This is a genomic window from Corallibacter sp. (genome assembly GCF_048381695.1).
Lineage (GTDB): Bacteria > Bacteroidota > Bacteroidia > Flavobacteriales > Flavobacteriaceae > Corallibacter > Corallibacter vietnamensis.
This window is the reverse complement of record NZ_JBLXHI010000004.1, coordinates 115,343-173,013: the sequence shown is the minus strand read 5'-3', so window position 1 is coordinate 173,013 and position 57,671 is coordinate 115,343. Positions and strand designations below refer to the sequence as shown.

At 32.7% G+C, this 57,671-nt stretch carries 58 protein-coding genes and 6 tRNA genes (2 of these 64 running past the window's edge); 27 read left to right on the top strand and 37 right to left on the bottom strand.

All coding sequences use genetic code 11. The features are described from left to right. On the top strand, positions 1-118 hold the final stretch of the coding sequence (locus ACN5J3_RS08230) for a glycosyltransferase family 2 protein (RefSeq protein ID WP_418511418.1). The gene continues 665 nt to the left of window position 1, outside the view; only the last 118 of its 783 coding nucleotides appear in the window; its start codon lies beyond the left edge, outside the window; it ends in the stop codon at positions 116-118. Here the strand turns inward: ACN5J3_RS08230 and recR are convergent. Then, a complete protein-coding gene (gene recR / locus ACN5J3_RS08225; protein WP_344729684.1) occupies positions 113-730 on the bottom strand; it encodes a recombination mediator RecR in 618 nt (205 codons plus the stop codon). The two genes, ACN5J3_RS08230 and recR, sit on opposite strands and share 6 nt — an antisense overlap. 79 nt (positions 731-809) lie before the next feature. On the opposite strand from recR, the gene ACN5J3_RS08220 reads away from it, so the two are divergent. Next, positions 810-2,252 (top strand): sodium:solute symporter, encoded by a 1,443-nt coding sequence (locus ACN5J3_RS08220; protein WP_418511417.1) that lies wholly within the window; start codon positions 810-812, stop codon positions 2,250-2,252. Here the strand turns inward: ACN5J3_RS08220 and ACN5J3_RS08215 are convergent. Then, entirely contained in the window at positions 2,223-2,585 is a 363-nt protein-coding gene (locus ACN5J3_RS08215; protein ID WP_418511416.1) for a CoA-binding protein, read from the bottom strand. The two genes, ACN5J3_RS08220 and ACN5J3_RS08215, sit on opposite strands and share 30 nt — an antisense overlap. A 122-nt stretch (positions 2,586-2,707) precedes the next feature. Here ACN5J3_RS08215 and ACN5J3_RS08210 point away from each other — a divergent pair, with 122 nt between their 5' ends. Further along, a complete protein-coding gene (locus ACN5J3_RS08210; RefSeq protein WP_418511415.1) occupies positions 2,708-5,179 on the top strand; it encodes a TonB-dependent receptor domain-containing protein in 2,472 nt (823 codons plus the stop codon). A gap of 303 nt (positions 5,180-5,482) precedes the next feature. Here ACN5J3_RS08210 and ACN5J3_RS08205 read toward each other — a convergent pair whose 3' ends face one another. Further along, positions 5,483-6,493, bottom strand: coding sequence for a 3-oxoacyl-ACP synthase III family protein (locus ACN5J3_RS08205; protein WP_129759025.1), 1,011 nt, complete (start codon positions 6,491-6,493; stop codon positions 5,483-5,485). A gap of 179 nt (positions 6,494-6,672) precedes the next feature. Here ACN5J3_RS08205 and htpG point away from each other — a divergent pair, with 179 nt between their 5' ends. The 7 genes from htpG to ACN5J3_RS08170 all read left to right on the top strand — a co-directional run bounded on the left by htpG (position 6,673) and on the right by ACN5J3_RS08170 (position 13,693). After that, positions 6,673-8,559 carry a molecular chaperone HtpG gene (gene htpG, locus ACN5J3_RS08200; RefSeq protein ID WP_418511414.1) on the top strand — a complete coding sequence of 629 codons (1,887 nt, stop codon included), beginning with the start codon at positions 6,673-6,675 and terminating at the stop codon, positions 8,557-8,559. Between the two features lie 190 nt (positions 8,560-8,749). Further along, positions 8,750-9,427 carry a carboxypeptidase-like regulatory domain-containing protein gene (locus ACN5J3_RS08195; protein WP_418511413.1) on the top strand — a complete coding sequence of 226 codons (678 nt, stop codon included), beginning with the start codon at positions 8,750-8,752 and terminating at the stop codon, positions 9,425-9,427. An 8-nt stretch (positions 9,428-9,435) separates the two neighbouring features. Then, positions 9,436-10,437, top strand: coding sequence for a transglutaminase domain-containing protein (locus tag ACN5J3_RS08190; RefSeq protein WP_418511412.1), 1,002 nt, complete (start codon positions 9,436-9,438; stop codon positions 10,435-10,437). A gap of 71 nt (positions 10,438-10,508) precedes the next feature. Next, on the top strand, positions 10,509-10,982 hold the full coding sequence (locus tag ACN5J3_RS08185; RefSeq protein WP_129759029.1) for a nucleoside deaminase: 474 nt from the start codon (positions 10,509-10,511) through the stop codon (positions 10,980-10,982). A 42-nt stretch (positions 10,983-11,024) separates the two neighbouring features. Beyond that, the gene (locus ACN5J3_RS08180) at positions 11,025-12,266 is read left to right on the top strand and encodes a DEAD/DEAH box helicase (RefSeq protein WP_418511411.1); all 1,242 of its coding nucleotides are present in this window, start codon (positions 11,025-11,027) and stop codon (positions 12,264-12,266) included. A gap of 100 nt (positions 12,267-12,366) precedes the next feature. Beyond that, the gene (locus ACN5J3_RS08175; protein ID WP_418509636.1) at positions 12,367-13,347 is read left to right on the top strand and encodes a hypothetical protein; all 981 of its coding nucleotides are present in this window, start codon (positions 12,367-12,369) and stop codon (positions 13,345-13,347) included. Next, positions 13,340-13,693: a MauE/DoxX family redox-associated membrane protein gene (locus ACN5J3_RS08170; protein ID WP_418511410.1), complete on the top strand. Its 354-nt coding sequence runs from the start codon at positions 13,340-13,342 to the stop codon at positions 13,691-13,693. Before ACN5J3_RS08175 ends, ACN5J3_RS08170 begins: the two co-directional genes overlap by 8 nt. Positions 13,694-13,699: 6 nt before the next feature. On the opposite strand, the gene ACN5J3_RS08165 is transcribed toward ACN5J3_RS08170, so the two are convergent. Continuing rightward, the gene (locus ACN5J3_RS08165; RefSeq protein ID WP_418511409.1) at positions 13,700-14,380 is read right to left on the bottom strand and encodes a M15 family metallopeptidase; all 681 of its coding nucleotides are present in this window, start codon (positions 14,378-14,380) and stop codon (positions 13,700-13,702) included. 449 nt (positions 14,381-14,829) lie between these two features. Between ACN5J3_RS08165 and ACN5J3_RS08160 the strand changes: the two genes are divergently transcribed. The 8 genes from ACN5J3_RS08160 to ACN5J3_RS08125 all read left to right on the top strand — a co-directional run bounded on the left by ACN5J3_RS08160 (position 14,830) and on the right by ACN5J3_RS08125 (position 20,687). After that, on the top strand, positions 14,830-15,753 hold the full coding sequence (locus ACN5J3_RS08160) for an alpha/beta hydrolase (protein WP_418511408.1): 924 nt from the start codon (positions 14,830-14,832) through the stop codon (positions 15,751-15,753). Positions 15,754-16,000: 247 nt separating this feature from the next. After that, entirely contained in the window at positions 16,001-16,861 is an 861-nt protein-coding gene (locus ACN5J3_RS08155) for an SPFH domain-containing protein (RefSeq protein WP_418509633.1), read from the top strand. Between the two features lie 5 nt (positions 16,862-16,866). Then, positions 16,867-17,328 (top strand): hypothetical protein, encoded by a 462-nt coding sequence (locus tag ACN5J3_RS08150; protein WP_417289988.1) that lies wholly within the window; start codon positions 16,867-16,869, stop codon positions 17,326-17,328. Continuing rightward, entirely contained in the window at positions 17,315-17,473 is a 159-nt protein-coding gene (locus ACN5J3_RS08145; protein ID WP_418511407.1) for a DUF4177 domain-containing protein, read from the top strand. Before ACN5J3_RS08150 ends, ACN5J3_RS08145 begins: the two co-directional genes overlap by 14 nt. Position 17,474: 1 nt before the next feature. Further along, a complete protein-coding gene (locus tag ACN5J3_RS08140) occupies positions 17,475-18,407 on the top strand; it encodes an alpha/beta hydrolase family protein (RefSeq protein WP_418511406.1) in 933 nt (310 codons plus the stop codon). 1 nt (position 18,408) lies between these two features. Then, positions 18,409-18,576: an Arc family DNA-binding protein gene (locus ACN5J3_RS08135; protein WP_344729637.1), complete on the top strand. Its 168-nt coding sequence runs from the start codon at positions 18,409-18,411 to the stop codon at positions 18,574-18,576. Positions 18,577-18,647: 71 nt separating this feature from the next. Then, positions 18,648-19,913: a DUF819 domain-containing protein gene (locus tag ACN5J3_RS08130; protein ID WP_418511405.1), complete on the top strand. Its 1,266-nt coding sequence runs from the start codon at positions 18,648-18,650 to the stop codon at positions 19,911-19,913. A 69-nt stretch (positions 19,914-19,982) separates the two neighbouring features. After that, a complete protein-coding gene (locus ACN5J3_RS08125; protein WP_418511404.1) occupies positions 19,983-20,687 on the top strand; it encodes a DUF4369 domain-containing protein in 705 nt (234 codons plus the stop codon). 124 nt (positions 20,688-20,811) lie between these two features. Here ACN5J3_RS08125 and ACN5J3_RS08120 read toward each other — a convergent pair. Continuing rightward, positions 20,812-20,885, bottom strand: a tRNA-Thr gene (locus ACN5J3_RS08120). Positions 20,886-20,943: 58 nt separating this feature from the next. Next, positions 20,944-21,213 (bottom strand): hypothetical protein, encoded by a 270-nt coding sequence (locus ACN5J3_RS08115; protein WP_417289984.1) that lies wholly within the window; start codon positions 21,211-21,213, stop codon positions 20,944-20,946. A 321-nt stretch (positions 21,214-21,534) separates the two neighbouring features. Between ACN5J3_RS08115 and ACN5J3_RS08110 the strand changes: the two genes are divergently transcribed. Together ACN5J3_RS08110 and ACN5J3_RS08105 are read left to right on the top strand one after the other, a co-directional pair. Beyond that, a complete protein-coding gene (locus ACN5J3_RS08110) occupies positions 21,535-21,657 on the top strand; it encodes a hypothetical protein (protein WP_417289983.1) in 123 nt (40 codons plus the stop codon). An 11-nt stretch (positions 21,658-21,668) separates the two neighbouring features. Continuing rightward, positions 21,669-22,046, top strand: a complete 378-nt coding sequence (locus ACN5J3_RS08105) for a hypothetical protein (protein ID WP_418509629.1) — start codon at positions 21,669-21,671, stop codon at positions 22,044-22,046. A gap of 34 nt (positions 22,047-22,080) precedes the next feature. Here ACN5J3_RS08105 and ACN5J3_RS08100 read toward each other — a convergent pair whose 3' ends face one another. The 5 genes from ACN5J3_RS08100 to ACN5J3_RS08080 form a co-directional block, all read right to left on the bottom strand. Continuing rightward, on the bottom strand, positions 22,081-23,052 hold the full coding sequence (locus ACN5J3_RS08100) for a type I phosphomannose isomerase catalytic subunit (RefSeq protein ID WP_418511403.1): 972 nt from the start codon (positions 23,050-23,052) through the stop codon (positions 22,081-22,083). After that, positions 23,049-23,465, bottom strand: a complete 417-nt coding sequence (locus ACN5J3_RS08095) for a 6-pyruvoyl trahydropterin synthase family protein (protein ID WP_418511402.1) — start codon at positions 23,463-23,465, stop codon at positions 23,049-23,051. Before ACN5J3_RS08095 ends, ACN5J3_RS08100 begins: the two co-directional genes overlap by 4 nt. A 1-nt stretch (position 23,466) precedes the next feature. Further along, the gene (idi, locus tag ACN5J3_RS08090) at positions 23,467-23,988 is read right to left on the bottom strand and encodes an isopentenyl-diphosphate Delta-isomerase (RefSeq protein WP_418511401.1); all 522 of its coding nucleotides are present in this window, start codon (positions 23,986-23,988) and stop codon (positions 23,467-23,469) included. Positions 23,989-24,188: 200 nt separating this feature from the next. Next, the gene (locus ACN5J3_RS08085; RefSeq protein ID WP_418511400.1) at positions 24,189-24,611 is read right to left on the bottom strand and encodes an OmpA family protein; all 423 of its coding nucleotides are present in this window, start codon (positions 24,609-24,611) and stop codon (positions 24,189-24,191) included. Between the two features lie 32 nt (positions 24,612-24,643). Beyond that, positions 24,644-25,795 (bottom strand): hypothetical protein, encoded by a 1,152-nt coding sequence (locus ACN5J3_RS08080; RefSeq protein WP_418511399.1) that lies wholly within the window; start codon positions 25,793-25,795, stop codon positions 24,644-24,646. Positions 25,796-26,231: 436 nt separating this feature from the next. Between ACN5J3_RS08080 and ACN5J3_RS08075 the strand changes: the two genes are divergently transcribed. Together ACN5J3_RS08075 and ACN5J3_RS08070 are read left to right on the top strand one after the other, a co-directional pair. Then, the gene (locus tag ACN5J3_RS08075) at positions 26,232-27,821 is read left to right on the top strand and encodes a peptide chain release factor 3 (RefSeq protein WP_417289977.1); all 1,590 of its coding nucleotides are present in this window, start codon (positions 26,232-26,234) and stop codon (positions 27,819-27,821) included. Positions 27,822-27,893: 72 nt separating this feature from the next. Continuing rightward, positions 27,894-28,124 carry a (4Fe-4S)-binding protein gene (locus ACN5J3_RS08070; RefSeq protein ID WP_418509626.1) on the top strand — a complete coding sequence of 77 codons (231 nt, stop codon included), beginning with the start codon at positions 27,894-27,896 and terminating at the stop codon, positions 28,122-28,124. A gap of 87 nt (positions 28,125-28,211) precedes the next feature. Here the strand turns inward: ACN5J3_RS08070 and ACN5J3_RS08065 are convergent, their stop codons facing one another. The 26 genes from ACN5J3_RS08065 to ACN5J3_RS07940 form a co-directional block, all read right to left on the bottom strand. Continuing rightward, on the bottom strand, positions 28,212-28,526 hold the full coding sequence (locus ACN5J3_RS08065) for a DUF3467 domain-containing protein (protein WP_344729610.1): 315 nt from the start codon (positions 28,524-28,526) through the stop codon (positions 28,212-28,214). A 51-nt stretch (positions 28,527-28,577) separates the two neighbouring features. Then, the gene (rpoC, locus tag ACN5J3_RS08060; RefSeq protein ID WP_417289975.1) at positions 28,578-32,879 is read right to left on the bottom strand and encodes a DNA-directed RNA polymerase subunit beta'; all 4,302 of its coding nucleotides are present in this window, start codon (positions 32,877-32,879) and stop codon (positions 28,578-28,580) included. Positions 32,880-32,949: 70 nt separating this feature from the next. After that, entirely contained in the window at positions 32,950-36,762 is a 3,813-nt protein-coding gene (gene rpoB, locus ACN5J3_RS08055) for a DNA-directed RNA polymerase subunit beta (RefSeq protein ID WP_344729606.1), read from the bottom strand. A 128-nt stretch (positions 36,763-36,890) separates the two neighbouring features. Then, positions 36,891-37,265, bottom strand: coding sequence for a 50S ribosomal protein L7/L12 (gene rplL, locus ACN5J3_RS08050; RefSeq protein ID WP_418509624.1), 375 nt, complete (start codon positions 37,263-37,265; stop codon positions 36,891-36,893). Positions 37,266-37,331: 66 nt separating this feature from the next. Continuing rightward, positions 37,332-37,853: a 50S ribosomal protein L10 gene (gene rplJ, locus ACN5J3_RS08045; RefSeq protein ID WP_417289974.1), complete on the bottom strand. Its 522-nt coding sequence runs from the start codon at positions 37,851-37,853 to the stop codon at positions 37,332-37,334. A 19-nt stretch (positions 37,854-37,872) separates the two neighbouring features. Then, positions 37,873-38,562 (bottom strand): 50S ribosomal protein L1, encoded by a 690-nt coding sequence (gene rplA, locus ACN5J3_RS08040; protein ID WP_344729600.1) that lies wholly within the window; start codon positions 38,560-38,562, stop codon positions 37,873-37,875. A 17-nt stretch (positions 38,563-38,579) separates the two neighbouring features. Then, positions 38,580-39,020: a 50S ribosomal protein L11 gene (rplK, locus tag ACN5J3_RS08035; RefSeq protein WP_344729598.1), complete on the bottom strand. Its 441-nt coding sequence runs from the start codon at positions 39,018-39,020 to the stop codon at positions 38,580-38,582. Between the two features lie 73 nt (positions 39,021-39,093). Continuing rightward, the gene (nusG, locus tag ACN5J3_RS08030) at positions 39,094-39,648 is read right to left on the bottom strand and encodes a transcription termination/antitermination protein NusG (protein ID WP_344729596.1); all 555 of its coding nucleotides are present in this window, start codon (positions 39,646-39,648) and stop codon (positions 39,094-39,096) included. Between the two features lie 10 nt (positions 39,649-39,658). Beyond that, positions 39,659-39,856: a preprotein translocase subunit SecE gene (secE, locus tag ACN5J3_RS08025; protein ID WP_344729594.1), complete on the bottom strand. Its 198-nt coding sequence runs from the start codon at positions 39,854-39,856 to the stop codon at positions 39,659-39,661. An 82-nt stretch (positions 39,857-39,938) separates the two neighbouring features. Then, positions 39,939-40,011, bottom strand: a tRNA-Trp gene (locus tag ACN5J3_RS08020). Between the two features lie 63 nt (positions 40,012-40,074). Beyond that, positions 40,075-41,262, bottom strand: a complete 1,188-nt coding sequence (gene tuf / locus ACN5J3_RS08015) for an elongation factor Tu (RefSeq protein WP_344729592.1) — start codon at positions 41,260-41,262, stop codon at positions 40,075-40,077. Positions 41,263-41,326: 64 nt separating this feature from the next. Further along, positions 41,327-41,398, bottom strand: a tRNA-Thr gene (locus ACN5J3_RS08010). Between the two features lie 10 nt (positions 41,399-41,408). Continuing rightward, positions 41,409-41,481, bottom strand: a tRNA-Gly gene (locus ACN5J3_RS08005). Positions 41,482-41,514: 33 nt separating this feature from the next. Continuing rightward, a tRNA-Tyr gene (locus ACN5J3_RS08000) sits at positions 41,515-41,597 on the bottom strand. Between the two features lie 72 nt (positions 41,598-41,669). After that, positions 41,670-41,743: transfer RNA gene (locus ACN5J3_RS07995), tRNA-Thr, on the bottom strand. 101 nt (positions 41,744-41,844) lie between these two features. Further along, on the bottom strand, positions 41,845-42,147 hold the full coding sequence (gene hpf / locus ACN5J3_RS07990; protein ID WP_417290182.1) for a ribosome hibernation-promoting factor, HPF/YfiA family: 303 nt from the start codon (positions 42,145-42,147) through the stop codon (positions 41,845-41,847). 42 nt (positions 42,148-42,189) lie between these two features. Next, complete coding sequence (locus tag ACN5J3_RS07985) at positions 42,190-43,080, bottom strand: tyrosine-type recombinase/integrase (protein WP_418511398.1); 891 nt, start codon at positions 43,078-43,080, stop codon at positions 42,190-42,192. A 117-nt stretch (positions 43,081-43,197) separates the two neighbouring features. Continuing rightward, complete coding sequence (gene rpsU / locus ACN5J3_RS07980) at positions 43,198-43,392, bottom strand: 30S ribosomal protein S21 (protein ID WP_344729585.1); 195 nt, start codon at positions 43,390-43,392, stop codon at positions 43,198-43,200. 98 nt (positions 43,393-43,490) lie between these two features. Continuing rightward, a complete protein-coding gene (locus ACN5J3_RS07975) occupies positions 43,491-44,915 on the bottom strand; it encodes a carboxypeptidase-like regulatory domain-containing protein (RefSeq protein ID WP_418511397.1) in 1,425 nt (474 codons plus the stop codon). 20 nt (positions 44,916-44,935) lie between these two features. Beyond that, positions 44,936-46,102 carry an acyl-CoA dehydrogenase family protein gene (locus ACN5J3_RS07970; RefSeq protein WP_418509621.1) on the bottom strand — a complete coding sequence of 389 codons (1,167 nt, stop codon included), beginning with the start codon at positions 46,100-46,102 and terminating at the stop codon, positions 44,936-44,938. A gap of 22 nt (positions 46,103-46,124) precedes the next feature. Then, positions 46,125-47,000: a ComEA family DNA-binding protein gene (locus ACN5J3_RS07965; RefSeq protein ID WP_418511396.1), complete on the bottom strand. Its 876-nt coding sequence runs from the start codon at positions 46,998-47,000 to the stop codon at positions 46,125-46,127. A gap of 12 nt (positions 47,001-47,012) precedes the next feature. Continuing rightward, positions 47,013-48,683: an alanine/glycine:cation symporter family protein gene (locus ACN5J3_RS07960; protein ID WP_418511395.1), complete on the bottom strand. Its 1,671-nt coding sequence runs from the start codon at positions 48,681-48,683 to the stop codon at positions 47,013-47,015. A 105-nt stretch (positions 48,684-48,788) separates the two neighbouring features. Then, positions 48,789-49,814, bottom strand: coding sequence for a potassium channel family protein (locus ACN5J3_RS07955; protein ID WP_418511394.1), 1,026 nt, complete (start codon positions 49,812-49,814; stop codon positions 48,789-48,791). Positions 49,815-49,816: 2 nt separating this feature from the next. Beyond that, positions 49,817-50,044 carry a PspC domain-containing protein gene (locus ACN5J3_RS07950; protein WP_344729572.1) on the bottom strand — a complete coding sequence of 76 codons (228 nt, stop codon included), beginning with the start codon at positions 50,042-50,044 and terminating at the stop codon, positions 49,817-49,819. A 17-nt stretch (positions 50,045-50,061) separates the two neighbouring features. Continuing rightward, the gene (locus ACN5J3_RS07945; protein ID WP_418509616.1) at positions 50,062-51,333 is read right to left on the bottom strand and encodes a DUF2851 family protein; all 1,272 of its coding nucleotides are present in this window, start codon (positions 51,331-51,333) and stop codon (positions 50,062-50,064) included. A gap of 310 nt (positions 51,334-51,643) precedes the next feature. After that, a complete protein-coding gene (locus ACN5J3_RS07940; protein WP_418511393.1) occupies positions 51,644-53,740 on the bottom strand; it encodes a helix-turn-helix domain-containing protein in 2,097 nt (698 codons plus the stop codon). 227 nt (positions 53,741-53,967) lie between these two features. On the opposite strand from ACN5J3_RS07940, the gene ACN5J3_RS07935 reads away from it, so the two are divergent. From ACN5J3_RS07935 to ACN5J3_RS07915, 5 genes are all read left to right on the top strand, one after another. After that, positions 53,968-54,558 carry an ankyrin repeat domain-containing protein gene (locus ACN5J3_RS07935; protein ID WP_418511392.1) on the top strand — a complete coding sequence of 197 codons (591 nt, stop codon included), beginning with the start codon at positions 53,968-53,970 and terminating at the stop codon, positions 54,556-54,558. 18 nt (positions 54,559-54,576) lie between these two features. Then, complete coding sequence (locus ACN5J3_RS07930) at positions 54,577-55,683, top strand: acyltransferase family protein (RefSeq protein ID WP_418511391.1); 1,107 nt, start codon at positions 54,577-54,579, stop codon at positions 55,681-55,683. Then, positions 55,680-56,714: a serine hydrolase domain-containing protein gene (locus tag ACN5J3_RS07925; protein ID WP_418511390.1), complete on the top strand. Its 1,035-nt coding sequence runs from the start codon at positions 55,680-55,682 to the stop codon at positions 56,712-56,714. Before ACN5J3_RS07930 ends, ACN5J3_RS07925 begins: the two co-directional genes overlap by 4 nt. Before the next feature lie 3 nt (positions 56,715-56,717). Continuing rightward, positions 56,718-57,083, top strand: coding sequence for a DUF2200 domain-containing protein (locus ACN5J3_RS07920; RefSeq protein WP_418511389.1), 366 nt, complete (start codon positions 56,718-56,720; stop codon positions 57,081-57,083). A gap of 145 nt (positions 57,084-57,228) precedes the next feature. Continuing rightward, positions 57,229-57,671: the 5' portion of an alpha/beta hydrolase family protein gene (locus ACN5J3_RS07915; protein WP_418511388.1), read on the top strand. It continues 466 nt past the right edge of the window; the window shows 443 of its 909 coding nt (coding positions 1-443); its start codon is at positions 57,229-57,231; the stop codon falls past the right edge of the window.

Sequence of the window (57,671 nt, the reverse complement as noted above, 5' to 3'; positions counted from 1 at the left end):
ATTTCACATATATCACAAAGAAGCGCCTAAAGGAGACACAGATAAAGGGAACAAAATTCTTTCAAAAACAATTCAAGAACAAATCTCTGTGTGTAAAAACGGCATCAAGAAGTTATAATTTTAATGATGACTCAAACGGAATTCTGTTTATAATACTTCTACCTAGAGTTACTTCATCAGTATACTCTAATTCATTACCAACAGATATACCTCGAGCAATGGTAGATGTTGTTATCTCAAAATCCTGAATTTGTTTGTAAATATAAAAGTTTGTTGTATCGCCTTCCATTGTAGAACCTAATGCAAAAATAAGCTCTTTCACAGTACCTTCTTTTACTTTATCTACCAGCGTTTGAATATTTAAATCGTTTGGCCCAATACCATCCATAGGCGAAATCTTACCTCCTAAAACATGATAAAGACCTTTGTAAGAACTTGTATTTTCTATAGCCATAACATCACGAATATCTTCTACAACACATATTATTTCATTTGTTCTATGTGGGTTTGCACATATTTCACAAAGTTCATAATCACTAATATTATGACAGTTTTTACAGAATTTTATATCGCGTCTCATAGTCTCAAGAGCTTTTGCTAGCTGAAATGTTTGCGATTCAGGTTGGCGCAATAAATGCAGTACCAATCGCAAAGCAGTTCGCTTTCCTATTCCCGGTAGTTGAGACATTTCATCTACAGCTTTTTCTAATAATTTTGATGCAAATTCCATAGTTGCGAATTTACGATTTTACATTTAAGAATTGCATATACATCAGTAATTTGTATTTTGGCTCATATTTTTTGTTACTATGAGCGCAACACAAATCATACTACTTATTTTAGGCTATTTTGGCGTACTTATTTTAATTTCTTATCTCACAGGAAAAAAGTCCGGAAACGATGCTTTCTTTAAAGCCAATAAGCAATCACCTTGGTATGTGGTTGCTTTTGGAATGATAGGAGCTTCTTTATCTGGTGTGACATTTATTTCTGTTCCTGGTTGGATTGAGGCTTCTCAATTTGGCTACATGCAGGTTGTTTTAGGATACATACTAGGATATCTAGTTATTGGCACGGTCTTGCTTCCTCTGTATTACAAACTAAATTTAACATCCATATATAGTTATCTAGGTGAGCGCTTTGGTAATTATTCTTATAAAACAGGTGCTTCGTTTTTCTTAATTTCTCGAGTAGTTGGTGCTAGTTTCAGGCTATTTTTAGTTGCTAACGTATTGCAAATTATATTGTTTGATGAATTGGGAATTCAATTTTGGCAAACGGTTACTATTACGGTATTACTTATATGGCTTTACACATTTAAATCTGGGATAAAAACTATTGTTTGGACAGATACCTTACAAACGCTCTTTATGCTTATAGCTGTTGGTGTTACCATATATTTTGTAAGTGATGAATTAGCTTTATCTGGCGGTAATGTTCTTGATTACGTTTTAAACAACGAACTTTCTAAAACATTCTTTTTTGATGATATTAAATCTAGCAATTACTTCTGGAAACAATTTATTTCTGGTGCTTTTATAGCCATAGTAATGACAGGTTTAGACCAAGATATGATGCAAAAAAACTTAACCTGTAAAACCCTTAAAGACGCTCAAAAAAACATGTTCTGGTTCACCTTTGTTTTAACCATAGTCAACTTTGTGTTTTTAAGTTTAGGACTACTATTAACAATGTATGCACAACAAAATGGTATTGATGCGCACAAAGACGACCTATTCCCTATTTTAGCAAAAAACCATTTAGGTATTGGTGTCTTTATATTTTTCCTTTTAGGGCTTATTGCTGCAGCTTACAGCAGTGCAGATAGTGCTTTAACTTCTCTAACCACATCATTTAGTATTGATATTTTAGATATTGAAAAAAAATACGATGAGCAAAAACAAGTTCGCATAAGAAAACGTATTCACGTATTAATATCTTTAGTACTTATACTTGTTATAGTTGCTTTTAAGTACATCATTAAAGATGAAAGTGTTATTGCTAAACTATTTGTTTTTGCAGGTTATACCTATGGCCCACTTTTAGGACTTTATGCTTTTGGTTTGTTTACAAAATGGCAAGTAAGAGACAAAATTGTTCCTTTTATAGCAATATCAGCACCTATTTTATCATATGTAATTAGTGCAAATAGCTTAAAATGGTTTGGGTTTGAATTTGGTTTCTTTATACTTATCTTAAACGGATTTTTAACCTTTTTAGGGTTAGTATTGATTTGTAGAAAGCAAAACTAGCGTACAAGCAACTTCAAAATCAATTGTGTTTTCTTTTAGCTTCTTATAAAGTTCAGGGTTTTCTGTTCCTGGATTAAAAATAACGCGCTTAGGTTTTAGGGAAATTATATAATTGTAATAATCTTTTTGACGCTTCGGATTCAAATAAAGCGTAACCGTATCTACATCATTATATGGTTTTAAAACTGTATCAATAGTAACACCTTCAATTTCACCTTCTTTTAAACCAAAGGCTACGACCTCATGATTATTTGCTACTAATTTCCTAATAGCATGGTTTGAATACCTATCTGTTTTTAAAGAAGCTCCTAACACTAATGTTTTTTTACTCATTTGTTAAAGTGTTGTTAAGTAATGTTAAATAAAGTAACACTATTATAAAATAAACGTCTATGGTAATAATAACAAATACAAAGTATAAATCAAAAAAAGAATTACTAAACTAAACCAATCTAATGAAAAAATTAATTACATGTTGCTTGTTATTATTATTAGCCAGTAATATACATGCGCAAAATGCTGTTGTAAAACCACTTATAAACGGATCTATTTCTGGTAAAGTATTAGACGCAGCACTTAACGAACCCTTACCATACGTAACTATTGTTGTGAAAAACAACACTGGTGAAACCGTTACAGGAGGAATCACCAATGATGATGGAACTTTTAACATTGATAAAATTCCAGAAGGAAACCACGCTGTAAGCATTCAATTTATTGGATATAAAACTATTACAAAAAACATTACTATAAACAAAGACAGCAAGCATGTCAACCTTGGTAATATTTTACTTGAAGAAGCTGCTGCTGCTCTAGATGAAGTTACAGTTGTTGCTGAAGTTTCTACCATTCAACAAAAAGTAGACAGAAAAGTAATTACTATAGGTAAAGACCTAACTACTGCTGGAGCTACAGCTTCAGATATAATGACAAACTTACCATCTGTAAATGTTGACCAACAAACAGGAAACATTAGCTTAAGAGGTAACGAAAATGTTCGTGTTATGGTTGATGGAAAATTAAGCAACGTACCTATTGCTCAATTACTAAAACAAATTCCTTCTACATCTATAAAAAGCATAGAATTAATCACTAATCCATCAGCAAAATACAATCCTGAAGGTATGAGTGGTATTATTAATATCATACTTCATAAAAACACAAAATTAGGCTTCAATGGAAACATAAATTTAGGTCTAACAAAAGAAGTGTATGCTAAATTCAACAGTTCTATAGATGTCAATTACCGTAACGGAAAATTTAATGTATATGGTAGTTATGGTAACAACATTGGTAAATGGGATAACTTTGGTGATATTGATAGACTAGATGATAATTCTAGACAAGATTTCAATTTCTTCAACAATAACAAGTCACATTTATTTAAAGTTGGACTTGATTATTATCTTAATGATAGAAACACCATCTCTTTCTTTACAAATCAAAACCTTTTTGAAGGTAATGGCATAGGAAACACACTACTAACAGATGCTAATTCTATTAAAAGACGTCAAATTTTTGGTGATGAAACCGAAAACAGTTCAGGACAATACAACCTTGCTTACAAACATGAGTTCAAAAAAGAAAATGAGACTTTAGATGTTGAAATAGATTACAATGATTTTACTCAAGACCAAATTGCAGATTTCAACTTTATAAACTTCAATTTCCCTGAAGATTACATGGATTTTGTAGATACAAAGCGTGATCAAACAACAATAAATGTTGATTATGTAAATCCGCTAAACGAAAAAACAAAATTAGAAATTGGTGCAGAAGCCAGATTGTTCAACTCTACAATAGATTATAATTCTACCGGAATCACTTACAACAGCGAAGGCTTTGTTATACCAACACCAAGTACCTATTTTGACTACACAAGAAACATATACTCATTATATGCTACCTATGGAAAAACTCTTGAAAAATGGAGCTATCAAGTTGGCGCTAGATTTGAACAAGTAAATGTAGATGCAGAACCTTTACGTTTATTTAAAGACAACACTGTAGAATTATTGCCTTTTGAGAATGATTATTTTCAAGTATATCCATCGGCTTTTCTTACCTATACAGCATCTGATAAAAACTCATATCAAATAAGTTATAGCCGCCGTATAGATCGTCCAGGTTTACAACAAGTAAACCCTATTAGAGAATGGAGCACTCCACGTGTATCATCATTTGGTAACCCAGAACTTAAACCTCAATTCACAAACTCTGTGGAACTAAATTATACCAGAAACCTAGGAAAAGGTAGTATAACTGCTGGTGTATTTTACAGAATTATTGAAGATCAAATAAGTCGCTACGTAAGAATAGATCGTACAAACTTATCAGATGCAAATTCTATTATGTCTTATGATAATTTTGATAACACAACAGCTTATGGTCTTGAAGTTTCTGGTAACTATCGCCCTACAAAATGGTGGAACCTAAATGGTAGTTTTGATTTATACTCACAAACTCAAAAAGGTCTAACAGAATACTTAAGCAATTACGAGAATCCAACTGTTACTGATATTGTAACAATTAATAGTGAAGTAGAAAATTTAGTTTGGAACTTTAGACTTTTCAATAACTTTAGAGCTACTAAAAGGTTGAACCTTTCGTTATTTGCTATGTATCGTGGTAAAGAAGAAGGCGTACAATTTACAAGAGACCCAATGTATTTTGTAAACACAGGTTTACGTTATAGTTTCCTAGAAGACAACCGCGCTACATTTGGCTTTAATTACAATGACATTTTTGATACAATGAAATTTGCCTTTGAAGGCGATACACCTTACCCAAATGTTGGAGAATTCAATTGGGAAAGCAATACTTGGAACATTACATTTTCATACCGTTTTGGTGGTCAAAAATACAGAGCATTACAACGTAAACAACGTGATAACGACATAAAATCTAGTAGCGGCGGATTTATGTAAACCCATATTTGATAGCCAACATAATAGTTGATGGTTAGTGTTAATGTCTGGCTATTAAATAAAGAAACCCCAAAGTGTCACTGCTTTGGGGTTTTGCTTTTGTTAAACTCTCGTTAAAAAAAATAATTCATGTAATAATTTTAAACTTTTATCGTCTATAATAATAAGTGATAAGTTTTTAAGTAATCATAACTATAAGGTTTACACTTTATAGTTTAGTGTTAGTTAAAATTGGTTAATAGTGAAAAACCCGAACCTAATAAGGCTCGGGTTTTTCTATTTATAAAAGTCTGTTTGTTTAATTTACCACTTAATAATAGCACTTCCCCAAGTAAATCCGCTTCCAAAGGCAGCAAGAACCACAGTATCTCCTTCTTTTATTTTTCCTTGTTCCCAAGCTTCAGTTAAAGCAATAGGAATAGAAGCCGCTGTTGTGTTTCCGTATTTTTGAATATTATTAAATACTTGGTCGTCTTCCAATTGAAACTTCTTTTGAATAAACTGCGCAATACGCAAGTTGGCTTGATGCGGAATTAACATATCAATATCATTTACCTGCAACTTGTTTTTCATTAAGCCTTCCATAATTACTTCACTAAAACGAACTACAGCATTTTTAAATACAAACTGTCCGTTCATGTAAGGATAGTAGCTCTCATCATCAGGATTATTATCTGCTATAATATCATTTACCCAACGTTTTCCCATTCCTGGAGCTATCAAGCTTAATTCTTCGGCATGTTCTCCTTGAGAGTGTAAGTGCGTTGATAAAATACCTTTACTATTATCTTCTTCACGTGTTAAAACTGCTGCTCCTGCTCCATCTCCAAAAATCACCGAAACACCTCTTCCTCGAGTGGTTTTATCTAATCCGTGAGAATGTAATTCACTTCCAATAACAAGCACGTTTTTATACATTCCTGTTTTTATAAAATTATCAGCAACCGATAATCCATAAACAAAACCAGAACATTGATTACGTACATCTAATGCGCCAACTGTTTTTATGTCTAATTCTTTTTGAACGGTAACTCCTGGTCCAGGAAAATAATAATCTGGACTTAAAGTTGCAAAAATGATAAAATCAATGTCATCTTTATCAATTCCTGCACGTTCTATAGCAACTTTAGCTGCTTTTACACCCATTGCAGATGTGGTATCACCACTTCCTGGTTTTACCCAACGACGCTCTTTAATTCCTGTTCGTTCTTGAATCCATTCATCACTGGTATCCATCAACTTGGTTAAATCATCATTGGTAACCACATTATCAGGCACATAATAGCCTAAACCTATTATTTTTGAATTATACATATCATAAAAATTAGCTTCGCAATTTAAATATTTCCCAATAAAACCCCTTTAAAAAAGGCATTCTATCGTTATGCGTGCATAGCATTTTCATATAGTGTCACTTTGTCACTTTTTCATGCTTGGTATTTTTTTTGTCTTTGGAATGAACATAATTACAAATACAATAAAACACATATATTATGGCAAAAGGAAACATTAATGTATCGGTAGAAAACATCTTCCCGCTCATTAAAAAATTCTTATACAGTGACCACGAAATCTTTTTACGTGAGTTAATTAGTAATGCAACTGATGCAACTTTAAAACTAAAGCACTTAACCAGTATTGGTGAAGCTAGCGTTGAATACGGCAATCCGCAAATTGAAGTAAAAGTTGATAAAGACGGTAAAAAACTTCACATTATTGACCAAGGATTAGGTATGACTGCTGACGAAGTTGAAAAATACATCAACCAAGTTGCTTTTTCTGGTGCCGAAGAATTTCTTGACAAATACAAAGATTCTGCAAAAGATTCAGGAATTATAGGACATTTTGGTCTTGGGTTTTATTCAGCATTTATGGTTGCTGAAAAAGTTGAAATCATTACAAAATCTTACAAAGATGAACCAGCTGCACATTGGACTTGCGATGGCTCACCAGAGTTTACACTAGAAGCTCACGATAAAACTGAAAGAGGTACTGAAATTATTCTTCATATTGCTGAAGATTCTACCGAATTTTTAGAAGACAACCGCATTAGCGAACTACTTACAAAGTATAACAAGTTTATGCCTGTGCCAATTAAATTTGGAACAAAAACAGAGACCTTACCAAAACCTGAAGATGCAAAAGAAGACGATCCTGCACCTACAAAAGAGGTTGACAATATTATAAACAATCCAAATCCTGCTTGGACAAAGCAACCAACAGATTTAGAAGATAATGATTACAAGAGCTTCTATCGTGAGTTGTACCCAATGCAGTTTGAGGAACCTCTATTTCACATTCATTTAAATGTTGACTATCCGTTTAATTTAACTGGGATTTTATATTTCCCAAAAATGACTAACGACCTCAACATCCAAAAAGATAAAATTCAACTGTACCAAAACCAAGTGTTTGTAACAGATAACGTAGAAGGGATTGTTCCTGAATTCTTAACCATGCTTCGTGGTGTTATTGATTCTCCTGATATTCCGCTAAACGTTTCTCGTAGTTACTTACAAGCCGATGGTGCTGTGAAGAAAATTTCGTCTTACATTACACGTAAGGTGGCTGATAAATTAAAATCGTTATTCAACAACAACCGTGAAGATTTTGAAGCAAAATGGGACGACATTAAAATTGTGATTGAATACGGAATGCTTTCTGAAGAAAAATTCTTTGAAAAAGCTGATGCCTTTGCATTGTACCCAACGGTAGATGGTAAACACTACACGTATGACGAACTTTACAATGCTATAAAAGCAAAACAAACTGATAAAGACGATAAACTTGTTATTCTTTATGCATCAAACAAAGATGCACAACACAGCTACATTGAAGCTGCAAAAGCAAAAGGTTACGAAGTGTTATTTTTAGATTCTCCTATTGTTTCTCACTTAATGCAAAAACTAGAAACGACAAAAGAGAATATTTCGTTTGCACGTGTTGACGCTGATCATGTAGACAACTTAATTAAGAAAGATGACAACAAGATTTCAAAATTAAGTGATGATGAAAAGAAAACGCTAGACGAACTTCTTAAAGAAGTAATTCCTGCTGAAAAATTCACAGTGCAATTAGAACCTATGGATAGCGATGCTGCGCCATTTATGATTACACAACCAGAATTTATGCGTCGTATGAAAGAGATGCAACAAACTGGTGGTGGCGGTATGTTTGGTATGGGCAACATGCCAGATATGTACAACTTGGTTGTAAACACAAATCATGAATTGGTTGGTGAAATTTTAAACACTGAAACCAAAGAAAACAAAGAACGTTTAATAAACCAAAGTTTAGATTTAGCACGTTTAAGTCAAGGCTTACTTAAAGGTGAAGAACTTACAAACTTTATTAAGCGTAGCTACGACATGATAAAGTAAACAAATTATCAAGCTGAAGTTCATTCAGTAGTTCTTATAGTAAAAAACCACTTCCTAACACGAAGTGGTTTTTTTTATCCTAAACAAAAAGTGATGTTCCCTCACTAAAACACATCTTTTACCAATTCTTCATTTTACAGCATCTTGGTCTTTACTAGGTTTGACAGGTATAACATTAACACTTTGTATTATGAAAAACCCATTCAACTTAAATATTAAATCACCTTGTCAAGAAAACTTTCAAAAATTTACGCCAACTGCAAAAGGTGGTTTTTGTGGTTCATGCGAAAAAGAGGTTGTTGATTTCACTAAAATGACGTCAGATGAAATTATTGCTTTTTTTAAGGCAAAAGAAACTCAAAATGTATGTGGCAGATTTAACAACAATCAGTTAAAAACCTACTCACCTACTCCAAAACGAAAAAAATTAAGTTTTATAAGTGCTGTTGGTTTAGCATGTTTATCATTATTCTCGTTTGGAACTGCTCAAGCACAAAACACATCAAAAGCGTCACAAAGTATAGGAAAAGATAATTCAAAAGTACTTCAAGAATCTCAAGAAAGTAACATAACCGTTGAAGGCACTGTTACTGAAAACGAGTTACCACTTCCTGGTGTAAACATTGTGTTGCAAGGCACCACTATTGGTACATCTACAGATTTTGATGGTAATTTCATATTTCCTGAAAAACTAAAAAAAGGTGATGTTTTATTATTTAGTTTTTTGGGGAAAGAATCAAAAAAGGTTGTTGTTACGAATCAGGATTCAGTTTATGATGTAGAACTAAAAATAGACATGAAAGACATCCCGCATATCATTATGGGAAAAGTAGCTACAAAAGAAGTTTACAAGTCTAAAAGAGATTAAACTACAATATGAAAAAAACGCTCGTTATAATAACCTTTAGTATTGTAAGCTTTTCAGTAGCTCAAGTATCAGACTTTAATACTGTTGATTTTACTCGCGCTGATAATATTGCGAAATTAAACGAAGGAGAAGATCTTGAAAACCTTCCTGTACTTGCACATAAGCTTACAGCTAATCTTAAAACTGATGTTGAAAAATTTAGGGCTATTTATCTTTGGGTATGCCAAAATATAAAAGGAGATACAACTCAAGATAGTAAAGTTTTTAAATATAAAAGAAAGTTAGCTCACGACACTGTAGCTTATTTAAAATGGAATAATGAGTTTAAGGTTAAAGCTTTTAAAAAACTATTCAAGCGTAAAAAAACTATGTGCACAGGTTATGCCTATTTGGTAAAAGAACTTTGCTTTTTAGCCGACATAGAATGCGTGATAGTTGATGGTTACGGAAGGTCAGTTTCTGCCAATGTTGAAGCATTAGATTTTGCTAACCATTCTTGGAATGCTGTAAAACTTAATAATAAATGGTACTTATGCGATGCCACTTGGTCTAGCGGATTTTCTATAAACACAAATTTCATAAAAGATTATAATGATGGGTATTTTTTAACAGATCCTATTCTTTTTGCCAAAAATCATTTTCCGTTGAATAAAAAATGGTTTTTAAACGATTCATTAGCCAATACAAAATTTACGGCTCAAGCTATTGTTTATGGTGAAACTTTTAAGCACAAAATTATTCCTACACACCCAAAAACACTTAATGTTACTACAAAAAAAGACGAAGCACTACATTTTAGTTTTGAGACATTAGAACCTACATCACAAGATGACATTGAGCTTATTCATTTTATTGGTTTAAAAGAGCATGCCTTCAAAATTGAAAACTTTCAAATAAATGATAATAATATATCATTCAGCAATAGCTTTAAACACAAAGGCAATTACGATGTGCATTTAAAAATTGACAATAGCATTGTTGCTACATATACAGTAAGCGTCATTAACTAATAAGTTATGTACTTATTTCCTTTTGCACTCTTAAAAAAATGGGCGACCTTTGTTTTTGATAAAATTTCAATATGAGTAATCACAAAGAATTTATGAAACGTGCCATTGCTATGGCAGACAAGGGAATGAGCTCAAATGCTGGAGGCCCTTTTGGGTGTGTTATTGTAAAAGATGGAGCTATTATTGCAGAAGGTCATAACTGTGTCACATCTACCAATGACCCAACAGCACACGCTGAAGTTGTTGCTATTCGTAAAGCTTGCGAAGTTTTAGGTAGCTTTCAATTAGACGATTGTGTTGTTTATACCTCTTGCGAACCTTGTCCTATGTGTTTAGGTGCTATTTATTGGGCAAGACCTAAAAAAGTATATTATGCATGTAATAAAGTAGATGCTGCAAATATAGGCTTTGACGATCATTTTATATACGAAGAAATTGACAAACCAATAACGGTAAGAAGCATTCCGTTTGAGCAAATGCTGCAAGATGAAGGTGTTTCTGTTTTTGATAAATGGGCTAGTAAAGGTGATAAAACCGAATATTAAAACCTTCATTGTTTTTAACGTATCTTTACTAAAATAGCAAATATGTCTTTTAAAGATTTACAATTTAGCGCACCTATACTTAAAGCCATTTCAGAACAAGGCTATGATTCTCCTACATTAGTTCAAGAGCAAACTATTCCTTTTGTTCTTGACAAAAATGATGTAATTACTATAGCTCAAACAGGAACAGGAAAAACTGCAGCTTTCTCTTTACCTATATTACAGTTATTACTTTCTAAACAAGACGCACCAAAACGCGGTAAAACTATAAAAGCTTTAATAGTAAGCCCAACTCGCGAATTAGCATTACAAATAGGTAATAATATAAAAGCCTATGGAAGACACACTAATTTAAGAACTACGGTCATTTTTGGTGGCGCTCCTATAGAACCTCAAATAGACGTACTTACCAAAGGCGTTGATATTTTAGTAGCAACACCTGGCAGATTGATTGATCTTCAAAAACAAGAAGTTATAAATTTAGATCATTTAGAAATTCTTGTTCTTGATGAAGCAGACTTAATGCTAGATATGGGATTTATTGATGATGTAAAAACTATAGAAAAGTTATGCCCTGCTGAAAAACAAGTGCTTTTATTCTCTGCTACAATGCCTTTTAAAGTAGAGCAATTAGCTAATAACATACTAAAATCGCCTAAACGCATTGAAGTATCTCCTACAGCAACAGCTGCAAAAACGGTAAGTCAACTTCTTTATTATGTACCTAAACGTAACAAAATTGAACTTTGCTTGCACTTACTTCGAAACGAAATAAAAGGAAGTATCTTAATCTTTAGACGCACCAAATTTGGTGTTGATAAACTAGAAAAAACCTTACTTAAAAATGGCTATTTGGTAGATACACTTCATGGTGATAAAAGCCAAACTGATAGACAAACAGCTCTAAAGAAATTTAAAAATGGACTGGTAAATATCCTTATTGCAACAGATGTTGCAGCTCGTGGTATTGACATTAACGAATTAGACGCTGTTATCAATTTTGATTTACCTAATATCCCTGAAACTTATGTACATAGAATAGGTAGAACTGGTCGTGCCGGAAATACTGGTAGAGCTTACTCATTTTGCTCTGCTGATGAAAAAAACTATGTAAAAACTATTCAGCAGTTAATTAATAAAGAAATTACTATTGAGGAAAATCACCCATATCCTTTAGACCCTAAAGCTAAAGCCATTACTCATAAATCTAAAAGTTCTGGAAGTAAACACAAAAAAGGGCGTAAAGGCAACGGATCTAAAAAGAAAAAACGTCGCTGGTATTAACATATAATATATTAACTTGTTACAAACTGCTATCATAAATTGGTAGCAGTTTTTTTTATTGATATATTTATAGTTAATAACACAATAATCATTTTGCTACATGCTCAAGCAGCTACTTCTTTTTTTTGTTCTATTTATAAGTATTACAGGCTTTTCTCAAATTACTATTAAAGACAGTAAAACTCAATCTCCAATATCTTATGCAACTATTTCCTTTGGTAACGGTCAAGGCATCTTTGCTGATGATGAAGGCGTTTTTGTTTTTACTAAAAAACTGTATCATGATGTAGATTCTTTACACATATCTGCTTTAGGTTTTAAAGAATATGTTACTGACACTAGTGTTTTGCCTAAAACTATTTTTTTAGAAGAAGAAATAAGCACACTTGACGAAGTTGTAATTCATGCAAATTTAGAAAACAGAAAATTTAAAGAAGAAACCTTAAAACCATACCTAGATGATAATTACTATCATTGTTGGCTACCAACAATAGAGTCTGAAATAGCTGTTTATTTTTCTAATCCAGATAGTCAATTAAAAAAAATAACAACTATACATTTCCCTATTACTTTAGAGTCTAAAGACTGGGATAAGCGCAACCGAAAAAACGCTGAAAAAAAACCATTTTCTACACTTTTTAAAGTGAAATTTTACAAAAATAACAATGGAACTCCTGGAGATGTACTCACCTATGAGAATATTATTTTTAGAGTCACTGAAAAACATGGTGACTTGTACGATTTAGATATTTCAGATTTAGATATCTTTTTTCCTAAAACTGGCTTTTTTGTTTCTATTCAAGTGTTAGGATATACCGATAAAAACGGAAAACTACTACCTAATAAAAAATACAAAGAAATTAAAACCCGTGAAGGTGTTGTTAAAATACCAACAAACTTCAGACCTTTGCTTCCTTTTACAAATGAAATAAAAGGTAATAACACATATATAAAGCGTGTGTTTTTAAACAACAACTCTTGGACACGTTTCCAAAGAGGTTCTATGGATTCCAGTCTTCTTAAGTCTGGACTTACTAATTACGGTGTTGGTATTTCATATAACGCATATAAAGATGAATAACCCTTGGCACTTATATGTAATGGCTGCCCTTTATATAATGGCTGGCATACTGCATTTTTTAAAACCTAAAATATATTTACGCATTATGCCTAGGTATTTACCTAATCATAAACTATTAGTTGCATTAAGTGGTGTTGCAGAAATTGTTTTGGGTATTACCCTACTTTTTGAAAGCACAAGAGTTTTTGCTGTATATGGTATTATTGCTATGCTTTTAGTTTTTTTATTAGTGCATTTTTACATGCTGTCAGGTGAAAAAGAAAGTGCTGGATTTCCAAAATGGCTTCTTATTCTTCGCTTGCCATTACAGGTCGTATTAATGGTTTGGGCATATTGGTATTTGTAACATCTCTTACTCCACAGGAAAATCAAAATAAGTATTAGGAAATGGCTCGCCTCGTAAAGTGAAATGCCACCATTCTTTAGAGTAATTCCTGAAACCGTGTTTTAACATCACGCTTTGTAATAGCTGCCTATTTGCTTTTTGTTTTTCAGTAATGTGTTCATAATTTACCCAAGACTTTTCTCCAAAAAAATCATAAGGACTTCCCATATCTATTGGTTCAAAAGTATTTCCATCAATAATGGTTAAATCTACCGTACTACCACGACTATGTCCAGAACGCGAAGCAATATAACCGTCTCTAAACAAATGACGTTTATTCACTTCAGGATAAAACTCTTTTTTATTTATCGTATCATTTAGGTCTCTTGCCCAAGTTATAAAATGATTTACAGCTGGTTGTGGCCTGTAACCATCGTATACTCGTAAACATAAATTTTGAGACTCAAGTTCATCTTGCACATTCTTTAATGCTCTTGCTGTTTGCTCTGTCAAGATTAATGTATTGTCGTGATAGGCATTTATTGTATCACCTACAAAATTGTGTGTTGAATAATATCGTAATTCTACATCAATATCAGGAATTACGGTATCAACATACACGAATCCCTTTGGCAAATGTTGTTGATAAGTAAAAGCGAATATCAAAAACGCAGAACTAAATAATAAAATAAGAGCTTTAATTTTCATAATTCTGTTTCTTGTTTATAAAGCTACGCATTAGTTTTTTAAGAAGAAAAGTAGATAGGATTAAAATAAAAAAAACCGAGGTCCCTCAACCTCGGTTTAATCTGATTTGCATCTTTATTTATGTTGTTAGATTTAGGGTTTCTCGTATCAACGACACAATGCAAATATTAATTAATTAATCCATTGAACTAAAAAGTAATTTTTTAGTACATTTCAAATGTAAAACTTAATATGAATAATAACGTTTAAGTGTATATATTTTCGACGAAATGCACTTTTTTTTAACAATTATAAGTAGAATATTACTTTTTTACAGCTTAAAAACAATGTATAACAACTTAATCTACAACAAATAAAACATGAACACTACATACATTTTTCACATAATTACACGTTATCATATCTGATTATGATTTTAGTTTGTATTTTTAAATAACAATTGAGGGTTTATGAAATTATACGCATTAGCTATTGCATTTTTTTGTCATTTTACAATAATGGCTCAAGCTTCAGACTTTATTTCTACTAATGTTACTGTGAATACATTTGTTGATGGCACATTAACGTTTCCTAACGAGGCAAAAAATCCGTCATTAGCCATTCTTATCTCTGATTATGGCCCAATAGACAGAGACGGAAATCAAAATTTTCAAAAAAATAATCTCTTAAAAAAACTAGCCGAAGGCTTATCTAGTCATGGTATTGCTACTTTTAGATATGACAAACGTATTGTAAGACAAATACAACGTGGCCGTGTTGATAAAACCATAACTTTTGATGATTTTGTAACAGATGCCATTTCTATAATTAACTATTTTAAAAACAGTAAACAATTTAAAAACATATATGTAATAGGACACGGACAAGGAAGTCTTGTTGGAATGATTGCTGCTCAAGAATATGCAGATGGATTTATATCTCTTGCTGGTTCAGCAAAAACAATTGACACTGTTATTTTAGAACAAATAAATAAAACAGTTCCAGGTCTTGTTAATGAATCTGAAAAAGTTTTTAATGTTTTAAGGCAAGGCAAAACAACCGATAGCTTTCCTCCTGCTTTAGCTTCAATATTCAATAAAGACACACAACCTTTTATGAGTAGTTGGATGCAGTACAATCCGCAAGAAATTTTAAAAACCTTAAACATGCCTGTATTAATAATAAATGGCACTAAAGACCTACAAGTTCCTGAAGATGAAGCAAAGCAATTACATGCTGCTGCTCCTAATAGTTCCTTAAAGATTATAGAAAACATGAATCATGTTCTATTCACTATTCAAGGAGATGATTTAGAAAACTCAAAATCTTATAACGAATCTTTTAGAAAACTTTCAGAGGCTGTTATACCTACACTCGTAGATTTTATAAAGTAAACTACCCTAAAAAATATACGTTAAATAAAAAAGCATCCCAATCGGGATGCTTTTTCTTACTAACCAACCAAAAATATGAGTTACTACTTTTATTAAAGTAACCACACTTTAATAAAATTTTGTGTAGTAACATTTTGTATAAATAGATATTCAAAACTCGTGCCAAAGTTTATTTTGTAATTTCAAAATTTAAATATATCTTTATGATATCATTTTAATATCAAATTAAACTAAACACTATAAACTTATGGAACAAGAGAAAATTATCATCCCTGCAAATGGTTACTTAATGCTTTTTGTATTTTTATTTCTATTTATTGGAAGTATTGGCATAGCTATTCTTACAGAACAGCCTTTATATATAATCTGCACCTTTATTGCACTACTTATAGCACCAGGCTTTGTAATGGTACAACCTAATGGTTCTCGTGTTTTACTTTTATTTGGAAAGTATGTAGGCACTATTAAGAAAAATGGTTTTTATTGGGTAAACCCGCTTTACACAAAAAAGAAAATTTCGTTACGAGCTAGTAACTTTGATAGTGAACGCTTAAAAGTAAACGATAAATTAGGAAACCCTGTAATGATTAGTACTATTTTGGTTTGGCGTGTTCAAGACACTTACAAAGCTGCTTTTGATGTAGATAACTATGAAAATTTTGTTCGTGTACAAACCGATGCAGCTGTGAGAAAACTAGCAAGCATGTATCCTTATGATAATTTTGCTGACGAAGGTGTTGATGAAGACATCACATTACGCTCTAGTGTCAACGAAGTTAGTAGCGCTTTAGAAAAGGAAATTGACGAACGTTTATCTATTGCTGGTATTGAAGTTCTTGAAGCGCGAATAGGCTATTTAGCTTATGCACAAGAAATTGCAAATGCTATGCTAAAACGTCAACAAGCTACAGCTATTGTTGCAGCCAGACATAAAATTGTTGAAGGAGCAGTAAGCATGGTTGAAATGGCTCTTGAAGAACTTAATAAAAAAGAGATTGTAGCACTTGATGAAGAAAGAAAAGCTGCTATGGTAAGTAATTTAATGGTTGTTTTATGTGGTGATAAAGATGCTTCACCTGTATTAAATACAGGAACTCTAAACCATTAATAAATATGACTTATAAATATATTTTAGTTGATGGCTACCTTGAGATTGATAATGAAAAAATATCCTTTTCAAAAAGATCTGACGACTCGTTAAAAAAACGAAATCGTTCTAGCATAATCATAACAATAGTATTCATTGGATCTCTGCATTATTTAATAAAAATAAATACCCTACACAAAGTTAAAGATTATATAGATGTTTTTTTAAGCGCTTTAGGCTTGTTAGTAGCAGCTTATTCAATTTATTATTTAGTTTTTAAAAAAGTATGGTCTAAAAAAATTACTATAAACACCATAAATAAAATAATAATAAAAAAAGATGACTATGAAACTGAAGTTATTTTAAAACTTTTGAACAAGCGCGAAAAAGAATTAAATTTCAGGACACTAGAAAATCAAGTAGAACCCTTTATTGAACAATTAAAAAAACGAAATTCCCGCATTAAAATAACACATGAAAGAGTATAAAACAGTAAATACCAGATTAGGAATAGCTAGGCGTAATGAAAAGCTAGACGAACTACTTAATCAATACGCTAGAGAAGGATGGCAACTTAAGTTTATGCATCAAAACCTAACCATGATGATTTTAGAACGTGATAAAAACAGATAATATGAAAAAACGCATCTTACTTTCATTCCTTTTTGTGAGTGTATGCATAGTCGCTCAAAATGATATTGTTTCAGAAGATTTTATGCTTATGAACGATAGCATTAAACTTCCTGGCACATTAACTTATAACAAAAGTTTAAAACAACAACCTCTTGTTATTTTTGTGCACGGTTCTGGAAATGTAGATAGAAATGGCAACCAAATAGGACTTGCAAACGCCAACTATATAAAACAACTATCTGATAGTTTAGCAAAGCGCGACATTGCTTTTTACAGATATGACAAGCGCTCTGCAACTTGGGTTAACCTTCGATATATGATGAAAAACATGTCCTTAAATGCTTTTGTTGAAGATGTAAATATTGCCATCAATCAATTTAAAGATGATAAAAAGTTTTCTTCAATAACCCTAATTGGTCATAGTCAAGGGTCTCTTGTTGCTATGCTTGCTGCAAATAATCACGTAAACAAATATGTTTCTCTAGCTGGTCCATCAAGTCCTATAGATGTTATAATGACAAAACAACTAAAATCTCAAAATAATTCTTTAGGCATAAAAGCCGAAGCACATTTTAAAGAACTAAAAACAACCGGCACAATAAAAGAAGTAGACTCACAACTAATGGCTATTTTTGCAAAACCTAATCAACCATTTTTTAAATCTTGGATGCAATATAATCCGTCAGAAGAAATAAAAAAGCTAAATATTCCTATATTAATCCTAAATGGCACAAAAGACTTACAGGTTTTTGAAACTGATGCTGAAAATTTACATAAAGCAAACTCTAAATCTGAACTAGTCATTATACCAAACATGAATCATGTTTTAAAAACCATTGAAAATGATGATGATAATGAAACATCTTACAAAACACCAGATTTTCCATTATCACAAACACTCATAAACACGTTAGAAACGTTTATAAAAAAATAATATGTCAAAAAAGAAAGCCTTTGCATTACGAATTAATGAAGAGATGCTCAAAGCCATTGAAAAATGGGCTTCTGATGAGTTTAGAAGCACCAATGGTCAAATTGAGTGGATGCTTATGCAATATCTTAAAGAACATAAACGCGAACCAAAAAAGAAAAAAGAAGAGTGACTCAACAAGAGTCACTTTTTTTATACCCGTTAATTTTGGTATTTTGCAACTTATAAAAAAATATACTCAATATGGACAACCAACCTATTTTTACAAACGACGCTATTGTTTTTGGTTTACTAATGCTTGCATTAGGATTTGTTTTCTTTACTGAATCTAAAAAAACTGGATTTTGGCCTGTATTTTACAAATACATTCCTGGCTTATTAATGTGCTACTTAATACCTGCAATTTTTAATTCATTAGGATTAATATCAGCTGATACATCACAAACCTATTTTATTGCAAGTCGTTATTTATTACCAGCTTCATTAGTATTACTAACAATAAGTATTGATTTAAAAGCCGTTTTTAATTTAGGATGGAAAGCCTTGGTTATGTTTTTTACAGGAACCATCGGTATTATTATTGGTGGTCCATTAGCCATATTATTAATTTCAACCTTTTCCCCAGAAACCGTTGGCGGCGCAGGTTTTGATGCCGTTTGGAGAGGGTTAGCCACACTTGCAGGAAGCTGGATTGGTGGTGGTGCTAACCAAGCCGCTATGCTAGAAATTTATGAGTTCAATCAAGAACTTTATGGCGGTATGGTACTTGTAGATATTGTTGTAGCAAATATCTGGATGGCTATTATTTTATTAGGAATAGGCAAGAGAAAGAAAATTGATAATTGGCTTAAAGCTGATAATACAGCCATTGATGAGCTACAACAAAAGGTTCAAAGCTTTAGCGATAAAATCACACGCATTCCAACACTTACTGACTTAATGATGATTTTAATGTTTGCCTTTGTAGCCGTAGGAATTGCACATTTTGGTTCAGAAAAAATATCAACCTACTTAACAACAAATTTTGAAGCTGTTAGTGATCCTAAAAGTGCTTTATCGTCTTTTGGAAGTAGCTTTTTCTGGTTAATTTCTATCGCAACGCTGATAGGTATTTTACTATCGTTTACAAAAGCTAAAAACTACGAAGGCGCTGGAGCAAGTAAAATAGGTAGTGTATTTATTTACATTTTGGTAGCCACTATAGGTATGAAAATGGATTTAGGTAAAATATTTGAAAACCCAGGACTAATACTTATCGGTTTAGTTTGGATGGCTATTCACGCCGGACTTTTAATTTTAATTGCTAAACTTATTAAAGCTCCTTATTTTTTCCTTGCTGTAGGAAGTCAAGCCAACGTTGGTGGTGCTGCCTCTGCGCCTGTTGTTGCCGCAGCTTTTCACCCTTCGTTAGCTACAGTTGGCGCGTTATTAGCTGTTTTTGGCTACGTTGTAGGAACTTACGGCGCAATACTTTGTGCAGAGCTTATGAAAATTGCTGCCGCAGGATAATAGTTATAAAATAAATTAAGATATTAGCGCTCGCAAATTTTATATTAAATACACCAATATTTTAAGCTGATGAAAAAACTAGCTGTATTACTTATAGCATTCATGGCATTCTCTTGCGGAAAAGAGAATCACAACCTAACTGTAAAAGGTCATGTAAAAGGCCTAAAAAAAGGAACTGTATATCTTGAAAGAGCTCAAGACTCAATACTTGTAATAGCAGATTCTTTAGCGCTTACAGGAAATTCTGATTTTGAATTACATGCAAATATAGATGAGCCTGAAGCTTTTTATTTAAGACTAGATAGAAACAATACAAATGAAAAACAAGACAAGATTGTTTTCTTTGCAGATAAGGGTATGACAGAAATAAACACAACTCTTAAAAATTTTGTTTTTGATGCTACAATAACTGGTTCTAAACAGCAAACATTATATAATGAATATTTAACTGTTTTAAATCGTTTTGGTGATAGAAACCTAGATCTTATAAAAGAGAATTTAGAAGCCAAACAAATGGGAGATTCTGCAAAAATAGCATCAAGTGAAAGAGCTCTAACAAGCCTTTTGAAGAGTAAATATTTATATACTGTTAATTTTGCTGTGACTAACAATGATAGTGAAATATCGCCTTATTTAGCACTTACAGAAATATATGATGCACAAACCAAATGGTTAGACACTATAAATAATGCTTTAACACCTAGAATAAAAAATTCTATGTACGGCAAGACGCTTCAAAACTTTTTAGAAGAAAGAAAAGCTTCTGAAGAATAGTTTATAAAAAAGCCTCTCGTAATACGAGAGGCTTTTTTTATTACATTAAGTTACATCAAATAGTAAAAAGTATTATGCATAAAAAAACTCCAAAACAAAACGTATTGGAGTTTTTTAAATTTAGAGCCGATGGAGGGACTCGAACCCACGACCTGCTGATTACAAATCAGCTGCTCTAGCCAGCTGAGCTACATCGGCAAAAGCGGTTGCAAATATAATCTTGAATTTTATATTTGCAAACATTTTTTTTCTTTTTTTAATTAAGCTTGTTAATTTTCTCTATTAAAGCTCTTCCTTTTTCTTCTAGTTCTTGGTTTATTGCTTTAAAATGCGCCTTTTTATTTTCAACATCTTTGGCGTTTACCTTGGCAATTAAAGAATCAAATGTTTCTATAGCCTCATCTATAATTGCTTCGCTCTTTTTTGTATCAGCACCAGTGTTTGCATATTCCCAAACATATACTGCTTCAATAATATCTCCTAAAACATAATTAATGTCTTTCTTAAGGTCTCTTTTATTTGCCATAATTCAAATTATATTTATTTGCCACAAAATTACATTAATATACTATATAAAATGTTATAATTTTTTTAAATATTAGTTCTATATCAATTTTATTAGTAGCTTTACAACAATGAATGCATTAAAGGCGACATATAACTATAATTTTAACCGTTTCTCACAACAGATGAAGTCGGTTACTATTTGTATGTCTAAAACCATACCTTATATGCATCTTGAATAAACGTTAAAAAATTATATAACAACTATAAACTAAAAGGTGCTTTTGTAAAAAGGCACCTTTTTTATTTTAATCACTTTTTAATCATTTAAATTTTAATCATTATGAAAACAATTAAATCCATGACACAAACCATGAAACGCGCTTTAAATTTTATTAATAGTATGAATGTTACTTATAAAACATATCACCACTACAAACTCACTCCTATATTATTATACCCATAAAACAAACACACATGAAAACTCATAGAAACACACATACAAATGCTAATTTTAAAGTAACTAAAGATATTAGTAATGCAAATGGCTTTTTGTTACCACACACACTTTACAATAAAGTGAAAACTATAGCAACATATCCTGTCAAGGAATTTTATTTACAGAACGTTCCTGAATTAACAGATTATAAGTTTAAAATGCATAAAAATGCTTTTGTAAATGATACTTTAACCATACAAGCCCAATTAGTAAAACAAGATGCTAATGGCTATCTGGTTAATATCATTGTTACTAAAGCAAAAAAATCTTCTAAAAACCAAGAAACTATTTGTAGTGCTTTGTTTGGATTTCCTTTAGAAGAGAGTGCTTTTCAGGACAATAAAACTGCATGTTAGGTAAAATTCCCGAGTGTTTCACTTGGGATTTTTTTTATACATAAACCTCAAGAAGCTTGGCATTGCCTGACTTAATAGTAAATGTTTTTATTGCTGATGGCATTAAAGCAGTTTCTCCTTTTTTTATAACTTCAGAAGCTTGGTCTGTAATAATTTCTGCTTCGCCTTCCACACACATATAAATCATAAACGAATCATGCGTATTTTCCTTATGAAGTGTTTGCGTTACTTCAAGATAGCTTGTTGTAAAATAAGGACAGCTTACCATTTCATTAGAAACATTTTGCTCTTTTGTGTATGCTACTCTAAAATTATCGGGCATATCAAAATCAAAAGCATCTATGGCTAAATCATTGTGAAGCTCACGTGCATTTCCTTGATCATCAACACGATCCCAGTCATAAACACGATAGGTTATATCACTTGTTTGTTGTATTTCAGCTAGCATAACTCCTGCCCCAATTGCATGAACACGACCTACTTCAATAAAATATGTATCGCCTGCTTTTACTTTATCAAAATTAAGGATGCTTGTTAAAGTTTTATTTTCTAAATGGTGTAAGTAAGTTTTTGCATCCATTTCTTGATTAAACCCAACTATCAAGTTTGCATCGTCATCAGCTTGCATCACATACCACATTTCGGTTTTACCAAAAGAATTATGGCGTTTTTTTGCTAACTCATCATTAGGATGCAGTTGAATTGACAAATCTTCTTTTGCGTCAATAAATTTTATTAGTAAAGGAAATTTATCACCAAAAATCTTATAGTTTTTTTCTCCTATCAAGTCAGACTGATACGATTCTAGTAAGTGCTTTAAAGACTGACCTTGTAAAGTGCCATTAGCAACAATAGAAGTATCTCCTTCAACATCACTAATTTCCCAGCTTTCTCCTACATTAGGTAAGTTGCTGTTTTTATTTAAAATATTCTTTAATTTATTTCCACCCCAAATTTTGTCTTTTAGTATAGGTGTAAACTTTATTGGGTATAATGTCTCTTTCATAATTTTTGCCCTGAATAGGTTACAAAGTTTCTTGGTGTTTCATAAAGTGTTATTTCTAAATCTAAATCATTTTTTAGTTTAGGTTTTAACTTGTTGTAAATGATAACAGCTATATTTTCGGCTGTTGGGTTTAAGTCTTTAAAAGCTGCAACATCAAGGTTTAAGTTTTTATGATCAAAAGCATCTTCTACTTCACTTTTAATAAGCTCTTTAAGGGTTTTCATATCTATCACAAACCCTGTTTCATTATCTATCTTTCCGGTAACACTAACTATGAGCTCATAGTTATGCCCATGATAGTTTGGGTTACTACATTTACCAAATACAGCTTCATTTTTCTCATCTGTCCAACCTTTTCTATATAGCCTATGTGCTGCGTTAAAATGTGCTTTTCTACTAACAGTTACCCTCATTTTAAATAATATTTATATGTTCATAAAATTTATCAAAAATAATTTTAAACCAGGCCGTATATTGCTTTGGATTCAAAGAAATATCTACTTTTACTTCTTCTAAAGACATCCATTTCCAAGCAGCTACTTCATCAGGGTTTATTTCTGGCTCACCTGTAAAATATCCTATTAAAATATGATCATACTCATGCTCTGTTAGGCCATTATCAAAAGGCGCTTTATAGATAAAAGAAGTTGTTTCTTTTAAGTCTGTAACAAACCCCATTTCTTCTTGCAAACGACGTTTTCCTGCTTCTATATTATTCTCGTCTTCACGTTGATGACTACAACATGTATTTGTCCATAAGTTAGGAGAATGATATTTGTGAGCTGCGCGCTGTTGTAACATTAACTCATTGTTTTCATTGAAAACAAATACAGAAAATGCACGATGTAACAAGGCTTTCTCATGTGCTTCCATCTTGTTCATTAATCCTATTTGCTCATCGTTTTCATTAACGAGAATAACCTGTTCTTCTTTCATTTATATATTAATGGTTTTTTGCTTGTGACGATACAACATATACAAAGCATATTATTAGAAACAAGCATTTTTATTACTTGTTTCTATAAACAAATTTACAAAATAGCAAATGGTTTTTGGTATGAAAGCTATCACTTTTTAAAACATAATACCCTGACTAAACAATAGACAGGGTATTAATAAAGAATAAGCTATTAACCTTATTCCCGAATAATGAACATCGACCTACGATTTAATTGATGTTCTTCTTCTGTACACTCTACACTATTTTCGCATTGGTTTATTAATTGAGATTCTCCGTAGCCTCTTGCGGACAATCTACTATTACTTACCCCTTTATCGTAAAACCACTGCAATGTAGATTGTGCTCTACGTTCAGATAATTTTAAATTATATGCATCTCTTCCTCTTGAATCTGTATGAGACTCGATGTGTATTTTTAGTTTTGGATACTCGTTTAATGCTACCAATATTTTAGCTAATTCTATTTCAGCATCTGGGCGTATGTCTGATTTATCATAATCAAAATAAATTGGTTGTAATGTTAATCGACATCCTAAATCATCTGGAGGACAAGGATCTGTAGATTTTAAAGTCATAGGCATATTTAAAACTATAGGCATTTCTATGGCTTTTGGGTTTTTAGGTGTTTCTATTATTTCTTCCTAGGGTTGTAACCTTCTTTTTTAGCTCTTATAATATATTGCTGATCGCAGTCTAACTTAAAAGAAAACACGGCATCTTCACCAACTACTAACTTATCTATTTCATTGTTGCTACTATCCAGCAAAGTGACCTCGGCATTTGGAATTACATCGCCTGTAACTTCATCTTTGATTGGACCTTGTATAGTAATCTCACATCGTTCCCATATTTGATAAATATCGTCACTTTTACTACCTTCTTCTCCATCTCTATTTGATGCAAAATACCCTATTCTTCCTTCTTTTATAATGAAACTAAAATCATCTTTCAAGCTATTTATGGGTTCTCCAAATGTGGCTATTTCTTCAAAACCTTCATTTGTTATTTTAGTAACATAGATAGCTAAACCTCCCATACCTGCATGTCCATCACTAGAGAAATACAGGTTTTTTTCAGAGCTAATAAACGGGAACGTCTCTCTGGCAAGGGTGTTAATTGTATCTCCTAAATTAACTGGTTTTGTATAAATATCATCACCCAGAATATCTACATACCATAAGTCTGACATTCCTAATGTTCCTGGCATATCTGAAGCAAAATAAAGTCTGTCTTCTTCTGGATTTAATGCAGGATGCCCTATTGAATAACTATCACTATTAAAAGGTAACTCTTTTACATTTTCCCAACGATCTCCACTTTTTGTGGCTTTATATATTTTAAGCTTCACAACATGGTCTTTATCTCGACCTTTCTTACCATTTATAAAATTGTTTCTAGTAAAATACATAGTGTTGCCATCTTTAGTAAATACTGTTGTAGACTCGTGATATTCTGAATTAACATCACCTTTTAAGGCTACAGCATCTACAACATTTAGCTCGTCATCAACTGTAGCTTGATATAAATCTAAAAACGGTTGATTATCCCAACCTGATAAGTCTGCAGATTGGTTTTCAAAGTTTTTTATAGATTCATCACTTGATGTAAAAACGATATGGCCTCCATAAAATGCAGGTCCAAAATCTGAATATTCTGTATTCACTCCTATTTTTTCAATCTCAAATAGTTTATCCTGAACACCTTTTTCAAATAATGTGTCTGCGATATTTTTATAGGTTTCTATAGCAATGGCTTTTCCGCCTTTTGATTTATATACATCCATTAACTTATTTGCTTCATCTTGCTCTCCAATACTTTTAAGACATTGTGCTGCCCTAAAATAATCTGTTATAACAGCGTCAGAAGGAAACTCATTTATTAAGTTATAATACCATTTAGCTGCGCCAGAGTATTCACTATTAAAATAGTATGTATCTCCTAGTTTTCTATAAATTTCAGCAGAGCGGTATCCATTATCTACAACTTTTAAATAAATCTGTCTTGCATCTATATAATCGTAATAGCTTCAAAGAAAAATCTTTGAAAAAACAGAAAATGTATTTAGCTATAAATTATTTTTTAGGGGAAGAATTTTAAAGTTTTGAGCTAGCTAAACTTTACTAAAAAATTAACATTTTAACATAAACCAACTTATTCTATAAAAGTTTATCTCCAATCATACTTAATAGTATATTTGCAACCTATTTTTACGGATAATTATGAGTTTTAACAAGGAAATAAATAGACGAAGAACTTTTGGTATTATATCGCATCCCGATGCTGGTAAAACAACTTTAACAGAAAAACTACTTCTTTTTGGTGGTGCAATTCAAGAGGCTGGTGCTGTAAAAAGCAATAAGATAAAAAAAGGTGCTACAAGTGACTTTATGGAAATTGAACGCCAAAGAGGTATATCTGTAGCAACTTCTGTATTAGCTTTTGAATATAATGGAATCAAAATTAATATTCTTGATACACCTGGACATAAAGATTTTGCCGAAGATACATTCAGAACACTCACTGCTGTTGATAGTGTTATTGTTGTAATTGATGTAGCAAAAGGTGTTGAGGAGCAAACTGAAAAACTTGTAGAAGTATGTAGAATGCGAAATATACCTATGATTGTGTTCATAAACAAACTAGATCGAGAAGGAAAAGATGCTTTTGATTTACTTGATGAAGTTGAGCAAAAACTTGGATTAAGTGTTGTTCCATTAAGCTTTCCTATAGGAATGGGTTACGACTTTAAAGGTATCTACAATCTTTGGGAAAAAAATGTGAACCTTTTTAGTGGAGATAGTAGAAAAAACATTGAAGAGACTATAGAAATATCTGATTTAGCTTCTGAAAAACTTAATGAATTAGTTGGAGAAAAAGCAGCAAATACTTTAAGAGAAGAAATTGAATTAGTTGAAGGTATATATCCTACTTTCGATAAAGACACATACTTAAATGGACAGCAACAACCTGTATTTTTCGGCTCTGCCTTGAATAATTTTGGTGTTCGTGAACTACTAGACTGTTTTGTTGACATTGCGCCAAAACCTAGACCAAAACAAAGTGAAGAGCGTTTGGTTAAACCTGATGAAAATAAATTTACGGGCTTTGTATTTAAAATACATGCCAACATGGATCCAAACCACAGAGATAGATTAGCCTTTATAAAAATTGTTTCAGGAAAATTTGAACGTAATAAACCATACCTTCATGTTAGAAATAATAAAAAACTGAAATTTTCTAGTCCAAATGCTTTTTTTGCGGAAAAAAAAGAAATCGTAGATGTATCTTATCCAGGTGATATTGTAGGTTTACATGATACTGGAAACTTTAAAATTGGAGATACTCTTACCGAAGGAGAAGCTATAAACTACAAAGGTATTCCTAGTTTTTCTCCTGAACATTTTAGATACATTAACAATGCTGACCCATTAAAATCAAAACAACTATACAAAGGTATAGACCAGTTAATGGATGAAGGTGTTGCACAGTTATTTACATTAGAACTTAACGGACGAAAAGTTATAGGAACTGTTGGAGCTCTTCAATATGAAGTTATTCAATATAGGCTTGAGCACGAATACGGAGCAAAATGTACCTATGAAAACTTAAATGTTTTTAAAGCATGTTGGGTTGACCCTGAAGATGAAAAAAACGAGGAATACAAAGAGTTTTTAAGAGTTAAACAACGTTTTCTTGCCAAAGACAAGCATAATCAATTGGTTTTCCTAGCTGATTCAGCATTCTCATTACAAATGACACAGCAAAAATATCCAAGTATAAAATTCCATTTTACATCAGAATTCAAATAAATTTTGTTTTTAATCGATTATTTAATACATTTAAACGACATTTCATAACAATATCCCCAAATCAAATCGCTTATGGAAATAAACAATAATGTTTTCAGTAACGATGATATTACTGTTACCTACAAACCAAATGTGTGCATAAATGCAACACGCTGTGCTAAAGAACTTTCAAATGTGTTTAGGGAGTCTGTAATTCCTTGGATAAATCTTGAAGGTGCGTCTACAAAAAAAATAATTAAGCAAGTAAAAAAATGTCCTTCTGGTGCATTACAATATTGCTTAAATAAAAAGAAAGCTAGCTAGTTTTAATAGTAATAAGCTATAAGCTCTAATAATAAAAAATCCCTTTAAGAAAATAATCTTAAAGGGATTTTTTAATTTTTTAAAATATTAGGCTTCTCCTGTAGGACCAAAATTAAGAGGAATTGGTGGTTGCTCATAATCTTTAATCTCTCCGTGTGCATTTTCAAACCTATTAACATTATCTGCCAATGCTTTTAGTAATCGTTTAGCATGTTGTGGCGTTAATATAATTCTAGATTTTACTTTACTTTTTGGAGTTCCAGGCATAATACTTACAAAATCTACAACAAACTCTGATACAGAATGATTGATTATTGCAAGGTTAGAATATATTCCTTCTGCTACCTTCTCATCAAGTTCTATATTAATTTGTCCTTGTTTTTTTTTATTGTCATCAGCCATAATAAAAATACTTTATTAAAAAAGAATCCCGCTTTACAGCGGGAATACTTTTTAATTATAATTAACTTCTTGCTTTGCTTGCATCATTTCATCAAATTCTTCTTTAGAACCAACGATAATGTTTTCATAAGCTCTCATACCAGTTCCAGCTGGAATTCTATGACCTACAATTACATTTTCTTTAAGTCCTTCTAGAGAATCTACTTTACCATTTACTGCTGCTTCGTTAAGAACCTTTGTAGTTTCTTGGAACGATGCCGCTGATATAAATGATTTAGTTTGTAATGACGCTCTTGTAATACCTTGAAGTATTGGAGTTGCTGTTGCTGGTCTAGCATCTCTTGCTACAACCAATTGCTTATCTTCTCTACGTAATAATGAGTTTTCATCTCTTAATTCACGTGGAGAGATAATTTGACCTGCTTTTAATGTAGCAGAGTCTCCTGCATCTTCAACAACTTTCATTCCGAAGATTTCATCATTCTCTTCTATAAAGTCTGATTTATGAATTAACTGATCTTCTAGGAAAATTGTGTCTCCAGAATCAATGATTCTTACTTTACGCATCATCTGTCTTACAACAACTTCAAAGTGCTTATCATTAATTTTCACACCTTGTAATCGGTAAACTTCTTGTACTTCATTTACTAAGTATTGTTGTACAGCAGAAGGTCCTTTGATATTTAAGATATCGTTTGGAGTTATAGAACCATCTGATAAAGGCATACCAGCTTTTACAAAGTCATTTTCTTGAACAAGAATTTGATTTGATAATTTCACTAGGTATTTCTTAATATCACCTAATTTAGATTCTACAATAATCTCACGGTTACCTCTCTTTATTTTACCAAATGATACAACACCATCTATTGCACTTACTACAGCTGGGTTTGATGGGTTACGCGCTTCAAATAATTCTGTTACACGTGGAAGACCACCGGTAATATCACCTGCTTTTGCTGATTTACGAGGTATTTTTACTAAAATTTTACCAACTTTAATTTTATCTCCGTCGTCAATCATTAAGTGAGCTCCTACTGGTAAGTTGTATGAGCGAATCGTTTCTCCGTTAGAGTCTTCAATATGAAGCGTTGGGATTAACTTTTTGTTTCTAGATTCAGAAATTACTTTTTCTTGGAATCCTGTTTGTTCATCTATTTCAACTTGGTAAGTTACACCTTGCTCAATGTTTTCATATTTTACTTTACCAGCAAATTCTGAAATAATTACACCATTATATGGATCCCATTGACAAACTGTATCTCCTTTTTTAAGAGTATCTCCGTTTTTAACAAAAATTGTAGATCCGTAAGGAATGTTGTTTGTACTTAACACAATACCTGTTTTCTTGTCTACAAGTTTTAATTCTGATGTACGAGATATTACTATATCTACAGTGTTTCCTTCTCCATCTTCTCCTTTTACAGTTTTAAGGTCATCAATTTCAGCAACACCATCAAATTTAACAACTAACTTGTTATCCTCAGAAATGTTTCCTGCAATACCTCCTACGTGGAATGTACGTAATGTTAACTGTGTTCCTGGTTCTCCAATTGATTGTGCTGCAACAACACCAACTGCTTCACCTCGTTGTACCATTTTACCTGTTGCTAGGTTACGACCGTAACATTTAGCACAAATACCTTTTTTAGCTTCACAACTTAATGGAGAACGTACTTCTACAGATTCTATTGGAGAGTTTCCTATAGCTTTTGCAATATCTTCAGTAATAAGTTCACTTGTTCCAACTAATAACTCGTCAGTAAGAGGATCAAATACATCGTTTAATGAAATACGACCTACAATACGCTCTTGTAAACTTTCTACAACTTCATCGTTTTTCTTTAAAGCTGTTACTTCAACACCTCTTAAAGTACCACAATCTTCACTATTTACAATAACATCTTGAGATACATCTACAAGACGACGTGTTAAGTAACCAGCATCTGCTGTTTTAAGAGCCGTATCGGCAAGACCTTTACGAGCACCGTGAGTTGAGATAAAGTATTCTAAAATTGAAAGTCCTTCTTTAAAGTTAGAAAGAATTGGGTTTTCAATAATTTCTCCACCACCGGCATTTGATTTTTTCGGTTTTGCCATTAATCCACGCATACCTGTAAGCTGACGAATCTGTTCTTTAGATCCACGAGCTCCAGAATCAAGCATCATATATACCGAGTTAAATCCTTGTTGGTCTTCACGAATACGCTTCATAGACAATTCAGTTAATTCGGCATTGGTAGATGTCCAAATATCAATTACCTGATTGTAACGTTCATTATTAGTGATAAGTCCCATGTTGTAGTTAGCCATAATGCCATCTACTTTTACATTGGCGCTATCTATCATTGACTGCTTTTCTGGTGGTATAATAATATCACCTAAACTAAATGATAAACCACCTTGGAATGCAAAGTTATATCCTAAAGTTTTTATTTCATCTAAAAACGCTGCTGTTTCAGGAACGCTAGTAACTTTTAGAATATCACCAATGATATTTCTTAATGATTTTTTAGTAAGTACTTCGTTGATATAACCAGCTGCATGAGGTACTTTTTCATTAAATAATACACGTCCTACAGTTGTATCTATGATTTGAAGAACTAATTTTTCTTCTTCATTAAAATCAAAAGTTCTTACTTTTATAGCGGCATTAAGGTCTACACGTCCTTCATTGTAAGCAATTACTACTTCTTCTGAAGAATAGAATGTTAAACCTTCTCCTTTAATTTTTACTTCATCAGTAGATTTACGCTCTTTAGTCATATAATATAAACCAAGTACCATATCTTGAGAAGGTACGGCTACTGGCGAACCATTAGCAGGGTTTAATATGTTATGAGATGCTAACATTAAAAGTTGTGCTTCTAATATAGCTTCTGGTCCTAGAGGTAAATGTACCGCCATTTGGTCACCATCAAAATCGGCGTTAAATGCCGTAGTAACTAATGGGTGTAATTGGATTGCTTTTCCTTCTATTAATTTTGGTTGGAAAGCTTGAATACCCAATCTGTGTAATGTAGGAGCACGGTTTAGTAATACTGGATGTCCTTTAAGAACGTTTTCCAGAATATCCCAAACTACAGGCTCTCTTTTATCTATAATTTTCTTTGCAGATTTTACAGTTTTTACAATACCTCTTTCAATTAATTTTCTAATTACAAAAGGTTTGTATAACTCTGCTGCCATGTTTTTAGGCAATCCACATTCGTATAATTTTAATTCAGGACCTACAACAATTACAGAACGTGCAGAATAATCAACACGCTTACCAAGTAAGTTTTGACGGAAACGTCCTTGCTTACCTTTTAATGAATCTGATAATGATTTTAATGGTCTGTTAGAATCAGTTTTTACAGCTGAAGACTTACGTGTGTTATCAAATAATGAATCTACAGATTCTTGTAACATACGTTTTTCATTACGTAAAATTACTTCTGGTGCTTTTATCTCTACTAAACGCTTTAAACGGTTGTTTCTGATAATTACACGACGATAAAGGTCATTTAAATCAGACGTAGCAAAACGACCTCCATCTAGTGGTACTAATGGACGTAATTCTGGTGGAATGATTGGAATAACTTTCATAATCATCCATTCAGGACGATTTTCTCTGTTTTCGTTAGATTCACGTAAAGCTTCTACTACTTGTAAACGCTTTAAAGCTTCTGTTTTACGTTGTTTTGACGTTTCAGTATTTGCTTTATGACGTAACTCAAATGATAAGCTGTCTAAATCTATTCTTGATAATAATTCTATTAAACACTCTGCACCCATTTTAGCGATGAACTTGTTAGGGTCTGTATCTTCAAGATATTGGTTATCTTGAGGAAGTGTTTCTAAAATATTTAAGTATTCTTCTTCTGTTAAGAAGTCCATTTTTTGTAATGGTTCTCCTTCAGCATTATTAGCGATACCTGGCTGAATTACTACATAACGCTCGTAGTAAATGATCATGTCTAATTTTTTAGACGGTAATCCTAATAAGTATCCTATTTTGTTTGGTAACGAACGGAAGTACCAAATGTGTGCTACAGGAACAACTAAATTAATGTGTCCTACACGGTCACGACGTACTTTCTTTTCTGTTACTTCAACACCACAACGGTCACATACAATACCTTTGTATCGTATACGTTTATATTTACCACAAGCACATTCGTAATCCTTTACAGGACCAAAAATACGCTCACAGAATAAACCATCTCGTTCTGGTTTATGTGTTCGATAATTGATAGTTTCTGGTTTTAAAACTTCACCGCGAGATTCTGCTAAAATAGATTCTGGTGATGCTAAACCAATTGAGATTTTGTTAAATCTCTGTACTGTATTCTTATCTTGTTTTCTTGCCATAATATATGGTGATATCGAATTATTTGTAAACTTGATGCACATGGTTTATTTCTAAACCATGTGCTGTATATTATTCCTCTAATCTAATGTCTAGTCCTAAACCTTTCAATTCGTGCATTAATACGTTGAAAGATTCTGGTAATCCAGGTTCTGGCATTGGCTCACCTTTAACGATACTTTCGTAAGTTTTTGCTCTACCAATAACATCATCAGATTTTACTGTCAATATTTCTCTTAAAGTACTTGATGCACCATATGCTTCAAGTGCCCAAACTTCCATCTCACCAAAACGCTGACCACCAAATTGTGCTTTACCACCAAGAGGTTGTTGTGTTATTAATGAGTAAGGTCCTATAGAACGTGCGTGCATTTTGTCATCTACCATGTGACCTAATTTCAACATGTAAATAACACCTACTGTTGCTGGTTGATCAAAACGATCTCCTGTTCCACCATCATATAAATAGGTATGACCGAATCTTGGAATTCCAGCTTCATCAGTAAATTCATTAATTTGATCTAGACTAGCTCCGTCAAAAATAGGTGTCGCATATGTACGATTAAGTTTTTGACCAGCCCAACCTAAAACAGTTTCATAAATCTGTCCGATGTTCATACGAGATGGTACACCTAGTGGATTTAATACTATATCAACCGGTGTTCCGTCTTCTAGGAATGGCATATCTTCTTGACGTACTATACGTGCAACAATACCTTTGTTACCGTGACGACCCGCCATTTTATCACCTACTTTAAGTTTACGCTTTTTAGCAATATATACTTTTGCTAATTTGATAATACCAGCTGGTAATTCATCTCCTACAGATATTGTAAATTTCTCACGTCTTAATGAACCTTGTAAGTCATTTTCTTTAATCTTGTAGTTATGGATTAAGTCTGCTACTAAACTGTTTGTGTAGTCATCTGTTGTCCAAGTACCTGATGTTAAATGTGTATAATCATCAACAGCGTTTAACATTTTAAGTGTGTACTTTTTACCTTTTGGTAAAACTTCTTCACCTAAATCGTTAAAGATACCTTGAGCAGTTTTACCGTTTACAATGGCAAATAATTTTTCAACTAAAACAGCTTTTAAGTCTTCAAATTTTCTGTTGTAGATACCTTCTAGTTGTGTTATATCTTCTTTATCTTTAGCTCTTTTACGCTTATCTTTAATAGCACGAGCAAAAAGTTTTTTATCAATAACAACACCGTTTAATGATGGAGATGCTTTTAATGAAGCATCTTTTACATCACCGGCTTTATCTCCAAAGATGGCACGTAATAATTTTTCTTCAGGAGTTGGATCGCTCTCACCTTTTGGTGTTATTTTCCCTATTAGGATATCACCTGGCTTAACTTCAGCTCCAACGCGAATCATTCCGTTTTCATCAAGATCTTTTGTTGCTTCTTCAGAAACGTTAGGAATATCATTTGTTAACTCTTCGTTACCTAATTTTGTATCACGTACTTCTAGAGAATATTCATCAATATGAATTGATGTAAAGATATCTTCACGTACTACTTTTTCAGAAATTACAATCGCATCCTCAAAGTTATACCCTTTCCAAGGCATGAAGGCTACTTTCATATTTCTACCTAAAGCTAACTCACCGTTTTCAGTAGCATAACCTTGACAAAGTACTTGTCCTTTTTTAACCTTATCTCCTTTTACAACGATAGGTTTAAGGTTAATTGATGTACCTTGGTTTGTTTTTCTAAACTTAACAAGTGGGTATGTTTTTGTATCGCTATCAAAACTTACTTTTGCTTCATCTTCAGTTCTATCGTATTTAATAACAATCTCGTTTGCATCTACATACTCTACAACACCATTACCTTCTGCATTAATTAATACACGAGAATCTGATGCTACTTGTCTTTCTAATCCTGTTCCTACAATTGGAGCTTGAGGTCTTAATAATGGTACGGCTTGACGCATCATGTTAGATCCCATTAATGCACGGTTGGCATCATCATGCTCTAGGAAAGGAATTAAAGAAGCTGAAATAGATGATATTTGGTTTGGCGCTACATCAGTATAATTTACTTGTGTAGGATCGATTACAGGGAAATCACCTTCCATACGAGCAATTACTTTGTCGTGAAGGATTTTTCCATCATCATCAACTTTTACAGTTGCTTGCGCGATTAACTTTTCTTCTTCTTCTTCAGCACTTAAATATATTGGCTCTCCTTTTATGTCTACAACACCATTTTCTACTTTTCTATATGGTGTTTCAATGAATCCCATTGAATTCACTTTTGCATATACAGATAAAGATGATATTAAACCAATGTTTGGTCCTTCTGGTGTTTCAATAGGACATAAACGACCGTAATGAGTATAGTGAACGTCACGTACCTCAAATCCTGCTCTTTCACGTGATAAACCTCCTGGTCCTAATGCTGATAAACGACGCTTGTGCGTGATTTCAGCAAGTGGATTGGTTTGATCCATAAATTGAGAAAGCTGGTTTGTACCAAAAAACGAGTTAATTACAGATGATAATGTTTTAGCATTAATCAAATCTATAGGTGTAAATACTTCGTTATCACGAACGTTCATACGCTCGCGAATAGTACGTGCCATACGTGCTAAACCAACACCAAATTGAGATGATAATTGTTCTCCTACTGTACGTACACGACGGTTAGATAAGTGATCTATATCATCAATCTCTGCTTTAGAGTTGATAAGCTCAATTAAATATTTTATGATGGTAATGATATCTTCTTTGGTAAGCACTTGCTTATCCATACCTATATCAAGACCTAATTTTTTGTTCATTCTGTAACGACCTACTTCACCTAAAGAGTAACGTTGGTCAGAGAAGAATAATTTGTCTATAATACCACGAGCAGTTTCTTCATCTGGCGGCTCAGCATTACGTAATTGACGATAAATATGTTCTACAGCTTCTTTTTCGGAGTTTGTTGGATCCTTTTGAAGTGTATTATGTATAATGGCGTAGTCTCCTTGTTGTGCACTTTCTTTATGTAAAAGAATAGTTTTCACGTTAGTTTCAAGGATTTCTTCGATATTGTCTTTATCTAAAATAGTATCACGATCAAGCACAATCTCGTTACGCTCTATGGATACTACTTCTCCTGTATCTTCATCAACGAAGTCTTCATGCCATGTATTTAAAACACGAGCAGCAAGCTTACGTCCTAAAACTTTCTTTAATCCTGATTTTGACACTTTAACTTCTTCAGCAAGGTCAAATATTTCAAGGATATCTTTATCACGTTCAAAACCAATGGCTCTGAATAATGTTGTTACAGGTAATTTTTTCTTACGATCGATATACGCATACATAACACTATTAATGTCTGTTGCGAATTCAATCCAAGATCCTTTAAAAGGTATAACTCTGGCAGAGTATAATTTGGTTCCATTTGCATGGAATGATTGACCAAAGAACACACCTGGTGAACGGTGTAATTGAGAAACAACTACACGCTCTGCTCCATTAATTACAAAAGTACCACTAGGAGTCATGTAAGGGATTGTTCCTAAATACACATCTTGAACAATGGTTTCAAAATCTTCATGTTCAGGGTCTGTACAGTACAATTTTAGTCTTGCCTTAAGCGGTACGCTATAAGTAAGTCCTCTTTCTATACACTCTTCTATGGTATATCTTGGTGGGTCAATAAAGTAATCTAAAAATTCTAAAACAAATTGATTACGTGTGTCTGTTATTGGGAAGTTCTCCATGAAGGTATTGTAAAGCCCTTCATTCCCTCTTTCTTCAGATTTTGTTTCTAGCTGGAAAAAATCCTGGAAGGATTTGATCTGAATATCCATAAAGTCTGGATATTCGGTTCTATTGATAATAGAAGAGAAATTTAATCTTTCAGCTTGTTTTGCTAACATCAATGGACGGAATTTTGATTAAAAAAAATTGTGTGTGCGTAATACCTTGCGATTATATACGCAAAATGGTCTAGGTCTAAAAGCGTTTTGCTTTAGACCTAAACCGTTATAATTTTGAGTGGTTAAGCTTACTTAAGCTCAACTTCTGCTCCAGCTTCTTCTAATGAAGATTTTAATCCTTCAGCTTCGTCTTTAGAAACTCCTTCTTTGATTGGGCTTGGTGCACCATCAACTAATTCTTTAGCTTCTTTAAGACCTAAACCAGTTAATTCTTTAACTAATTTTACAACTGCTAATTTAGAACCACCAGCGGCTTTAAGGATAACATCAAATTCTGATTTTTCTTCAGCAGCTTCTCCACCACCAGCTGGGCCAGCAGCAACAGCTACTGCAGCAGCAGCAGGCTCGATACCATACTCATCTTTTAAAATAGTAGCTAACTCGTTTACTTCTTTTACTGTTAAGTTAACTAATTGTTCTGCGAAATCTTTTAAATCTGCCATTTTTCTATCGTTTTAATAAATTTTTAATTTTAATATAATGTAAATAAAGTGCGTACTAATTTATGATTATCCTTCTTTTTCGGATAATGTTTTAATAATACCTGCAAGCTTACCACCGCTAGATTGTAACGCTGAAATAACGTTTTTAGCTGGTGATTGTAATAATCCAATGATATCTCCAATAACTTCTTCTTTAGATTTAATTTCAACTAAAGCGTCTAGTTGTTGATCTCCTATGTAAATTGCTTCCTCAATAAAAGCACCTTTTAAAAGTGGCTTTTCTGATTTTTTACGGAAGTTTTTAATTACTTTGGCTGGAGCATTACCTGTTTCAGAATATAATACAGAGGTGTTTCCTTTTAATGTTGTAGGAAGGTCTCCGAAATCTTTTTCTGATGCTTCCATTGCTTTTGCAAGCAAGGTATTTTTTACTACTGCTAATTGTACGTTTGCTTTAAAGCAAGCACGACGTAAGTTTGAAGTATCTGTTGCATTTAACCCTGAAATATCAGCTAAATAGATATTTGCATTATCGGCTAATTGTGCAGTTAAGTCTTCGATTACTTGTGATTTTTCTTCTCTTGTCATAATTAAAGTTTTAAGCTACTTAACCGATTTTAGGATCAACAGCTACACTAGGACTCATTGTACTAGAGATAAAGATACTCTTTACATAAGTTCCTTTAGCTGCAGTTGGTTTAAGTTTAATTAATGTTTGTAATAATTCGTTAGCATTACCTTCAATTTTATCAGCTGTAAAAGATGCTTTTCCAATTGAGGCGTGAACGATTCCTGTTTTATCAACTTTAAAGTCAATTTTACCAGCTTTAACATCGCTAACAGCTTTTGCAACATCCATAGTTACAGTACCTGTTTTTGGGTTAGGCATTAAACCACGAGGACCTAATACACGTCCTAAAGGACCTAATTTACCCATTACACTAGGCATAGTTACAATTACGTCAACATCTGTCCATCCACCTTTAATTTTGTCAAGGTATTCGTCTAATCCTACGTAATCTGCACCAGCTTCTTTTGCTTCTGCTTCTTTATCTGGTGTTACTAATGCTAAAACTTTTACGTCTTTACCAGTACCATGAGGTAATGTTACTACACCTCTTACCATTTGATTTGCTTTTCTAGGATCTACTCCTAAACGTACTGCGATATCTACAGAAGCATCAAATTTAGTATTGGTTATTTCTTTAACTAAAGTAGAGGCTTCGGCTATAGAATAAAGTCTTCCTTTTTCTATTTTAGCAGCAGCTTCTTTTTGTTTTCTTGTTAATCTTGCCATTTCAAAAATTTTTTAGATTAATTAGGGGCTGTGCCTCCTTTTACAGTTATACCCATAGATCTTGCTGTTCCAGCAATCATTGTCATTGCTGCTTCTACTGTAAATGCATTTAAATCTTGCATTTTGTCCTCTGCTATGGTTCTAATCTGATCCCAAGAAACTTTAGCTACTTTTTTAATATGAGGTTCACCTGATCCTTTTTTTACCTTGGCCGCTTCTAATAATTGTACAGCTGCAGGAGGTGTTTTGATTACAAAGTCAAATGATTTGTCTTTGTAAACAGAAATCACCACTGGTAATACTTTACCAGCTTTATCTTGAGTTCTTGCATTAAACTGCTTACAGAACTCCATGATATTAACTCCAGCGGCACCTAAAGCGGGTCCAACCGGTGGCGACGGATTCGCTGCACCTCCCCTAACTTGTAGTTTAACTACTTTACTTAACTCTTTTGCCATTTTTAATAATTTAATTTGATATCATTTAATTTTTGGAAGCAAATAAATGTATCTATTATATATGTAACAATTATTATACTTTTTCTACTTGCATATAGCTTAACTCTAATGGTGTTTTTCTTCCAAATATTTTTACCATTACTTCTAGCTTACGCTTTTCTTCATTTATTTTTTCGATAGTACCATCAAATCCATTGAATGGTCCATCGATAACCTTAACAGTCTCTCCTACTTTGTAAGGTATTGCAACATTTGTATCTGCTTCAACAGTTAACTCATCTACTTTACCTAACATTCTGTTTACTTCAGACTGTCTTAAAGGCACAGGATCTCCTCCTTTTGTTTCTCCTAAAAAACCTATTACATTGGTAACAGATTTAATTATATGTGGAATTTCTCCTGTTAAATTTGCTTGAATCATAATGTAACCTGGAAAATAAACTTTTTCTTTGTTTACCTTTTTCCCATTACGAATCTGAACTACTTTCTCTGTAGGAACTAATACTTGATCTACATAATCTTCAAGACCTAAACGTGAAATTTCACTTTCTATATAGGCTTTAATTTTATTTTCCTGACCACTTACAGCCCTAACTACATACCATTTTTTCTCGCTCACTTCAGACATAAATCTTTATTTAACCGTTAATCCATTCAAAGTAAAATCCTACAATTTTACTAAACACTGTATCTACTCCCCAAATTGCTAATGAAAAAACAATAGAAAAGACAGCTACTAAAACTGTTAAACTTTGTGCTTCAGCCCATGTTGGCCAACTCACATTATTTTTAAGCTCTTCAAATGATTCTTTTATGTAGTTTATAATTCCAGCCATTTTACTATTTATTTTAAGCAAACTCAATGCTGTTTTTCATTAATTATAAAAAATAAAACAACGAGCTTGTACACTATAATTGCACGGGTTGAGAGACTCGAACTCCCGACACCTGGTTTTGGAGACCAGTGCTCTACCAACTGAGCTAAACCCGTAAATACAAGTCAAGGTATTTCGAAAAATCGAAATACCTCAACTTTTATATTTGTTAAACTGTATTAGTCTAAAATTTCAGTTACCTGACCTGCTCCAACAGTTCTTCCTCCTTCACGGATAGCGAAACGAAGACCAACATTCATTGCAATAGGTTGGATTAACTCTACAGTAATAGTTAAGTTATCTCCAGGCATTACCATTTCAACTCCATCAGGAAGCGCGATGTTTCCAGTTACGTCAGTTGTACGTACGTAGAACTGTGGACGGTAGTTATTGTGGAATGGAGTGTGACGACCACCTTCTTCTTTCTTAAGGATATAAACCTCTGCTTTGAAGTTTTTGTGTGGTGTTACAGATCCTGGCTTAGTTATAACCATACCTCTTGAGATTTGAGTTTTCTCAATACCTCTTAATAAGATACCTGCGTTATCTCCTGCCTCACCTCTATCAAGGATTTGACGGAACATTTCGATACCTGTAATAGTAGAAGTTAACTTTTCAGCACCCATACCAATAATCTCTACAGGATCTCCTGTGTTAGCAATACCAGTTTCTATACGACCAGTTGCTACAGTACCACGACCAGTAATAGAAAAAACATCTTCTATCGGCATTAAGAAATCTTTATCAACTTCACGTTGTGGCTCTTCAATCCAGTTATCAACAGCTTCCATTAATTCCATTACAGTATCAACCCATTTTTGCTCACCGTTAAGTGCACCTAAAGCTGAACCAGAAATAACAGGTCCGTTATCACCATCATACTCATAGAAGTTTAATAAATCTCTAACTTCCATATCAACTAACTCTAAAAGCTCTTCATCGTCAACCATATCAACTTTGTTTAAGAAAACAACGATACGAGGAATACCTACCTGACGACCTAATAAGATGTGCTCACGAGTTTGTGGCATTGGCCCATCAGTAGCAGCAACCACTAATATAGCTCCATCCATTTGAGCAGCACCAGTTACCATGTTCTTTACGTAATCGGCGTGACCTGGACAGTCAACGTGAGCATAGTGACGATTTGCTGTTTGATATTCTACGTGAGATGTATTAATTGTAATACCTCTTTCTTTTTCTTCTGGAGCGTTATCGATAGTATCGAAATCTCTAGCTTCTGATAAACCTGCATCAGCTAATACTTTAGTAATAGCAGCAGTTAAAGTTGTCTTACCGTGATCTACGTGTCCAATTGTACCAATATTTAAGTGTGGTTTTGAACGATCGAAAGTTGCCTTTGCCATGTTTTAATAATTTAATCTTAGTTATATAATATTAGTGTATTCTAATTTTTTATTTTTTTTATTGAGCCAATGACGGGATTTGAACCCGTGACCTCTTCCTTACCAAGGAAACGCTCTACCCCTGAGCTACACCGGCTTAAAAAAAGAGCGGGAGACCGGGTTCGAACCGGCGACATTCAGCTTGGAAGGCTGACGCTCTACCAACTGAGCTACTCCCGCAATTATTTAATAATCCTATTTTTTTTTAAAAAGTGGGGAGAGCAGGATTCGAACCTGCGAAGTTAAAAAACAACAGATTTACAGTCTGTCCTCGTTGGCCGCTTGAGTATCTCCCCAATATTTTAAAAAGTCATTACCTTAAAGAACTTTATGTTGCGATATCAACACAACACTTTCTTTTATTTAAGAGCCGATGGAGGGACTCGAACCCACGACCTGCTGATTACAAATCAGCTGCTCTAGCCAGCTGAGCTACATCGGCTTTTAAGTTACTTTTTTAACTAAAAAAAAGCCCGCTATTTCTAACGGACTGCAAATGTATATATTTATTTTCTTATTCAAAACATTTTTTGAATAATTTTATCATAAATATGATCTTAATTTTTCTTTTCGCTTTTTTAGCTGTCGTTCAAGAGAGGCCACAGCTGCATCTGTACCTTCTTCAAATGATTTACATTGCTTTTTTACTACAAAGCTATCTCCTGGCACACTAACTCTAGCTTCAAAGATTTTGTTTTCTTTATCGCTTGTGTTCTCTACTTTTAAATAAACATCTGACTGAATAACTTTATCATAAAACAAATCTAATTTATCCATTTTCTTTTGAACAAAGTCTATCAATTTTTTATCGGCAACAAAATTGACTGATTGCGTGTTTACTTTCATACTCTTCATATTTTATTATTAAACAATAAGTCTTTGCTGTTATTATTTATCACTACGCGGGTGTGCGTTTAGGTATACTTTTTTAAGTTCTGCTATACTATTATGTGTATAGATTTGAGTAGCCGCTAAACTTGAATGACCTAATAATTCTTTTACAGCATTTAAATCTGCACCTTGGTTTAATAAATGAGTCGCAAATGAATGTCTCAATATATGCGGACTCTTTTTTACCTTTGTTGATGCTATACTAAAATACTCATTTATTATACGGTAAACAAGTGTTTCATAAATTTTAACGCCTTTTTTTGTTAAAAACAAATGGGTGTTTTCTTGAATGTTTTCTAGGGTTTTTCTTGTATCTATATATTTATGAATGGTTTGTATAACAGAATCTAATAAAGGTACTAAACGCTCCTTGTTTCTTTTTCCTAAAACTTTTAACGTTTTGTTAGGCAAGTCTAAATCGCTTAATTTCAAATTAACGAGTTCTATGCGTCTTATTCCTGTTGAGTAAAAGAGTTCTATAATAAGCCTGTTTCTGATACCTTCAAAGTCATCTTGATAATGTAGCTTGTCTAATACTGTTGCAACTTCTGTTTCTGAAAATGGTACTTGTATTTTTTTACTTGTTTTTAAAGCTTTATGCTTTGCTAATGGATTTGCTTCTACAGCTCCTATTCTAAGAAGGAATTTGTAATATGAATTTAGAGCTGATACTTTTCTGTTTATACTTCTATTGGTTATTGATTTTTCAACCAATGCTACAATCCATGTTCTTATTTGAGAATAATTAATGGCTTCTAGATTTTCTTGCTCGTAATGTGATGCTACAAAATCTTTAAAATCTTTTAAGTCGTTTTCATAAGCATTTACTGTGAGGTTAGAGTATTTTTTTTCTAACAATAAATAATCTGAAAAAGACTTTATAGACATATTAAGGTTATTAAAGCTTTATTTTATAAAAATACAAAGTTTTATTTAGATGTGATTTTTGGGCATAAAAAAATTCCTGCTTTTGCAGGAATTTTATATTGGTAACAATTAATTGATTTAGATTTCTTCTTGATCTCTTAAATGTTGAATGTACTGTGCTTTTTGAATTTGAGCTCTACGTACTACAGATGGCTTGTTAAACTGTTTACGATTTTGTAATGCACGTTTTGTTCCAGTTTTATCAAACTTTCTTTTGTAACGCTTTAACGCTCTATCTATATTTTCTCCTTCTTTAATTGGTATTATTAACATAGTGTCTTAACCTCCTCTCTTTTAGAATTTCAGTGCGCAAATATAAAAACTAATTTTATTATGGCAAACGAAAAAAAATCTTTTTTTAATACAGTAATTTACCCTTTAAATAAAGATGATCTTTTTGTTAGGTCTTGAATCATTTTTTCTTCTTCTTCACTCTCTAACAGAATATTATAATTTCTCCAAAACTCTTTATTATAAGGCTTTATAGCAAATATATCAGGATCCCAAGTTTTACTTAATGCTTTTTGCACCTCATCTTGATCTTCTATTATCTCAGTAAAAAGAATTTCTTGAACTGTATAGTAATAACGTTCATCGCGATCATACTTTACAGCTTTGTCTTCTTCTTTGCCTGTTGGTTTATAACCTACGTTAACCAGTTTTGGTGTTTCATAATAAATGTAGTTTGGATACATTTTATCTTGGTACTCCATATAACTGATGGTAAGTTTATGATTTACATAGGTATCAAATAGGGTTTTGCTTCTACTCTTTTGTGCGTCTGATGCTGCGATAAGCTCATACTCTATTTTTTTTACAGCGAATGTATCCCAATAAATATACAGCCAACCTTCTGCTTTAAAGCCATTATTAAAAATGCCTTTGGTATCTAAATTTACAAAGTCCTTGCCTTCTTCTATTTTGATTTTATAAATCTTTCTATCATTCTCTATTAAAACAGTATCTAACTTAAACTGATGTCTCTCTAGAATATCATCTCCAAAAAGCGCTTTGGTATTTTGTACATTACGCAGTAGGTTAAGTTTTCCTTTAAATAAGTTTTCAAGTCCGTTTACCCTAGTATCATTCCATTTTATAGCCTTAACCAAAGATGTGGTTTTTATAGTATCTCTTTTTAGGTTTTTTGAAGATAATCTCATGCTTATTTTTGATGTATTCTTTAAATACGATGTATAGGTTAATAAACTATCTACATCGCGCAAATCATAACTTTTACGAACCTGATCTACATTAACTTTTAAATTCTTGGCTGAATTAGACTGAAATCCAGAATCGTATATTGTAATGGCGCTTTCAACCAACCATTTAAACTCTTTCTTATTTCTTTCTTTATGTCTTAAAAAGCCTTTTTGCAGATATGAAGAATCTGGCATATTATAAGGAAGTTCTTCTATTGCTTTTAGCACTATTTCATTTCCTGTTTTTGGTCTATTGTCTGCTACAATTAGCACTTCGCTTAACGAAGCCACATCTTCCTCTAGTATTATTTCTAAAGAATTATCAAAATCTTTTACTGGTGTTTTAAAACTTTTATATCCTATTGAGGAAACCACTAGTGTGTCATTTTGATATTCTTGAGGTACAGACAGCACAAACTTTCCATCAGAATTACTTACCGTTCCTATGGTCGTGTTTTGAATATATACACTAGCATTTTCTATTGGTAAAAAAGATGCAAAGTCTACTATTTTGTTTTTTAATTCTGTTTGAGCCATTGTACTAAAACTGTACAAACTAAATACAATAATTAATAAACGCTTTAAAAATGCTGCCATATTTATGTGTTTTAATTAGGTTATGTTGCCGGTTTGTAACTCTTTTGATCTATAATCATTTTTGCAATAATCTCTCGAAGTATTTCAGATGTTCCGCCTCCAATTGGCCCTAAACGGCTATCTCTTAATAAACGAGCCATTGGGTATTCTTCCATGTAACCATAACCACCTAAAAATTGTAAGCATTGATAAATAACCTCATCTGCCATTTTAGTTGATTTCAGTTTAGACATTGTTGCTTCTTTAACCACATATTCTCCTTTATTTAATCTGTGAGCAACCGAATAATTAAACTCTTTACAGATTGTCATATCACTATACAAATCTGCATAGGTGTGCCTCAATGCTTGAAATTTATCGATAGTTTTTCCGAAAGCAACACGTTCACTCATATACTGTTTAGCATAATCTAAAGCATATTCTGCTCTTGCGTGCGCATTAACTCCCATTATTAAACGTTCTAGAGAAAAATGCTGCATAATATATGGAAAGCCCATATTTTCTTCTCCCATTAGGTTACTAGCAGGAATAACAACATTATCAAAAGCTATTTCAGCCGTATCTGAAGCTCGCCATCCAAGCTTATCTAACTTTGTAGCAGAAATACCTGGTGTATCTCTATCCATTATAAAAATACTAATTCCTTTATTTCCTAATTCTGGATTTGTTTTTGCCGCTACTACTAAATAGTCACTGTAAACACCGTTTGTAATAAATGTTTTAGAACCATTAATTACATAAGTATCATCTTTTTTTACTGCTGTTGTTCTCATTCCAGCAACATCACTACCTCCAAAAGGTTCTGTTATACACAAACATCCTATTTTATCTCCAGAGATACTTGGTGCTAAATACTTTTCTTTTATTTCATGACTACCTTCTGCATTAACGTGTGTCATTGCTAAATAAGCATGAGCCCACATGTTTGCCGCAAAACCGGCAGAATTAACTTTTTGTAGCTCTTCTAGAAGAATAACCGTGTAAAACAAATCTAGGTTTAAACCTCCGTAAGCTTCTGGGTAAGCTAAACCAAAGAATCCCATCTCTCCAAATTTCTTCCAAATAAAACGCTCTACTGTTCCTGTTTTCTCCCATTTTTCTATATGAGGGACTACTTCTTTTTTTAAAAAATCCTGAAGACTTTCTCTAAACATTTGATGCTCTTCTGTGAAGTACATACTATTCATATATCGCTAATTTTTTATATTCTTAATCTAACGTCAAATATAATTGAATTATCTCAATTTTTTGATTAGGAAAGTCTTTTACTTTTGTTAATTCATCAATAGATTTAATACCATCTCTTAAAGTTCGCTGCTCAATTATTGCATTCGCAATTTCATAATCTATATGAGGAATTTTCACTAATTCATCTCTTGTAGCGCTGTTTAAATTATAGGTTGTAATGACTCTTGGTGTTTTTACCGTAAACATGTTTGTGATACGCGCTATAACTTCAGGAGAGAGTCCATAAACATCTATCAACTCTACATCAGATGCAAAACCTCCTACAAAGGTGTTTCTGTATTTAACAATTCTATCTGAAAGCTTTTCTCCTATACCATTAACCCGCTGTAACTGCTTTGCTGTTGCTACATTTAAGTCAATTTTTTGATGATATGTTTTAGGTATATTAGAATATGTGTAGGACGTTTTGGGCTTGGGATTTGTTACCCATTCTGGAAATTTAAAGTATGGCGATATTTTACCTAACAGAGAATCTGATACTTTAGTGACTTGCTGAAATTCACTCGCAGAGTTGACCCATTTATTTTGATTTCTATAATGATGCAGCCTATCTATTTCTTGTGGTGTCATACCAAGAGTATATCCTTTATAGTCTGTTATATAATTAGGATTAAACGGATATATTTTAGGCTTGTTCTTTTCTTGTTGTATTAATTTAAGAGAATCTACTTCTTTTTGAAATTGTTCTAACTCTTTAGTTTTTAAGTCAAAATCATCATAAGAAGAAAAACTAGAAAAGTAATAGAAGCATTGTATTAAAACAATGATTAAAAGCAATAAAAAAATCCCATTTCGTTGCTTTTTAGTAAACGTAAAATGGGATTTTGTATGTTTCATATTACATATATTTTACATATGCTTTGTTATGTCTTCGTGACCGTCTTCAATAGCTTCTTTCTTTATAGCAATTGCACTTAAGTAACGTTTCATTTCTTCTCTTACTTTAGGGAATAACAGTAGTAATCCTATCATATTAGGGAATACAAGTGCTAATATCATAGCATCTGAAAACTTAATTACAGCGTCTAAAGTTGCTGCTGCTCCAATTATTACAAATAATAAGAAAAGTACTTTATAAGTTAAATCTGCCGCTTTACCTCTACCAAAAAGGAATTTCCAAGATTGTAATCCGTAGTAAGACCATGAAATCATTGTAGAGAAGGCAAATAAAACAATAGCAATGGTTAACACATAAGAGAATCCTGGTATTACAGAGTCAAATGCTTCAGATGTTAAATCTACACCACCAATCTGTTCTCCTGTAGCATTTATCATTACATTACTTCCTTCTACAGCTCCATAAGTAAATACGCTTTGCATATTAGCTCCATCAATGTTGAAGAAAATAATTACAAGCGCTGTCATTGTACAAATAACTACTGTGTCAATAAACGGCTCTAAAAGCGCCACAACACCTTCAGATGCTGGATACTTTGTACGAACTGCTGAATGCGCAATTGCTGCAGAACCAGCACCAGCTTCGTTAGAGAATGCTGCACGCTGAAAACCAACGATTAACACTCCCATAAAACCACCAAGTCCTGCCATAGGTGTAAAAGCTCCTTCTATAATTAATCCGAAGGCATCATCTATATATTGATAGTTTGCAAAAATTATAACCAATGCTGCTAAAATGTATATTCCAGCCATGAATGGCACTACTTTTTCTGTAATTTTTGCGATACGCTTTATTCCTCCAATAATTACAATTCCAACTAAAACAGCTAGAATAACGCCTATAATGGTTCCTGTTGCTCCTCCTTGAAGTCCTATTAATGATGAAATTTGTACCGTTGCTTGGTTAGATTGAAATGCATTACCACCACCAAAAGAAGCTCCAACACATAATATAGCGAAAACAACAGCAAGTACTTTACCAATTCCTGCTTTTCCTGTTGCTTTTAATCCTTTTGATAAATAATACATTGGTCCGCCATAGATTGTTCCGTCGCTACCAACATCTCTATATTTTACACCAAGTGTACATTCTACAAACTTTGTAGACATACCTAAAAGACCACAAACTATCATCCAGAATGTTGCTCCTGGACCTCCTGTAGCAATCGCTACAGCAACACCTGCTATGTTTCCTAAACCAACTGTTCCTGAAACAGCTGTTGCCAATGCTTGAAAATGCGATACTTCTCCGTGAGCACTTTCGTCTCTAATGGTGTCTTGAATATCTTCTTCTGCTAAAGCTTCATCGTTGTCATATAATTTATCTACACCATGCTTTTCAATATCTACATATCTACCTCGTACAGTACTTATTGCTGTTGGAAATCTAGAAATACTTGGTACTTTGAAGTAAATTGTAAAAAAAGTTGCTCCTGCAACTAATAAGATTACAACAATAGGAACATTAAGCCCTGCAATAGGAACCGATGTTAGAATAAAGCCTTCCCACCATGTTGCTACAGGCATAAACGCATCATTTACTATTTCGTCTATTCCTTTTTCTTGTGCAAAGGTCAAGAATGGGGTTATCATTGAAATCATTAAGAGAAGATATTTCTTCATGAGAATTTAATATTTAGTTATAGTTAGTTTTAAATTTTTTGTTAAAGTTAGCAATATGCAAAAAAATGCTGAATTTTTAAAAAATCTGTTGTTAAATCCCCTAAATCAGTGCTTGATATCAAACACAGTATTTAGTTTCTGGATTTGTTCAGGCCTTCCTAACACAATGATTTTTGAATCAGGCAACAACGCTTGTTCTGCTTCTGGGTTTACAATATAGTCGCCATTTCCATCTTTGTAGCCTATAACATTACAGCCTGTTTTATTTCTTAAGTCTAAATCTCTTATTGTTTTTAAACTTGAAGCATCGTAAAGCTTGCTAACCTCTATTTCTTCTATATTGATATTTGCTTTTCCTACAATGGATAAATTATCTATAAACTCAATTAAATCAGGCACAACAACTAGTGACGCCATATGATCACCACCTATTTTATCTGGCAGAATTACATTGTTTGCTCCAGCCATTTTAAGTTTATTGTACGTAGTTTCTTGAGATGCCCTACTTATAATTCGCAAATGCTTGTTTATTTGTCTTGCTGATAGCACTACAAAAAGGTTATCTGCATCGTTAGGAAGCGCACAAATAAGTGTACTTGCACGCGCTATTCCTGCCTGTATAAGCACTTCGTCTTCATTGGCATTACCATGTATAAACATGGTTGAGTCGTTTTCAAACCTATCTATCAGTTCTTTATTTTTTTCTATAATTACAAAAGGCTTGTTATATGCCAAAAGTTTGGTAGCAGCTTGTTTTCCGTTTCTACCATAACCACATATAATAATATGGCTGTTTAGTGCATCAATTTTCTTTTGCATTTTCTTCTGTTTTAGTTCTTCTAGATTGTTGTTGCTTAAAATATATTCTGTAATGATACTTATAGCATATCCTACTATAAATACACTTGTAAGGATTAAAAATGTTGTAAATATTTTTGATGTATCATCTAGAGGTTGTACTTCACCAAAACCTACTGTGGTGATTGTGATGACTGTCATATAAAAAGCATCAACCCAAGAATAGTTAGATAAAACCCTAAAACCAAGAATACCAACAACCACTATGAATACAAACAACCATAAGGCTATGTAAATTTTTGACTTGAATAGTTTTAAAAATACGCTTTTCATAATTACAGGTCAAAAACAGAAGATCGTTTTGTGTAAATAAGGTCTTTTATACGCATCCAGAATGCCATGAATAAGTAAAGCGCAAAGCCAAATCCTAGGGTTACAAAAGTAAGATACATAAAGGATGTACGTACTACTTTTGCTCTAATTCCTAAACGATCAGCTATTCGCTGGCAAACATAATATCCTCGCTTTTGAAAATACAGTAATGCTTTATAGAAAATATTCATGCTGCAATGTACTAAAATTATTGACTGATTAGGTTATTTCCTATGGCACAAAATAAACATTTGTGTTTATCGCAGTATTCTGTTTTAAGCTGAATGAGTGCTTGTGATTGTAATGCTGACTTTGCTACAGGCTGTAAGTTATTATAAGCTGCAATGATGCTATTCTTTTCTGGTGGTAGTTGCTGAATTAGTTTTAATAGCTCTTCATTATTTGATGCTGCATGCTGTTTTGCATAGGCAAACTTAATAGGTATTACCGTGTTTATAAGTAGCAAGTATACCATTGGTTTGCTTATGGTTTTTGAGACTTGTTTTGAGGTTTTACCAAACGTGTAGTGGGTTTTCCAGTAAGGTGTTGTTTCTACTTTAAAAAGGTTGTAAAACGCTTCAATATCATTGAGATCTATAAGTTTTGAAAATAGATTTTGATGCTTGTTATATAGCATTGCTAACTGCGAAAGCCTTATGGTAGGAAAGTTGGGCGGTCTTAATTTAAAGAACTGCATTGGTAAAACGCCTTGGTTGTTGAGCTGAAATTTTTGTTTTAAAAACTTGTATTCCTTTTGTAGCTGAATATAGTAAGCATCTTGATGATTATCTTCTAGCAACCCAGCTTGACCAAAAAGCAGTGCTTCAAGCTGAATGGGATTACTGTGTAACTTTCTTATTATTGAAAAATTGACTGATTGCGCCAAGCTCACAAAAGCTTCGTTGTTTATTTTTTGCCCAAAGCCTTTAGCTAATAAGGTAAAAAGCACTGCTTCCCAATTGTTTTTTGATTGCACCAAAAGCTCATTGATAATTTTAGATTTTCTTTCTAAACGTTCTAAATACAAACGCTCTAACCAGTTGCTTACAATAAACTCACTTACTGTATGGAACTGACTTTCACAATTAATCCATGTGGGCTTGTTATTAAATAGCTGTTTGTAATTGCTTAATAATTGTGGATTGACATAATTTTTAAGCTGTAAGGTAGGTATTGGCGTGTTATTCTTTCTGAAAACTTCGGTGTCGTGTTCCCATACAACATGCAGTATAACATTTTGGTAGGCTTTGTCTTGCTCGTGATTATGTAAAAACCAATCACTTGATGCTGTATGAATCTCTACATTGCCAGCCCAATGCTGACCTGCTATTTCTATTTGAGCATTAAAAAAATCAGGGCCTGCTAATAGGTTGTGCTGCCCCACGTTTTTTACAACAATTGTTTCACCAGCAGTTGTTGTAAGTCTGGATAAATCTAACTTTTTATATTTCCAAAGGTAGTGTAAAAAAGCCTCTTGCATGTTCCTAAATTAGTCGTAATGCTCATAAAAAACAAATTTAAAGAAACGGTATCATGTTAATTTACAAGCAATTCTAGCTATAATCAGAGATTAACAACTAGTTTTTATGGGGTTTCACATGAAGATATCCTTAAGTTATGTCGATATAAAGTCGGCATATAGTCGGCATATAGTCGGTATATAATTGATATAAATATGACTTGTATGGCTTAAAAAACGAAAACAAAAAATGATATACTAATACAAAAACAAGGGAAAGCTAGAGAACGCCCTTTTTGCTACTTGATAACTTGTTGCATTATGGTGTTTGTTATATAAGGTCATTATCTATAAGCATGCTTTTTAAACGCTCATGATCTTCCCAGAATCTGTTTTTAATTTTTGTAATTGTTTCTTTGTATTCTGGGTGATTTTTTAAAGATTTCATCATTGGATCTTTTTCCATAAACAACAGCATCCAGTATTGGTAATTATTTTTTGTAGCAAATAGCTTAAGCTGCTCTATAGCAAGGTCTCTTTTTCCTTCATGAACATATTGCATAGCCAAACTTGCTGGCTGGTAGATAGATTGGTCTTTTGCACAGTAACTAGCGTAGGCCTTGTAAAAGGATTTTGCTTTTTCATGAAACCCCATTTGGTCGTAAACCTTGCCTATTTTAATATCTTCTTGCGGATAGATGCCTAACCCATGCTGTTCTTTTACTTTTACGTATTTATTATAGTAATAGTAAGCGCTGTCATACTGTTCCTGAAAATAATACAGTTTTGCCACATCTTGCATGATATCTAACCTTGTGGTGTCTTTTTTCCATTCGTTTATTAAAAGATTTCTGGTTTGAACCATGTCTTTATGCTTGGCATATTGTATAAATATTTTTAAATATGGTGCGTAATAATTTGTTGAACTATAGTCTAGTGAAAGGTTTATATTTTTTAGGGCTTCATCAACAAATCCGTTTTGAATAAAAGCGTTACTTAAATTTAAATAGATATAACTTTTACCAACAGAATCGTTTGCGGCGATATCTAATTGTACTCCTTTTAAGGCATACTTTAAAGATTTTTCGGTATTAGGAATGGTACGCGCATACAAATCTGATAGCATATTTACTACAGGTGATGAATTGGGGTTGTACTCTAAAGCTTTTTCTAAATGCGGTAATGCCAACCTATACTCTTCTATATTTATATAATATAGCGCTTTTGCAATAAGGCTTTCATCTGATTTGGAATCATACAACAAAGCCTTATCTGCATAATTATTTATTACTTCTGTGTATTGCTTATTTGTTTGATAAATGTCTAAATAGTAGTATGCAATGGCGAGTTTTGAATATGCCAAAGCAAATTTAGGATCTTTTGCTACGGCTTGCTTAAACAGTGGTATTGCTTTATCAAGACCTTCTTTTGTTTGGGCTTGAAATGGCTCTAGAGCTTTTAGGTAGTAATCATAAGCCTCTAGGTTTTCTGTTGGTTTTTTATCTATTTGTTGTAATTCGGCTGGAGTAACTTTTGCTTGAATAGCATCAGCTATTTTTTTTGCTACAGTATTTTGTAATGCAAAAATATCAACTACCTTGTGGTTATATTGTTCTGTCCAAATTGGGCTATCATTTAATGCTTCAATTAATTGAACATTAAGTAATACTTGGTCTCCAACTCGTTGTCCGCTACCTTCTACAATGTAGTTTACGTTTAGTTCCTTTGCTATTTCAGAGACCGTTTTATTGGTATTTCTATATTTTTCAACAGATGTTCGGCTTATAACTCTTAAATCTTCTATTTTCTGTAAGTTATTTAAAGACGATTCCATTAAACCATTAACAAAATATAGATTTGAAGAGTCGCTACTCATATTTTTAAACGGAAGTACCGCTATAGATTTTGATAAGACTGTAGGACTTGCTAGCTCGTTTTTGTCTTCCTTTTTTATGATAAAAAATATCATTACTGCAACCACAGCTACCAACAAAGCCATTACTGTGTAGGCTTTATTTGTTTTGAATACATTTTGAGCTGGTTTTTTGTCAATAATGATATCGCTAGTGGTTTCGTTTTCTGAAAACTCGTAACCACTTTTTCTAACTTCTCCTGGCGAATACCCAAAATGTTCTCTAAAGCATTTTATAAAATAAGAGTTGTTTCCAAAACCTACTTGATAGGATATTTCTGAAACTGTATAATCGGTTTGCTCTAATAACTCCATTCCTTTTTCAAGGCGAATTTGACGAATAAACTGACTAACACTTAACTGGGTTTCCTTTTTTATTTTTCGAAGTAAGTTAGAACGGCTCATATTCATGAGCGTTGCTAGTTCTGAAACACCAAACTGCTCGTTAGATAAATTCTCTAACACAAAGATCTTGGCTTGTTCTATAAACTTTCCTTGAAACGTATTGCTTGACATAATGGTATTTGCTGTCACTAAAGTAGACAAATTTATTTAAAAAGAAATCTTCAAACAAGCTTCAAAAAAACGTGTGTTGCATCATAATTTATACTTCTGCATCATAATTTTCATGCATTCAACAAACTTGTCACATACCGCTACATAAGGGTTTATTATGAAACCGTCTCTTGCCTGACATTTGTACCAACAAAAAACAAAATATTAATCATTAAAAAATTAACATCATGAAAACATTATTAATTCACACATTCAAAATCACATTTCAAACAGTATTTATGATTGTATTACTTACTAACTCATGTGCGCAATCTAAAAATGAAACAACAACTACCTCAACAAAAACTAACACCACTTTAAGTAAACCAGATATTGATATTCAAACAGCTGTATTATCAGGAAATCTTGAAGCTGTAAAACAACATATTGCATCTGGAAGTGATATAAATAAAAAAGAAGCTATGAGCGGTTCTACTCCATTAATGACAGCTGCAACTTTTAATAAGATTGAAATAGCTAAAGCACTTATTGATGCTGGTGCCGATTTAACACTAAAAAACAACGACGGCTCTACAGTTTTACATACGGCTGCTTTTTTTGGGCGTATAGAAATTGTACAACTTCTTATAGATGCCAAAGCAGACAAAACAATAAAAAACAACTTTGGAGCGACTGCTAGAGAAACTGTGATGGGCGACTTTAATGAGGTAAAGCCTTTTTATGAAATGCTAATACAGCAGTTAAAGCCTATGGGATTTACACTTGATATGGAAGCTTTAAAAAAAGCACGTCCTGTAGTAGCTATGATGCTTGAATAATAAAAAAACTGTATTAAAATGACAACTCAAAGACGTTACGACATAGATTGGATACGAGTTATAGCTATTGCTTTATTACTTATATATCACATTGCTATTATTTTTCAACCTTGGGCTTTATTTATAGGTTTTATAAAAAGCGACCAATTGCTTGAAGACTTATGGACTCCTATGACAATGCTAAACGTATGGCGAATTCCTTTACTCTTTTATGTTTCAGGTATGGGTTTATACTTTGCTATGAGAAAACGCCAAATAAAAGGTTTAATTATAGAACGAAGCAAGCGTATTTTACTCCCTTTTGTTTTTGGATGCATTGCAATAACAACATTGCACATGTTTATTTTTCAAAAATATTACAACATGCCATTAAGTTATTATTATGGTAGTAGTCACTTATGGTTTTTAGGGCATATATTTATTTATGTATTAGTGCTTTCTCCTCTATTCTATTATTTGAAAAAACATGAAGATAGCCTATTTAGAAAAACGCTATCAACGTTTATGTCGTATGCATTAGGACCAATTATGGTATCCGTATTTTTCATGCTAGAAGTTGGTCTGGTTAAACCACAGTTATTTGAATTGTATGCGCAAACTTGGCATGGCTTCTTTATAGGTTTTGTCGCTTTCTTTTTTGGGTTTCTGTTTGTTTATAGCGGTACAAGCTTTTGGAAAACAGTATCAAAATGGAAATGGCTTTATATAGGTATTGCTTGTGTATTATATGCTATAAGATATTCTGGTTTTGAATCAATATCTAATATGTATATAACAACATTAGAGTCTAACTGTTGGATATTTGGTGTTTTTGGTTTAGGCTATCATTACCTTAATAAGCCTAGTGCTTTGTTAACATATTTAAGCCAAGCTGCTTACCCTGTATACATAATACACATGTTTGTATTGTATGCTGGTGCTTATTTAATTTTACCTTTACAGATTCATCCGTTCTTAAAATTTTTAAGCATTTCACTTTTTACTTTTATAGGTTGTTTTCTTATTTATGAATTCATTTTAAAAAGAATTAAAATTTTAAGACCTTTATTTGGATTAAAATGGACAATTTCAAAACAACTTAACACGGTATCTAACACTGTAGAATTAAGAAAAACTAACTCATGAATAAAAAACAAATACAGCGCGTGTTACGAATTATTTTACCCATAGGAACCATTATATCGCTTTTTTTTGTACCATGGTTATTAGTAAAAGCATGGATATTACCACTACCTAGCACCATACAAGGTCAGCTAGATGAAGCCATAGATCATGGATTTGATGGCATAATTGTATATGTAGATCAAGGCGGAAAGCCACCTGCGTTTTATGCATCAGGTTGGCATAACAAAGAACTTAAAATACCTGCAAACCCTAAAGCTTTATTTAAGATTGCGAGTATTAACAAACTATATACTGCAGTGGCTGTTACAAAGCTAGTTGCTGATAAACGTTTATCTCTAGACAAAACACTAGCAGATTACCTACCCGAATTAAAAGGGCGCATAGAGTATGCAGATAAAATCACATTAAAAATGATGATTCAACACCGAAGTGGTATTCCTAATTACACAGATACTTTTAATTATTGGGCCGAACCGAAGGAAACCTATGAGGAAAACCTGAACTTAATACTAGATCTACCTGCAAACTTTACTCCTAATAAAAAATATCAGTATTGTAACACTAATTATTTATTACTCTGCAAGATAATGGATCGCGTACTTGGTTACTCATATTATGACTTTATTCAAGAAGAAATTTTAGATCGCTTACAGCTAAAAAACACCTTTAGTTCTGTAAATGATGTAGATTTAGATAATATGATGAGTGGTTACCATGTAGGTCATCCATATGATTTAAAAGCTGATAATGTAGGTATGGTTGCAACTGCAGAAGATGTTGGTATCTTTTTAAGAGCCTTAAATGACGGCTCGCTACTAGATGGTAATGAGCAAGAAATCTATTCTTCTGTATACGAATACGAACATAAAGGCTGGGTTCCTGGATATCAAAGTATCGCAAAATACCACAAAAAGTTAGATGCTGTTGTTATTCAATTTACAAGCACAACAGACACAAAATTGTATAACTGGAATTTAGCTGATATTATATATAGTCGTACTATTAAAATTTTAAAACGCAAACAAGATTAAATTATGAAGACAACACCAAAACATGATGAGCGAATTGCAAAAATGACATTTGCTTCGGTATACCCACATTACGTAACCAAAGTTGAAAAAAAGGGACGAACACAAGATGAGCTACAAACGGTAATAACTTGGCTTACTGGTTTTGACAATAACCAAACACAAGAATACATAGACAGTAAAGCTACATTTGAAACATTTTTTTCTCATGCCACTCTCAATGAAAATGCTCATTTAATAAAAGGTGTTATTTGCGGCTATAGAATTGAAGAAATAGAGACTCCTCTTACCAAACATGTTAGGTATTTAGATAAATTGGTAGATGAGTTGGCAAAAGGCCGAAAGATGGAAAAAATTTTAAGAAGCGCATAATAAAAAAATGATCTCGCTTTAATAACCGTTTAAAATGTTGTAACAAAAACTGAAAAACAAATACCTATAAAGTAATCAAAGCTTTTTACAGTTTTCTTAAAAAAGCTATCCTTAAAATTTTATTAATCAAAAAACATCATCAATCATGAAATCACAGTTAACATGCTTTATTTTTCTTATTTGTTTTTCATTAGGATTTTCTCAAAACGGAAAAATTCTATCAAAAGAACTTATAAATCTTTCAGAAACTTCAATATGGAGTAAGCTAACAACCAACAATGAATTAAAACCAGATTACAAACACCTAGATGCGCTAAACTTTTATACTATAACTTATGAAAGTGACGGTCATAAAGTAAACGGCATTATTACCGAACCTAAAAAAGAAGGCACATATCCTGTTGTTATTTTTAATAGAGGCGGCAATAGAGATTACGGAAGCCTTACAATAGCTACCATTATTTTTTCAGTATCAAAACTAGCAGAGCAAGGCTATGTGATTATAGCAAGTAATTACAGAACTCAAGATGAGTTTGGCGGTGCTGATTTAAATGATGTTTTAAACCTCTTTGAAACTATAAAAGAAAT

What these genes read in the sequence shown, in the direction of transcription:
- nusG (WP_344729596.1), bottom strand. Translation starts at nt 39,648, where the DNA reads ATGTCTGAAGTGAGCGAGAAAAAATGGTATGTAGTTAGGGCTGTAAGT.
- ACN5J3_RS08095 (WP_418511402.1), bottom strand. Translation starts at nt 23,465, where the DNA reads ATGAGGGTAACTGTTAGTAGAAAAGCACATTTTAACGCAGCACATAGG.
- ACN5J3_RS08130 (WP_418511405.1), top strand. Translation starts at nt 18,648, where the DNA reads ATGGACAACCAACCTATTTTTACAAACGACGCTATTGTTTTTGGTTTA.
- tuf (WP_344729592.1), bottom strand. Translation starts at nt 41,262, where the DNA reads ATGGCAAAGGCAACTTTCGATCGTTCAAAACCACACTTAAATATTGGT.
- rpoB (WP_344729606.1), bottom strand. Translation starts at nt 36,762, where the DNA reads ATGTTAGCAAAACAAGCTGAAAGATTAAATTTCTCTTCTATTATCAAT.
- ACN5J3_RS07955 (WP_418511394.1), bottom strand. Translation starts at nt 49,814, where the DNA reads ATGAAAAGCGTATTTTTAAAACTATTCAAGTCAAAAATTTACATAGCC.
- ACN5J3_RS08175 (WP_418509636.1), top strand. Translation starts at nt 12,367, where the DNA reads ATGCTCAAGCAGCTACTTCTTTTTTTTGTTCTATTTATAAGTATTACA.
- rplL (WP_418509624.1), bottom strand. Translation starts at nt 37,265, where the DNA reads ATGGCAGATTTAAAAGATTTCGCAGAACAATTAGTTAACTTAACAGTA.
- htpG (WP_418511414.1), top strand. Translation starts at nt 6,673, where the DNA reads ATGGCAAAAGGAAACATTAATGTATCGGTAGAAAACATCTTCCCGCTC.
- ACN5J3_RS08100 (WP_418511403.1), bottom strand. Translation starts at nt 23,052, where the DNA reads ATGAAAGAGACATTATACCCAATAAAGTTTACACCTATACTAAAAGAC.
- ACN5J3_RS08070 (WP_418509626.1), top strand. Translation starts at nt 27,894, where the DNA reads ATGGAAATAAACAATAATGTTTTCAGTAACGATGATATTACTGTTACC.
- ACN5J3_RS08145 (WP_418511407.1), top strand. Translation starts at nt 17,315, where the DNA reads ATGAAAGAGTATAAAACAGTAAATACCAGATTAGGAATAGCTAGGCGT.
- ACN5J3_RS07975 (WP_418511397.1), bottom strand. Translation starts at nt 44,915, where the DNA reads ATGGCAGCATTTTTAAAGCGTTTATTAATTATTGTATTTAGTTTGTAC.
- rpsU (WP_344729585.1), bottom strand. Translation starts at nt 43,392, where the DNA reads ATGTTAATAATACCAATTAAAGAAGGAGAAAATATAGATAGAGCGTTA.
- rplJ (WP_417289974.1), bottom strand. Translation starts at nt 37,853, where the DNA reads ATGACAAGAGAAGAAAAATCACAAGTAATCGAAGACTTAACTGCACAA.
- ACN5J3_RS08215 (WP_418511416.1), bottom strand. Translation starts at nt 2,585, where the DNA reads ATGAGTAAAAAAACATTAGTGTTAGGAGCTTCTTTAAAAACAGATAGG.
- ACN5J3_RS08190 (WP_418511412.1), top strand. Translation starts at nt 9,436, where the DNA reads ATGAAAAAAACGCTCGTTATAATAACCTTTAGTATTGTAAGCTTTTCA.
- recR (WP_344729684.1), bottom strand. Translation starts at nt 730, where the DNA reads ATGGAATTTGCATCAAAATTATTAGAAAAAGCTGTAGATGAAATGTCT.
- ACN5J3_RS07960 (WP_418511395.1), bottom strand. Translation starts at nt 48,683, where the DNA reads ATGAAGAAATATCTTCTCTTAATGATTTCAATGATAACCCCATTCTTG.
- ACN5J3_RS08080 (WP_418511399.1), bottom strand. Translation starts at nt 25,795, where the DNA reads ATGGATGTATATAAATCAAAAGGCGGAAAAGCCATTGCTATAGAAACC.
- ACN5J3_RS08180 (WP_418511411.1), top strand. Translation starts at nt 11,025, where the DNA reads ATGTCTTTTAAAGATTTACAATTTAGCGCACCTATACTTAAAGCCATT.
- ACN5J3_RS08155 (WP_418509633.1), top strand. Translation starts at nt 16,001, where the DNA reads ATGGAACAAGAGAAAATTATCATCCCTGCAAATGGTTACTTAATGCTT.
- idi (WP_418511401.1), bottom strand. Translation starts at nt 23,988, where the DNA reads ATGAAAGAAGAACAGGTTATTCTCGTTAATGAAAACGATGAGCAAATA.
- ACN5J3_RS07950 (WP_344729572.1), bottom strand. Translation starts at nt 50,044, where the DNA reads ATGAATATTTTCTATAAAGCATTACTGTATTTTCAAAAGCGAGGATAT.
- ACN5J3_RS08135 (WP_344729637.1), top strand. Translation starts at nt 18,409, where the DNA reads ATGTCAAAAAAGAAAGCCTTTGCATTACGAATTAATGAAGAGATGCTC.
- ACN5J3_RS07930 (WP_418511391.1), top strand. Translation starts at nt 54,577, where the DNA reads ATGACAACTCAAAGACGTTACGACATAGATTGGATACGAGTTATAGCT.
- ACN5J3_RS08105 (WP_418509629.1), top strand. Translation starts at nt 21,669, where the DNA reads ATGAAAACTCATAGAAACACACATACAAATGCTAATTTTAAAGTAACT.
- ACN5J3_RS07945 (WP_418509616.1), bottom strand. Translation starts at nt 51,333, where the DNA reads ATGCAAGAGGCTTTTTTACACTACCTTTGGAAATATAAAAAGTTAGAT.
- ACN5J3_RS08210 (WP_418511415.1), top strand. Translation starts at nt 2,708, where the DNA reads ATGAAAAAATTAATTACATGTTGCTTGTTATTATTATTAGCCAGTAAT.
- ACN5J3_RS07925 (WP_418511390.1), top strand. Translation starts at nt 55,680, where the DNA reads ATGAATAAAAAACAAATACAGCGCGTGTTACGAATTATTTTACCCATA.
- ACN5J3_RS08170 (WP_418511410.1), top strand. Translation starts at nt 13,340, where the DNA reads ATGAATAACCCTTGGCACTTATATGTAATGGCTGCCCTTTATATAATG.
- ACN5J3_RS07940 (WP_418511393.1), bottom strand. Translation starts at nt 53,740, where the DNA reads ATGTCAAGCAATACGTTTCAAGGAAAGTTTATAGAACAAGCCAAGATC.
- rplA (WP_344729600.1), bottom strand. Translation starts at nt 38,562, where the DNA reads ATGGCAAGATTAACAAGAAAACAAAAAGAAGCTGCTGCTAAAATAGAA.
- ACN5J3_RS08075 (WP_417289977.1), top strand. Translation starts at nt 26,232, where the DNA reads ATGAGTTTTAACAAGGAAATAAATAGACGAAGAACTTTTGGTATTATA.
- ACN5J3_RS08125 (WP_418511404.1), top strand. Translation starts at nt 19,983, where the DNA reads ATGAAAAAACTAGCTGTATTACTTATAGCATTCATGGCATTCTCTTGC.
- ACN5J3_RS07920 (WP_418511389.1), top strand. Translation starts at nt 56,718, where the DNA reads ATGAAGACAACACCAAAACATGATGAGCGAATTGCAAAAATGACATTT.
- ACN5J3_RS08115 (WP_417289984.1), bottom strand. Translation starts at nt 21,213, where the DNA reads ATGGCAAATAAAAGAGACCTTAAGAAAGACATTAATTATGTTTTAGGA.
- ACN5J3_RS07965 (WP_418511396.1), bottom strand. Translation starts at nt 47,000, where the DNA reads ATGAAACATACAAAATCCCATTTTACGTTTACTAAAAAGCAACGAAAT.
- ACN5J3_RS08195 (WP_418511413.1), top strand. Translation starts at nt 8,750, where the DNA reads ATGAAAAACCCATTCAACTTAAATATTAAATCACCTTGTCAAGAAAAC.
- ACN5J3_RS08205 (WP_129759025.1), bottom strand. Translation starts at nt 6,493, where the DNA reads ATGTATAATTCAAAAATAATAGGTTTAGGCTATTATGTGCCTGATAAT.
- ACN5J3_RS07985 (WP_418511398.1), bottom strand. Translation starts at nt 43,080, where the DNA reads ATGTCTATAAAGTCTTTTTCAGATTATTTATTGTTAGAAAAAAAATAC.
- ACN5J3_RS08110 (WP_417289983.1), top strand. Translation starts at nt 21,535, where the DNA reads ATGAAAACAATTAAATCCATGACACAAACCATGAAACGCGCTTTAAAT.
- ACN5J3_RS08140 (WP_418511406.1), top strand. Translation starts at nt 17,475, where the DNA reads ATGAAAAAACGCATCTTACTTTCATTCCTTTTTGTGAGTGTATGCATA.
- ACN5J3_RS08165 (WP_418511409.1), bottom strand. Translation starts at nt 14,380, where the DNA reads ATGAAAATTAAAGCTCTTATTTTATTATTTAGTTCTGCGTTTTTGATA.
- ACN5J3_RS08220 (WP_418511417.1), top strand. Translation starts at nt 810, where the DNA reads ATGAGCGCAACACAAATCATACTACTTATTTTAGGCTATTTTGGCGTA.
- ACN5J3_RS08085 (WP_418511400.1), bottom strand. Translation starts at nt 24,611, where the DNA reads ATGCCTATAGTTTTAAATATGCCTATGACTTTAAAATCTACAGATCCT.
- hpf (WP_417290182.1), bottom strand. Translation starts at nt 42,147, where the DNA reads ATGAAAGTAAACACGCAATCAGTCAATTTTGTTGCCGATAAAAAATTG.
- ACN5J3_RS08150 (WP_417289988.1), top strand. Translation starts at nt 16,867, where the DNA reads ATGACTTATAAATATATTTTAGTTGATGGCTACCTTGAGATTGATAAT.
- rplK (WP_344729598.1), bottom strand. Translation starts at nt 39,020, where the DNA reads ATGGCAAAAGAGTTAAGTAAAGTAGTTAAACTACAAGTTAGGGGAGGT.
- secE (WP_344729594.1), bottom strand. Translation starts at nt 39,856, where the DNA reads ATGGCTGGAATTATAAACTACATAAAAGAATCATTTGAAGAGCTTAAA.
- rpoC (WP_417289975.1), bottom strand. Translation starts at nt 32,879, where the DNA reads ATGGCAAGAAAACAAGATAAGAATACAGTACAGAGATTTAACAAAATC.
- ACN5J3_RS08065 (WP_344729610.1), bottom strand. Translation starts at nt 28,526, where the DNA reads ATGGCTGATGACAATAAAAAAAAACAAGGACAAATTAATATAGAACTT.
- ACN5J3_RS08160 (WP_418511408.1), top strand. Translation starts at nt 14,830, where the DNA reads ATGAAATTATACGCATTAGCTATTGCATTTTTTTGTCATTTTACAATA.
- ACN5J3_RS08185 (WP_129759029.1), top strand. Translation starts at nt 10,509, where the DNA reads ATGAGTAATCACAAAGAATTTATGAAACGTGCCATTGCTATGGCAGAC.
- ACN5J3_RS07970 (WP_418509621.1), bottom strand. Translation starts at nt 46,102, where the DNA reads ATGAATAGTATGTACTTCACAGAAGAGCATCAAATGTTTAGAGAAAGT.
- ACN5J3_RS07935 (WP_418511392.1), top strand. Translation starts at nt 53,968, where the DNA reads ATGAAAACATTATTAATTCACACATTCAAAATCACATTTCAAACAGTA.